Raw genomic sequence first — 42,904 nt, 5'->3', positions numbered from 1 at the left:
GGAGCCGTCGGGGCCCCACCCCTGCCGCGCGGGGCCCGTGACCTCGCGCGCTTCGCTTCGCGACGGCGCGCGAGGTCCCCGCGCGGGGGGGGGGGGGCCCCCCCCCCCCCCGCCGCCGGGGGCCCCCCACCCCCCGGGGGGCGGGGGGCCGCGGGGGGTGCGGCGGGGGGTTGGGGCGCGGGGGGGGGTACCCCCGCGCCGATGGGACGCCTGCTCCGCGCCGGGGCCCTCCCCCGCTACGCGGCCACCGAGCACGGGGGCTACAAGTTCCTCGTCTGGGACCGCCTCACCGACGCGCCCCGCATGCCGCAGGGCAGCCTGGGCTTCCGGTGGCAGGCGCGGAAGGGCCAGTGGAACCTCGAGCTGAAGGACGGCGAGGACGGCGCCCCGCTCGACCCGGCGCTGTCCTTCCTGGACCGGCACGACGCAGTCGTCCAGGTGGAGGTGCCGGACTACGCCGCCGACAGGACCTGGCGCCGGGGCGTCCCGGTGCGCTGGGTGGAGACCTCGGGCGGGCGCGTCGCCGTCGCGACGGTGCTCGATCTGCTCATGGCGCAGCACGGCGTCGGCCGGGGGCTCCCGGGTGAGTACCCGGCGAGCTACGACGACGCCGACGCGCCGTTCACCCCCGCCTGGCAGGAGCGCTACACCGGCGTCCACCGCGAGGTCGCGATCCGGCTCGCCCGGGAGTGGGCCGGGACCGCGGAGCGGACCGGCGGGCGCTGCTCGATGATCGTCGGCGCCGGCCTCAACCACTGGTACCACGCCGACCTCGCCTACCGCGCCGCCCTCACGAACCTCGCCCTGGTGGGCGCCATCGGCCGGAACGGCGCCGGCCTGAACCACTACGTCGGCCAGGAGAAGCTCGCCCCGGTGGCGCCGTGGGCGACCCTCGCCGGCGCGCTCGACTGGGCGCGGCCGCCGCGGTTCCAGAACGCGCCCTCGTTCCACTACGTGCACTCCGACCAGTGGCGGTACGAGCGGGCCGAGGACGAGGGGCGGATCGACCCCGCCTCGCGGGCGGGCACGGCGCACGCGATGGACCACCAGATCCGGGCGGTCCGGCGCGGGTGGCTGCCGTTCTTCCCGCAGTTCGACCGGAGCCCGCTCGAGGTGGCCCGGGCGGCGCGCGCGGCGGGCGCGACGAGCGCGCCGGAGGTGGTCGAGCACGTGGTCCGCGCGCTGCGGGAGCGGACGCTGCGGCTCGCGGTGGAGGACCCGGACGCGCCCGAGGCCTGGCCGCGGGTGTTCCTGGTCTGGCGCGGCAACGCCCTCTCCTCGAGCGCGAAGGGGCACGAGTACTTCCTGCGGCACTACCTGGGCGTGCCCTCTCTCTCGATCGCCGAGGACGTCGCGGCCGCGCGCGGCGCGCAGGACGTGGCCGTCCGCGCCGCGCCGGAGGGGAAGCTCGACCTGGTGGTGGACCTCGACCTCCGGATGAGCACCACCGGCCTGCTCTCGGACGTGCTCCTCCCCGCGGCCACCTCGTACGAAAAGGACGATCTCTCCACCACCGACCTGCACTCGTTCATCCACCCGATGCAGGCCGCGGTGCCGCCCTGCTGGGAGTCGCGGAGCGACTTCGACGCGTTCGCCGCGCTCGCGGAGAAGGTGAGCGCACTGGCCGCCGTCCACCTCCCGGAGCCGGTCGAGGACGTGGTCGCGACCGCGATCCAGCACGACACCCCCGGCGAGATGGGCGACCCGGAGGCCGGCGACTGGACCCGGGGCGAGTGCGCGCCGGTGCCGGGGCGGACCATGCCCGGGCTCGCGGTGGTCACCCGCGACTACGCGAACCTCGCCCGGCGCTTCCGCGCCCTCGGCCCGCTCGCGCGCGAGGGCATGGGCGCCCACGGCCTCACCTGGCCCGTCGCGGACGTCTACGACGCCCTGGCGCGCGAGCGCCCCGCCGAGCCCGTGGACGGCCGCGTCCGCCCGTCTGTCGGGACCGCGCGCGACATGGCCGAGGCGATCCTCCGGCTCGCGCCGGAGACCAACGGCGAGCTGGCGTTCCGGGCGTTCCGGGTCGCGGAGGAGCGGGTCGGGCTCCCGCTCGCCGACCTCGCCGCGTCCACCCGCGACGTGCGGATGACCTTCGACGACCTCGCCGCGCAGCCGCGCCGGGTGCTCGGGAGCCCGTGCTGGAGCGGCCTCGTCCAGGGCGGCCGCCCGTACGCCGCCTACGCCCTCAACGTGGAGCGGAAGGTGCCGTGGCGCACGCTCACCGGCCGCGCCCACCTCTACCTCGACCACCCCGGGTTCCTCGCCGCCGGCGAGGCGCTCCCCACCTGGAAGCCGAAGCTCGACCCGGCGCTGCTCCAGGACCTGCGCGCCACCGCGGAGGGCGGCCCCGCGCTGCACCTCGAGTACGTCACCCCGCACGCGAAGTGGAGCATCCACTCCACGTACGGGGACACCGTCCGGATGCTCACCCTGTCGCGCGGCCTGTTCCCGCTCTGGCTCGCCCCCGCGGACGCCGCGCGGGCCGGGATCGCGGACGGCGACTGGGTCGAGGTGGTGAACGACCACGGCGCGGTGGTCACGAAGGCGGCGGTGAGCGCGCGCGTGCCGCCCGGCCTCGCGATCCAGTACCACGCGCCGGAGCGGACCGTGGCGACGCCGCGGACGGCGGCGCGGGGCGGCCGCCGGGCCGGGATCCACAACTCGCTCACGCGCATCCGGCTCAAGCCGACCCTGATGCTCGGCGCGTACGGGCAGATCTCCTGGGGCTTCAACTATTGGGGCCCGACCGGCACGAACCGCGACGTCACCGTGCGGGTGCGCCGGCTCGACCGCGCGCCGGAGTACTAGGAGACCAGGAGGGGACGCCATGGAGGTCCGCGCGCAGCTCGCCTCGGTGTTCCACCTCGACAAGTGCGTCGGGTGCCACACGTGCAGCGTCGTCTGCAAGAACCTGTGGACCGACCGGCGCGGCTCGGAGCACATGTGGTGGAACAACGTCGAGACGCGACCCGGCACCGGATACCCGCCGCTCTGGGAGGACCAGGAGCGGCACCGGGGCGGATGGGTCGCGCACGGCGGCGAGCTGCGGCTCCGGCTCGGCAGCCGCGCCCACGTCCTGGACCAGCTCTTCCAGCCCCCGACGCTCCCCACCCTGGACGATCAGTACGAGCCCTGGACCTACCGGTACGGCGATCTGCTCTCCGGCGCGCCCGCCGACGACCTCCCCACCGCGAGGCCGGTCTCCGCGATCACCGGCCGGCCGGTGGATCCCGCCGCCGGGCCGAACTGGGACGACGATCTCGGCGGCTCCGCCGTGTACGCCGCGGCCGACCCGAACCTCGCCGCGCTGGAGCCCGCCGAGCGCGCCGCGCTCCTCGAGCTCGACCAGCTCGTGTTCTTCCACCTCCCCCGCCTCTGCAACCACTGCCTGAACCCCGCCTGCGCCGCGGCCTGCCCGGCGGGCGCGATCTACAAGCGCGGCGAGGACGGCATGGTGGTCGTCGCGCCGGAGCGGTGCCGCGGCTGGAGGATGTGCGTCTCCGCGTGCCCCTACAAGAAGACCTTCCACTCGTGGGTCGAGGGGAGGTCGGAGAAGTGCATCGGGTGCTACCCGCGCATCGAGAGCGGCGAGCCCCCGGCCTGCTTCCAGGCCTGCACCGGTCGGATCCGCTACCAGGGCGTGCTGCTGTACGACCCGGAGGCGGCAGGCCGCGCGGCGCGCGCCCCGGACGACCGGCTCGTGGACGCCTTCCGCGAGGCGCTCCTCGATCCCGCCGATCCGGAGGTGATCGCGGCGGCGCGGCGCGGCGGGCTCTCCGACGGGCTCCTGGACGCCGCCCGGCGATCGCCGATCGACCGCTTCGTGCGGCAGTGGGAGCTCGCCCTCCCGCTCCACCCGGAGTTCCGCACGCTGCCCATGGTCTTCTACGTCCCGCCGCTCTCGCCGGTGCGCGCGGTCCGCGCCGACGGCGCGCGCCCGGTGAGCGGCGCCGTCCTGCCCGCGGCGGCCGACCTCCGCATCCCCGTCGGCTACCTCGCGTCGATGTTCGCCGCCGGAAACGCGCGCGTCGTGGAGGAGGCCCTCGGGATCCTGACCGCGGTGCGGGCGCACCGCCGGGCGCGGACCGTCGGCGACGTGACCGCGGCGGACGCGGCGCGGCGCCTCTCCGACGCGGAGATCACGGAGGAGACGGCGGAGGCGATCCACCGGCTCACGGTGTTCCCCACGCTGCGCGAGCGGATCGTCCACCCGCCCCTCGGGCGCGAGGTGGAGAGCGAGGCCGCCCCGGGGCTGCAGGGGCTCGTCGGGATGCGTCGGAGGCTCCGCTCGTGACGGGGCCGGCTCCCATCTCGCCGGCGGCCGCCCGGGCGCTCGCGGACCTCCTCACCTACCCGTCGCCGGGCCTCGCCGATCGGGCCCGCGCGGCCACCGCCGGGCTGCCGCCGTCGGTGGCCTGCCCGGCGCTCCGCTGCGCGGACGCCCTCGCCGCCCTCGGGCAGGGCGCGGCGGAGGAGCTGTACACCGCCACCTTCGATCTTCGCCCCGCGGTGAGCCCGTACCTCGGCCTGCACCTCTGCGGCGAGGGCCCGCGGCGCAACGCGCTGCTCGCGTACCTCGCCGGCGCGTACGCGGAGGCCGGCCACGCCGCCGGCCCGGAGCTGCCGGATCACGTGGCCGAGGTGCTCGGGTTCCTCGCGAACGCGGGCGGGTCGGACCTCGCCCGGGAGCTGGCCGCCGAGGCGCTGCGGCCGGCCGCGCTCAGGATGCTCGCCGCGCTCCCGGCGGAGAACCCGTACCGCGGCGCGCTCGAGGCGCTCCTCGACGCCCTCGGGGCCGACCGGACCGGGGAGGTGCCCCCATGACCGACACCGTGCTGTACGGGGCGGTGCCGTACACCGCCGTGGTCCTCGCGCTCACCGGGCTCGGCTTCCGCCTGGCCGGGTTCGGGCCGCCGGTGACCGCCCGCTCCTCGATGCTCCTCGAGTCGCGCGTCCTCTACTGGGGTGCCCTGCCCTGGCACGTGGCCATCCTCTCCGTACTCGCGGCGCACCTCCTCGCCTCCCTCGCGCCCGGCGCGTGGGGACGGCTCCTGGGGGACCCGGTGCGCCTGCAGGCGCTCGAGGTGCTCGGGCTCGCGCTCGGCGCGTGGGCGTTCGCGAGCGCGGTCGTGCTCCTCGTCCGCCGCCTCGTCTTCCCGCGCGTCCGCGCCGCCACCGGCGCGATGGACGTCGTCGTCCTGCTGCTGCTCCTCGCGCAGGTCGGCCTCGGGGTGTACGTCGCGTTCACGCTGCGCTGGGGCTCGGTCTGGTACCTCCACACCGCCGTCCCGTGGCTCCGCTCGCTCGTCGGGCTCGCGCCGGACCCGTCCTTCGCGACGCTCCTCCCGACGCCGGTGAAGCTGCACGCCCTCCTCGCCTTCGCGCTCCTCGCGCTGGTGCCCTACTCGCGGCTCGTCCACGTCGTGACCTTCCCCTTCCGCTTCCCGTTCCGCCCGCGCGCGGCGCAGGTCTGGACGGCCGCCTCCGGCGTGGACCTGCCCCGCCCCGTGGCGGCGGTGCTGCGGGAGCGCGCCCTCGAGCCGCAGGTGCTCCACGAGTGGAACCCGGAGGTCGCGGCCGCGTGGCAGCGGCGCGGGAGGGCGATCGCCACGCGGAACCTCTGGATCTCCATCCCGGCGCTGTTCCTCTCGTTCGCGGTCTGGATGGTCTGGAGCGTGGTCGTCGTCCGCCTCCCGGACGCCGGCTTCCGGCTCTCCACGGGGCAGCTCTTCTGGCTCGCGGCGCTCCCCGGCCTCTCGGGCGCGACGCTGCGCGTCTTCTACTCGTTCGCGGTGCCGGTCCTGGGCGGCCGCCTCTGGACCACCCTCACCACCGCGTCGCTGCTCGTCCCCGCGGTGGGGATCGGCGTCGCGGTGCAGGATCCGCGGACGCCCTACCCGGTGCTGCTCGCGCTCGCGCTGCTCGCCGGGCTCGGCGGCGGGAACTTCGCCTCGAGCATGGCGAACATCAGCTTCTTCTTCCCGAAGGCGCTCAAGGGCACCGCCCTCGGGCTCAACGCGGGCCTCGGGAACCTCGGCGTCTCCGCCATGCAGGTCGTGGTCCCGCTCGCGATCTCCGCCGGCGTGCTCGGCGCCCTCGGCGGCGCCCCGCAGCTCTTCGTCCGGGACGGCGTCGAGCACCGGATGTGGCTCCAGAACGCGGGGTTCGTCTGGGTGCCGCTCGTCCTCGCGTCGACGGCGGCGGCCTGGCTCGGGATGGACGACGTCGCGAGCGCGAAGGCCTCCTTCCGCGACCAGGCGGTGATCTTCCGGCGCAAGCACACCTGGCTCGTCTCGTGGCTCTACCTCGGGACCTTCGGCTCGTTCATCGGCTTCTCGGCGGCGCTGCCGCTCCTGGTGAAGAGCGCCTTCCCCGGCGTGGACCCGATCCGCTACGCGTTCCTCGGCCCGCTCCTCGGCGCGCTCTTCCGGCCCGCCGGCGGCTGGCTCGCCGACCGGCTCGGCGGCGCGCGGGTCACCCTCGCGAGCTTCGCCCTGATGATCGCCCTCACCCTCGCCGCGATCGCGTTCCTCCCGTACGGCGGCGCGCCCGGGCGGTTCGGCCCGTTCCTCGCGAGCTTCGTCCTGCTGTTCCTGCTGACCGGCGTCGGCAACGGCTCGACCTACCGGATGATCCCGGTGATCTTCGCGACGCAGCACGCCCGCGCCGCGGACGGCAGCCCCGCCGGGCAGGACCGCGCGCAGCGCGCCGCCGCGAAGGAGTCCGCCGCGGCGATCGGGTTCGCCTCGGCGTTCGCGGCGTACGGCGCCTTCTTCGTCCCGAAGGCGTTCGGGACCTCGCTCGCCGTCGCCGGCGGGCCGGTGCCCGCCCTGCTCGGGTTCGTCGCGTACTACGCGACCTGCATCGCGGTGACGATCTGGTTCTACGCGCGGCCGAGGGCGGAGATGCCCTGCTGACGGCGCCTCCGGGGCGGGTCGCGCCGGCGCGACATCATTCGGAGCGGGCCGCCGCGTTCGCCTCGTGGGCGGCGCGCTCGCGGGACGCGTCGGAGCGCGCGTGCGCGGTGTCCGACTCGGCGTCGGCGGTCCGCGCCTCGGCGTCGAGCGCCTGCGCCTCCCGCTCCACGGCCCGGGCGTGGGTCTCGGCGAGCGACGCCTGGTGCCAGCGCGACACCGCGTAGTACTCGTCCGGGCTCACCTCCGCCTCGCGGCGGCACGCCTCGGCCACGGCCAGGAGGGCCTGACCCCGCTCGCGCGTCGCCTCGGCCTGCGCGCGGGCCGCGTCCGCCTCCCGGTGCAGCGCCTCGGCCGTGGCGCGCGCCGCCGCTTGCACATCTGCCCAGCTCTTCGCCATGCCGTGAGTGTGGGCACGCCGCGCGGGCTCGCCAACGCTTCGGGACTGGCCCCCGCGCCCCGGCCGCCTCGCGGCCGGGTAGGGCTCCGGCCCCCTCCCGGGAGCGCCCCGGCCGGCGCGGCGGGCGCTCGTGCATCCTCCGCGTCGATCGCCCGAGCGCTCCCGCGCCGCCGGGAGGAGGGCCGCGCTCACTCGCCGCGCATCGGGCAGCCGTGCTCCACGACGTCCACCCGCACCCCGGGGTGGTTGGCGCGCAACATCGCGGCGTAGTCGTCCGCGCGCTGACGGTTGCGGGTGCCGCAGATCGGCGGCTCGAGCCGCTCGTCCGTGGTGAGGACGGCGGAGGTGCAGGCGGGCTCCCCCTCGACGGTGACGTGCCAGACGACGCTCATGCCGTCGAGACTTACCACACCCCGCCGAGGGGTCGTCGCCGGCCCCGGCCCGCCGGACCCGACGTGAGCCCCCCGGCAGCGTGAGCCGCTCTGGCCTGCTCTCGCCTCCTCCCATCGACGTATGTTGCGGCCGCGCTCGAGGACCTGGGCTCGACTCGACCGGTGGGAGGCTCCATGCGGCGACTGCTCGGCACCGTGCTGCTGTGCGCCCTCTTCCTCCCGGCGCTCGCCGCGGACGTCGTCAAGCTCGCCATCACCGGGCCGTTCACCGGCGGGTCCGCGCCGCTGGGCACCTCGATGCGCGACGGGGCGAAGCTCGCGATCGCGGAGATCAACGCGGCCGGCGGGATCGCCGTCGGGGACCGGAAGCTCAGGATCGAGGTCATCGAGCGCGACGACGAGGCGAGGGACGATCGCGGCGCCGCGATCGCCCGGGAGCTCGCGGCGACGCCCGACCTCTCCGGCGTCATCGGCTCGGCGAACACCGGCGTGGCCCTCGCGGGCGACCGGTTCCTGCAGGAGAAGGGCATCACGAAGATCGTCACGCCCGCCGCGGGCTCCGCCGTGATGGCCCAGTGGGCGAGACCGGACGGCCCGAGGCAGCTCTCGATCTTCCGCTTCGCGGCGAGCGACGGCATCCAGGCGGCGATGGTGGTCGAGGAGGCGATCGCCCGGAGGCTCACGAAGGTCGCGCTGCTCCACGACTCGACCCGCTACGGCGTCTCCGGGCGGGACGACCTCCTCATGCAGGTCAAGCTGCAGGGCGAGAAGCTCCAGGTGGTCGCCGTCGCGGAGTTCGACGTGGGCGACCGGGACCTGACCTCCCAGCTCCTCCGCGCGAGGTCCGGCGGCGCCCAGGCGATCCTGCTCTGGGGCATCGGGCCGGAGGCGGCCGCCGTCGCCAAGGGGATGGCCCGGCTCGGCATGCGCGTGCCGCTCATCGGCGGGTGGACGCTGTCGATGTCGAGCTACCTCGACGACGCGGGGCGGACCGCGGACGGGACCCTGATGCCGCAGACGTTCATCGAGGAGCCCGTCACGCCCAGGGCGCGACGGTTCATCGAGGACTACCACCGGACCTACGGCGTCACGCGCATCCCCTCGCCCGTCTCCGCCGCGCAGGGCTACGACGCCGTCCAGCTGTTCGCCGCCGCCGTGCGCCAGGCCGGCTCCACCGAGAGCGGGAGGATCCGCGACGCGCTCGAGGACCTGCGCGCCCCGGTGAGCGGCGTCATCGCGACCTGGAGGCACCCGTACTCGAAGTGGGATCCGGCGGTCGTGGACACGCACGAGGCGTTCCGGCGCAAGCAGGTGGTGATGGGGATGGTGCAGGACGGCCGCGTGGTGTTCGCGAACCAGGCCGACAAGCTCCGGCTCGTGACGGGCGGGTTGTAGTCCGCATGCCCTCGCCGTGACCACCCCGCCCGCCCCCGCCGTCGCCGCCCCGCCGGTCCTCTCCGTGGACGCGCTCCGCAAGGCCTACGGCGCCGTCGCCGCCGTGGACGGCGTGTCGTTCCGGGTCCACCGGGGCGAGATCGTCGGCCTCCTCGGGCCGAACGGCGCCGGGAAGACGACCATCATCGACATGGTCCTCGGGGTCGTCACGCCGTCGGCCGGCGCGATCCGGATCGACGGCGCGGACCTCGGCGCGCGGCGATCGGCGGCCCTCGAGCGCACCAGCTTCGCGGCCGTCTACGCCCCCCTGCCCGGGAACCTCACCGTCCGCCAGAACCTGCGCGTCTTCGGCCTCCTGTACGGCGTCGCGGCGCTCGGGCGCCGGATCGACGCGCTGCTCGAGGAGCTCGACCTCACGGCGCTGCGCGACGTGCGCTGCGGCGTGCTCTCCTCGGGCGAGCAGACCCGCGTCTCGCTCGCGAAGGCGCTGCTGAACGACCCGCGGCTCATGCTCCTCGACGAGCCCACCGCCTCCCTCGATCCCGCCACCGCACGCGAGGTCCGGGCCCGGATCCGGGCGTTCGTGGCCCGCAGCGGCGCGGGCGTCCTCTGGACGTCGCACAACATGTTCGAGGTCCAGGAGGTCTGCCATCGCGTGCTGTTCCTCTCCCGCGGCCGGATCCTGCTCGAGGGCGATCCGCGGTCCCTCCCGCGCGAGCACGGGCTCGCCACGCTCGAGGACCTGTTCGTCGCGGTGGCGCGGGAGCCGCTCACGCTCGAGCGGGGGTGAGCGCGTGCGTCCGGTCCGCGTCGCGGCGCTCCTGCTCCGGCAGCTGTACCTGCTCCGCGGGAGCCCGGCGCGCGTGCTGCCGATCTTCGCCTGGGTGGCGATCGACGTGGTCCTGTGGGGGTTCATCACCCGCTACCTGAACGCGGTGACGTCGCCGGGGTTCGATCTCGTGCCGGTCCTCCTCGGCGCGGTCCTGCTCTGGGACTTCTTCGGGCGGGTGATGCAGGGCGTGACGATGGCCTTCTTCGAGGACGTCTGGTCGCGGAGCTTCCTGAACGTCTTCTCGACGCCCATCTCCATCCCGGAGTACGTGACGGCGCTCGTCGTCTCGAGCGTCGCCACGAGCGCGGTCGCGCTCGGCGTGATGGTCGCCCTCGCGGCCGCCGCGTTCGGGCTCTCGTTCCTCGGGTTCGGGCTCGCGCTCGTCCCGCTCCTGCTCGTGCTGTTCCTGTTCGGGATCGCGCTCGGCGTGATCGGGTGCGCCATCGTGCTCCGGCTCGGGCCGGCCGCCGAGTGGCTGATCTGGCCCATCCCGGCGGTGCTCTCTCCGTTCGCCGGCGTGTTCTACCCGGTGGCGACGCTGCCGGCCTGGATGCAGGCCTGCTCTCGCCTGCTGCCGCCGTCGTACGTCTTCGAGGCGCTCCGGGCGCTGGTCGCGGGCCGCTCCGTCCCGGCGTCGGCGTTCGCGATCGGCGGCGCGCTCGCGATCGCGCACGTGCTCCTCGCGTGCTGGATCTTCGTCCGCGTGTTCCGGTACGCCGTCCGGACCGGGCTCCTCGCGCGGTACAGCGCCGAGTCTGTTTCATGACGGGGCGTGCCGCCCCGCCCCGCCGGCGGAGCCGTCGGGGCCCCACCCCTGCCGCGCGGGGCCCGTGACCTCGCGCGCTTCGCTTCGCGACGGCGCGCGAGGTCCCCGCGCGGAGGGGCTGCGCCCCTCCCCCCGCCTTCGGCGGGGTCCCTCCACCCCACGTGACGGGGCGTGCCGCCCCGGCCCGCTCCCCGGCATCGCGATCCACGGCGCTGCGCACTCTCCCCGTGCTCCGTGCCCGTCACCGTCACCGGCCCTGCGTGACCCGTGAACCGGGTCCCGTCGCCCGTGGCCCGCTCGCCGTGATCCGATGCCGTCCTCGGCGGTACGGGCCAAGGACCACGGGAGGCGGGATGCGGGGACGGGGAACGGTCACGGTCACGGTGACGGTGCGAACCCGGGGCTGCGCCCCTCCCCCCGCGCGGCGGGGTCCCTGCACCCTGCGTGACGGGGCGTGCCGCCCCGCGACGCTGCGTGTCCGGTTTCGCGATCGCACGATACCGAGCACTCCCCCGTGATCCGTGCCCGTCACCGTCACCGGCTTCTCCGTGACCCGTGAACCGGGTCCCGTCGCCCGTGGCCCGCTCGCCGTGATCCGATGCGTCCTCGGCGGAACGGGCCAAGGGCCACGGGATGCGGGGTGCGGGGACGGGGAACGGTCACGGTCACGGTCACGGTGACGGTGACGGTGCGAACCCCGGCACGATCTCCCCCAGCAGCGCGCGCCACGCCTCGCGCTCGCGGGCCGGCGCGACGAGGGGGCGGAGCGCGGCGACCCGCGCGCGGAGCGCGGCGAGGAAGCCGGGCTCGTCCTCCGCCCGGGCGAGGAGCGCGGCGAGCGCCGCGGCGTCCCCGACGGGGAAGAGCCCCGGGTACGCGGGGCCGAGCACGCCGATTGATCCGTCGACGCGCGTGGAGAGGACCGGGACCCCGGCGGCGATGGCCTCCGACACGGCGTTCGACCCGCCCTCGAGCCGCGAGGTGACCAGGAGCGCGGCGCTCCCGGCGAGGACGCCGAGCGCCTCGCGCCGGGGACGGTCGCCGCGCCACGCGTAGCGGTCGCATCGGGTCATCTCGGTCCGCGCCCGCTCCGCGGCCCCCGGATCGAGCGCCGCGCCGAGGTGGGCCACGCGCCAGCGCGATCCGGGGCGCAGCCGCCGCACCGCCTCGGCCGCGAGGAACGGGTCCTTCACCGCCCGCAGGTGCGCGAGCAGGCAGGCCTGGAGCACGCCGCGGGGCGCCGGCACCGGGGGCGCCGGGTGCGCCGACTGGATCAGCACCCGGGCCTTCGGCCGCACCGCCGGCGGGAGTCGCTCGAGGCCGAGGGGTTGCAGGACCGTGACCCGGGTGGCGAGGTCGAGGGAGCGGCGCGCCTCCTCCGACGCCGGCAGGTCCTGGTAGAGATCGGTGCCGGCGAGGCCGACGACGAGCGGCGCCGCGGGGTACCGGGCCCGGTACCGCGCCGCGGCCGGGTAGCTCTTCGTCGCGTGCAGCGCGACCAGCACGTCGCACGCCCGGCCGTCCCAGCCCTCCGAGAGCACCACGTGGTGACCGAGCGCGCGCAGGTGGCCTGCCCAGCGGACCGCGGTCACCCGGTTGCCCTTGTGCGAGCCCCGGACGGCGGGGGTGGCGACGACCACGGTCAGGCGGCGCACGTCCGGAACCCCGCCCACAGGTCGCGCCGCTCGGGCGTGTAGAAGTTGCGCCACGTGTTCCGCAGGAGGCGCCCCGGCGTCGCGAAGCTGCCGCCGCGCAGCACCCGGTGCGTCCCGAACCACGGCTGCGAGTACTCCCGGTAGGGATCGGCCACGAACCCGGGATACGGCAGGAAGGGGCTCGAGGTCCACTCCCAGACGTTCCCGACGAGCTGCCGGCAGCCGCAGGCGGCGTCGCCCGCCGGCAGCGCGCCGACGTCCACCGCGTGCAGCGCCCGCGCGTCGAGGTGGGCGCGCGCCGGCGTCGGCGCGTCATCGCCCCAGGGGTACCGCCGCTTCCCGGGCGCGCGCCGCCCGTCCGCCGTCCGCTCCCCCGCCGCGGCCGCCTCCCACTCCGCCTCCGTCGGGAGTCGCCGCCCCGCCCACCGGCACCAGGCGTCCGCCTCGTGGCCGCTCACGTGCACCATCGGCCGGTGCGGCTCGAGGGGCACCCACCGGTCGAAGTCGCGACGGAGCCACCCCGCCCCGTCGCGCGCCCAGTAGACGGGCCGCTCCGCCCCGACCGCCTCGCGCCAGCGCCAGCCCGCGTCGGACCAGAGCGTGCGCCGCCGGTAGCCTCCGTCCTCCACGAACGCCGCGAACTCGGCCTGCGTGACCGGAGCGCGCGCGATCCGGAACGGCGCGAGCGTCACCTCGTGCGCCCACTTCTCGTTGTCGAACACGAACCGCTCGCCCGGCGCGGCGCCGAGCAGGAACGGCCCGCCCGGCACCTCGACGTCCCCCGGGCACGGGCCGCCGCCCTCGGGCGGCTCCGCCGCGCCCGGGAGCGCCGGCGCGCGCCCCCCGAGGGTCTGGCGCGAGAACGCCATCGCCTCGAGGTGCATGTCCTCGTGGAAGACCGCGAGCCGCGCGAAGTAGGCGTCGTCCGGATCCGTGGAGCGCGCGAGCCGGTCGCGGACCGCCTCCTCCACCTCTCCGAGGTACTCGAGGGTGGCGGCGAGCGAAGGCAGCGGCAGCTCCCAGCGGCGATCGTGCGGGATCGCGATCGAGTCGTAGAGCGCGTCCGCCCCAGGGCGCAGCGACGGCCGCCCGTCGCGCCGGAGCAGCCATTTCTCCTGAAACCACCCGACGTGCCCCACCTCCCACAGCGGCGGGTTCACGATCGCGAGCCGCGGGCCGAGCAGCTCGGGCTGCTCGAGCCCCAGCGCGAGCGCGACGGTCCGCGCGCGCGCCTCCCGGCTCCAGGCCTCGGTCGCCTCGATGGACGGGTCCACCCCGTTGCGAATAGAGCCGGCGCGCGCGCCAGGCAACCCGCGCGCCGGGACGCGCGGCGCGGCCTCGCCCGCGCGGGTGGCACCGGATCGGCTTCACCGGCGGCAGGCGCCACTTCGTGATCTCGAGGGGCGTGCCGCGGAGGGGGTCCGCCTCGGCCGAACGCTTCTTCCGGCACACCAGCCCTTTCGCACCTCGACACTCCTGGTGGGCGCGCCCGGCGCTCGCGCGCGGCCGGGCACCCGGCCGCCCGGCCGCCGTCGATCACCGCGCTTCGCCGCGCCAGGCCGCGGCGCGCGGCGGCGAACGCCCCCCGGAGCTTGCGCTGAAGGGGGAGAGTGCGATATCCGCCGTGCCGGGCGAGCCGGCCGCCGCCCGCCGGAAGAGGAGACCATGGGACGCATCTTCGAGACCCGCAAGGCGACGATGTTCGCCCGCTGGGACAAGATGGCGAAGGCGTTCACGCGCGTCGCCAAGGACATCGCCATCGCCGTCAAGGCGGGCGGGCCGCAGATGGAGAACAACCCCGCGCTCCGGCGCGTGCTCCAGAACGCGCGCGCCGTGAACATGCCGAAGGACAAGATCGAGGCCGCGATCAAGCGCGCGAGCGGCCACGACCAGACGTCCTACGATGTCGTCCTGTACGAGGGGTACGCGCCGCACGGCGTCGCGGTGGTGGTCGAGAGCGCGACCGACAACGTGGTCCGCACCGTCGCCAACGTGCGGATGCACTTCAAGAGCCACGGCGGCAACCTCGGCACGACCGGGAGCGTCGCCTTCCAGTTCCAGAGGATGGGCGTGTTCCGCCTCGCGCCGACGGGGCTCGACCTCGAGGCGCTCGAGCTCGACCTCATCGACCACGGCCTCGAGGAGATGGGCGAGGGCAAGGGGGAGAAGGGCGAGCCCCAGGTGATCATCCGCTGCCCCTTCGCGAGCTTCGGCCAGCTCCAGGCCGCCATCGAGGAGCGGAAGCTCCCGCTGATCTCCGCCGACTCCGAGTACGTCGCGCAGACGCCGGTGGAGCTCCCTGAGGACCAGGCGAAGGAGGTCCTCGAGCTGGTGGACGCCCTCGAGCAGGACGAGGACGTCCAGCGGGTGTTCCACAACCTCGCGTGACCGGAGGCGCCGGCCAGGCTCGAGGCCCGGCCGGCGCCCTCGCGCACCCGCTCGCGCCGACGGGAGGAGGCTGCCCCGCGCGGCAGGCAGCGTGCGCCGCGGCAGCTCGACGCGAGTGCGTGCCGCCGTCAGAACGCGACGCGGCTCAGGGCGTACGCGACGCAGGTCGAGACGCCCACCCCGATGAGGCCGGGGACCATGAAGCTGTGGTTCAGCAGGTACTTCCCGATCCGGGTGGTCCCGGTCCGGTCCATGCTGATCGCGGCCAGGTCGCTCGGGTAGAACGCGAAGAAGAAGTACGCGTAGCTCGACGGGATCAGGCCGAGGAGCAGCGACGTCGGGAGCTGCAGGGCCTGGCCGAACGGGATCATGATCGTGAGGGTCGCCGCCTGGCTCTTCACGAACGCGGACACCGCGAACATCGCGAGGGCGAAGGTCCAGGGCGCCAGCTCGACCATCGTCTTGATCTTGCCGACGAGCAGCGCGCTGTTGGCGCTGACGAAGGTGTCGCTCATCCACGCGATGCCGAAGATCGACACCACGGCGATCATCCCCGCGGTGAAGACGCTCGAGCGCGCGATGTCCGCCGCCTTCACCTTGGTCGCGAACAGCATGAGGGCGCCGAAGGCGAGCATCACGAACTGCACCACCACCGTCATCGGGACGGGCTTGCCCTTGGCCGCGGGGAGCAGCGACGGGACGAGCGCGAAGAGGACGATGGTGCCGACCCCGGCGAAGAACAGCGCCACGGACAGCTTCGCGGTCCGGGGCAGCTTCTTGTCGAGCGTCGTCACCGAGACGTCGAGCGCCTGGCGGAAGGAGGGGTCCTCGAGGCGCCGCTGGAACTCGGGATCCTGGTCGAGCTCCTTGCCGCGGCTCATGCTCCAGAGCGCGGCGGCGAGCACGCCGACGATCCCCGCCGGCAGCGTGATCTTCACGATGTCGAAGAGGCCGACCGGGTGCGCGCTCTTCGCGGCGAACGCGAGGAAGGTGGTGACCGCCGCGGCCACCGGGCTCGCGGTGATCCCCATCTGCGAGGCGACGCTCGAGATGGCCATGGGGCGCTCCGGGCGGATGCGCGTGCGGAGCGCGACGTCGGAGATCACCGGCAGGAGCGCGTAGACCGCGTGGCCGGTGCCGACGCAGACCGTGAGCAGGAAGGTGGCGAGCGGGGCGAGCAGGGTGACGCGCTTCGGGTGGCGCCGGAGCACGCGCTCCGCGATCTGGACGAGCCAGTCGAGGCCGCCGGCCACCTGCAGCGTCGCCGAGGCGGTGACCACCGCCAGGATGATGAGCATCACGCTGACCGGCGGCTCGGACGGCTGCGCCCGGAACCCCAGCGTCAGGACGGCGACCCCGAGGCCGCCGATGAGCCCCAGCGCCACGCCTCCGCGGCGGATGCCGAGAAGGATGGCGGTGAGGACGAGGAGGAACTCGATCCAGAAGACGAACATGCGATCCCTCGCGTGGCGCGGGCGACGTGCCCGCAGCGCCACGGAGGCGCGAGAGCACGGCCCGTGCCGGCGGGCCCGATCGCGCGTTTCGCCTCTCCCGAGGGCGCAACGGCGCTCGCGACCCCGCGCTCGTCGCGAAGATGGGTATTCCGCCAGTCATGCCCGCCGGCGCCTCCTCGCGCCGAGCCGAGCGATTCCGGAGGCCTGCGCCGGCATGAGCGGCGGAATGGACATTCCACTGCTCATGCCCATCTCCCGGGGCAGCCGCCGAGGGGCGGCCCTCCGCTCGGCTCGCGCCGGGACGCTCCTCTCGTCGGGACGCACCTCTCCCGGTCGGGCGCGGTCGCGCCGTCAGCGCGCCTTGTTCAGCCGCTTGCTGAGCGCGGACTGGGTCACGCCGAGGAGCCGCGCCGCCAGCGTCTGGTTCCCCTGGCTCCGCGCGAGCGCCTCCTCGAGCAGGAGGTCGTAGGCCTCGCGGAAGGTGGGGAGGTCGTCGAGGCCGGAGAAAGGGTTCCGCCGTCCGGACGCCGCCGGCGACGCCGCGACGTCCCTCCCCTTCTCGATCGCCTCGCGGAACGTCTCCATGGAGAGGATGCTCCCCTGGTGGCGCGAGACGGCGTCGAGCACCATCGCGCGCAGCTCGCGGACGTTCCCGGGGAAGGCGTACGTGGCGAGGAGCTGCGGGAGCTGGCGCGGGGCGGTCGGCTTGCGCTTCCCGAGCTCGCGCGCCGCCTCCTCGAGGAAGTGCTCGATCAGCAGCGGCAGGTCCTCCTTGCGCTCGCGGAGCGGCGGGATCCGGACGTGGTGCGTGTGGAGCCGATGGTAGAGGTCGCGGCGGAAGCTCCCGTCCGCCTGCCTCGCGTCGAGGTCCTGGTGGGTCGCGACGAGGAGGCGCGCCTGGAGCCGCTTCGGCCGATCGCTGCCGAGCGGGAAGTACTCGCCCTCCTGCGTCAGGCGGAGGAGCTTCACCTGCGACGGGATCGACAGATCGCCGATCTCGTCGAGGAAGAGCGTCCCCCCGGCCGCCTCCTCGATCATCCCGCGCCGGGGCTGCTCGGCGCCGGTGTAGGCGCCGCGGACGTGACCGAAGAGCGTGTCCGCGAACACCGCGTCGTCGAGGCCCGCCACGTTCACCGTGACGAGCGGCCCCGGCCGGCCGGAGAGCGCGTGCGCCGCCCGGGCGAGGAGCTCCTTCCCGGTCCCGCTCTCGCCCGTGACGAGGAGCGGCTGCGGGCTGCGGGCGACCGCCTCGACGTACGCGAAGACGGTCTGCATCGCCCGGCTCCGCGTCACGAGCCCCGCGAACGCCTCCGGGTGCTGCAGCGTCCCGGAGAGGAGGTGCGCCGCGACGTCACGGTTCTCGCGCTGCAGCTCGAGCATGCGGATGGCGCGGACCACCCCCGCCACGATCCGGTCCTCCTCGGCGGTCTTCACGAAATAGTCGAAGGCGCCGGCCTTCACGCAGCGGACCGCGGTCTCGACCTGGTTGAGCCCGCTGATGACGATCACGGCGACGGCGGGGTGCTCGGCGGAGAGCCGCGCCAGGATCTCCTCCCCCGACAGCGACGGCATGGTGAGGTCGAGCAGCACGAGCCCGACGTCGTACCGCGCGACGAGCCCGAGCACCTCGCGGCCGTCCTCGCACAGGAGGACGTTCGTCACCCCCGCCGCGCGCTGGAGCGTGTAGCGGAGCGATCGCAGCCAGGCGACCTCGTCGTCCACGAGCAGCACCGGGAACGCCGGATACGCGGTCGCGCTCACGCCTCGCCTCCGCGCGGCGCGGCCGGGAGCGTCAACGTCACCGTCGTGCCGCCGCGCACGCGCGAGTCGAACGAGAGCGTCCCGCCGTGCTCCTTCACGATGCCCGCGGAGACCGACAGGCCGAGCCCGGTGCCCCCCGACTCCCGCTTGGTGGTGAAGAAGGGATCGGTGAGGCGCGGGAGGTGCTCGGGCGCGATGCCGACGCCCTCGTCCGTGACCCGCACCCACACCGTGTCCCGCGCCCGGTCCGCGCCGGTGGAGACCGTGACGCGGCGCTCCGGCCCCGGGAGCGCCTCGCACGCGTTCAGCACGAGGTTCACGATCACCTGCTCGATCCGCTGCCCGTTCCCGAGGACGCGCGGGAGGTCCGGCGCGTACGCCGCCTCGAACCGGCGCGTCGCCTTGCGGATGGACGGCTCGACCAGCCGCACCGCCGCCTGGACCACCGCGCTCACGTCGAGCGGGGCGAACGCGGGGACGTCCTCGCGCCGGGCGAAGTCCTTCAGGTCCTCGACGATGCGCTTGATCCGCCGGGCGCCGCCCTGCATCTCGTCGAGCATGCGCGGGACCTCCTCCCGGACCGCGGAGTACTCGATCCCGCCCAGCGTGAGCTCGCCGTGCGCGCGGTGGTGCTCGTCGAGGACCTCGAGCGCGTCGAGGTAGATGCCCTTCAGCGTGGGCATGTTCAGGAGGATGAAGCCGTTCGGGTTGTTGATCTCGTGGGCGACGCCCGAGACGAGGACGCCCAGCGCCGCCATCTTGTCGGCCTGCACGAGCTGCTGCTGGTTGAGGCGCAGCTCCTCCACCGCCTTCTGCCGCTCCGCCACCTCGCGCGCCAGCGACGCGGTCCGCTGCCCGACCTCGCGGTGCAGCGAGCGCGTCCACGCGAGGGCGGCGAGCAGGCCGAGCACGAGCGGCACGAACACGACCGCCCCGTACTTCGCGAACGTCGTCCACGTCAGCCGCGCCGGCTCGAGGACCCCGAGCCAGCGGTCGTAGATCTGCTGGTGACGCCCCGTCTGCTCGAGGATGGCGAGCCCCTCGGCGAGGCGCGTCCGGAGCTCGGCGTCGCCCGCGCGGACCGCGTAGGCGTAGGCGTGGCTGGCGACGCCCGTGGCGACCGGCTCGAGGTTCGTGAGCCCGAGCTGCCGCCTGATGTAGGAGCCGGGCAGCGCCGCGACCACGGCGTACTCCCCCTGGCCCGAGGCGAGGAGCCGGAGGGCGTCGGCGGGGGTGGCGGTGCGGATCAGCAGGTCGCCCATCCCGGCGCGCGTGAGGGTGTCGTCCACGATCCCGCCCCGGTGGAGGACCACGCGGTGTCCGCGCAGCGCCTCGAGCGACGACACCGCGGGCGTGCCCTTCCGGGCGAAGATCGCGTGGTGGACGATCGTGTGCGGCGGGGTGAAGCCGAACTCCCTCGCCCGCTCGTCCGAGACGGACATCCCCTGGAGCGCGTCGATCCGTCCGTCCCTCAGGGCGGCCCGCATGTCGGCCCAGCTCCCGAGCCGGATCTCCACGCGCAGGCCCATCACCTCGGCGATCGCGCGGGTGAGGTCCACGTTGTAGCCGGCGGGCCGGCCGTCGGCGTCCAGGAACTCGTAGGGCGGGTAGTCGCGGTCTCCGCCGACCACGATGGTGCGGGGGGTCGGTCCGCCGGGCGACCCCGGTGCGGGCGGGCCGGCGAGCGGCGCGCGCGGGACCGCGAGGAGCGCGAAGACGGCGAGGAAGGCGATCGGGAGGGACGAGAGACGCACGCTCCGTCATCTAACACCGGAATCGCGCCAGCGCGGGCCCCCTCGTACGTCTGTCACACGCCCGCCGACTTGCGGCTGGTCACGGCGGTGAACGACGACAGCCGCTTCTCGACCTCGTCCTTCCGGTGGCACTCCGGGCACTCGGCCACCCCGGCGTCGTGCTCCGACACGTGCATGACGGCCGTGAACGGCTTCTGGCACCGCCGGCAATAGAACTCGTAGACGGGCATCCCTCCACCTCCGGGCCGATGATCGAGAGCCCTCCCCGCACGTCGCCATCCCCTCCTCGGGGCGCGGGGCGCCGCGCCGCGCCCGTGGCGCCGCAGGCGTGCGGAGCGTACAAACGGAAGCAGGCCTCGGGTCGCGAGCTTCGATGTCGTAACCGAGGCATCCGAGCGATCGCGCTTTGGCCGCCTCCGAGGAGGTAGATCCCGGCGTATGCTCGCGATGACCGTCGAACGCCCCGGCGCGCCGCTCGCCGCGCGCGACCTCCCCGTCCCGGAGCCGGGGCCGGACGACGTCCTCGTCCGTGTCCTCGCCTGCGGCGTGTGCCGGACGGACCTCCACGTCGCCGACGGCGACCTGCCGTCGCTCGGCCGTCCGGTGGTCCCCGGGCACGAGATCGTGGGCGAGATCGTCCGGTGCGGAGCCCGGATCACCGGCCGTGCGCCGGGCGACCGGGTCGGCATCCCCTGGCTCGGGTGGACCTGCGGCCGGTGCGCGTACTGCCGCTCGGGGCGGGAGAACCTCTGCCCCTCCGCGCGGTTCACCGGCTACCACCGCGACGGCGGCTTCGCGGAGTACGCCGCCGCCGACGCGCGGTACGCCTTCCCCCTGCCCCGCGCGCTCGACCCCGTGGCCTCCGCTCCCCTCCTCTGCGCCGGGCTGATCGGCTACCGCGCGTGGCGGATGGCCGGCGACGCCCGCCGGCTCGGCGTATACGGGTTCGGCGCGGCCGGCCACCTCGTCGCTCAGATGGCGCGCGACGCCGGGCAGCAGGTGTTCGCGTTCGTCCGGCCGGGTGACCGGGAGGCCGAAGCCTTCGCCCGCGGTCTGGGCGCGACCTGGGCCGGTCCGTCGGACGCGCTCCCGCCCGCCCCCCTCGACGCCGCGATCCTGTTCGCGCCGGTCGGCGCCCTCGTCCCGGCCGCGCTCCGCGCCGTCGGCCCCGGCGGGACGGTGGTCTGCGGCGGGATCCACATGAGCGACCTCCCCTCCATGCCGTACGCCCTGCTCTGGGGCGAGCGGGTGCTCCGCTCGGTCGCGAACCTCACCCGCGCCGACGGCGAGGCGCTGCTGGCCCTCGCGCCGCGCGTGCCCCTCCGCTCCACGGTCAGGCCCTACCCGCTCCGGGAGGCGAACGCCGCGCTCGACGACCTGCGCGCCGGCCGGCTCGAGGGGGCGGCGGTGCTCGTGCCCTGATCGCACCGCGGGGGGATGGCGCCATGGCCGGGCGGAAGAGAGAGGTCCTCGAGATCGCCGGGCGCGCGGTCCCGATCTCGAACCCGGACAAGCTCTACTTCCCCGCTGCGGGGATCACGAAGCTCGACCTGGTGCGGTACTACCTCGCGGTCGCCGAGGGCGCCCTGCGCGGCGTCCGCGATCGGCCGATGGCGCTCAAGCGGTACGTCGAAGGAGCGGAGGGGGAGTTCTTCTTCCAGAAGCGCGCGCCGGCGTCGCGGCCGCCCTGGGTGGACGTGGTCGAGCTGCGCTTCCCCTCCGGCCGCACCGCGCAGGAGGTCGTGGTGCGCGACGCCGCCCAGCTCGCCTGGGTGGTGAACCTCGGGTGCATCGACCTGAACCCGCACCCGGTCCGCGCCGGCGATCTCGAGCACCCGGACGAGCTGCGCGTGGATCTGGATCCGGTGCCCGGGGTCGGCTGGGACGACCTCCGCCGCGTGGCGCTCCTCGCGGGCGCGGTGCTGCGCGAGCACGGCCTCGTCGGCTGGCCGAAGACGAGCGGATCGCGGGGGCTCCACGTCTACGCCCGGATCGCCCCGCGATGGACGTTCCGCGAGGTCCGCGCGGCGGCGCTGGCGCTCGCGCGCGAGGTCGAGCGGCGCGCGCCGGCGCTCGCGACGAGCCGCTGGTGGAAGGAGGAGCGGCACGGCGTGTTCGTCGACTACAACCAGAACGCCCGGGACCGGACCGTGGCGTCCGCCTACTCCGTGCGCCCCACGCCGGACGCCCGCGTGTCCGCGCCGCTCACATGGGCGGAGGTGCCGGACTGCGATCCGGCGGACTTCACCGTCCGCACCGTCCCGGCGCGGTTCGAGCGCCTCGGCGACCCGGCCTCCGGCATCGACGAGGCCGTCGGCTCGCTCGACGCGCTGCTCGAGCTCTCCGCGCGGCAGCGCGCGGCCGGGCTCGGCGAGGCCCCCTGGCCGCCGCACCACCCCCGGACCCCCGACGAGCCCCCACGCGCCCCGCCCTCGCGACGCCGCGGCGCCCGCCGGCAGCCCCAAGGGTAGGCCGCCGGCCCTCCGGCGCGCGGCGGCGTGGGTTGCGCGAGGGTCCTCCCCCGCGAAGATCACTCGTGATGGCCGGAGCGCCGGAGCGACTGCTCGTCCGCGCGAGGACGTTCTTCGCGGTGCAGGTCTGGGAGGTGCCGCCCGCGGGCGCGTCGCGCCTCCGGGCGCCGCTCTACCGCGCGAGCCGGATCGCCTACTCCACCGTCCGAGGGTTCTTCGACCACCGGCTGACGGTGCGAGCCGCGGCGCTCACGTACTACAGCGTCCTCTCGGTGGTGCCCTTCCTCGCCTTCGCGTTCTCCGTCCTGAAGGGGTTCGGCGCCTACCGGGCCTTCGTGCAGGACACGGTCCGGCCGTACCTCGACGAGACGTTCGCGCCGAGCCCGGCCCTCCGCCAGGCGATCGACCGCATCCTCGCCTTCGTGGACACCACCGACTTCTCGCGCGTCGGGGCGATCGGGCTCGTCGCCCTCGTCTACACCAGCATCTCGCTCGTCTCGAGCGTGGAGGCCGCGCTCAACGAGGCGTTCGGGGTGAGGACCACCCGCCCCTTCCTGCGACAGGTGACCGACTACGTGACGCTGCTCGTCACCGCGCCGCTCCTCGTGTTCGCGGCGACGGCGACGTCCGCCGCGGCGCAGAGCTCGAGGCTGGTGGCGTTCCTGCGGGAGCGGCTCGCGCTCGGCCAGGTGATCGACGTGGCGCTCGGGATCACGCCGATCGCGGTGGTGGCCCTGGCCCTCTTCGCGATGTACGTCATCCTCCCGAACGTGCGGATGCGCCCCGGCTCGGCGCTCGCCGGCGCGGTCCTGGCCGCGCTCGCGTGGGAGGGCGCCCTCGTCGTGCAGGTGCAGCTCCAGATCGGCGTCGCCAGCTACAACGCGATCTACTCCGTGCTGGGCGCGATCCCGATCTTCCTGGTCTGGACCTACGCCTCCTGGCTCATCGTGCTCCTCGGCGCGGAGGTCGCCGCGAGCCACCAGAACGACGCCGCCGCGCGGGTCCGGCTCGCCGCGAGCCACGCGGACGCGGCGCTCCGGGAGGCCCTCGCCCTCGCGGCGACCGCGCGGATCGCCCGCGACTTCCTCGACGGCGGACCACGCCGGGGGTCGTCGGAGCTCGCGGCGCTGCTCGACGTGCCGCAGCCGATCGCGGACGAGGTGCTCGACGCCCTCGTGCGCGCCGGCGTGCTGGCGCGGACGCTGTCGGAGCGCGGGATCGCCTTCGTGCCCGGGCGCGACCTCGACGACCTCCGCGCCAGCGACGTCCGGGAGGCGGTCCGCCGGGATCCGCGCGCGGACGAGGTGCGGCGCGGGCTCGAGCGAGGCATGGGGCCGGATCTGCAGCGCCTGCTGCGCGCGGAGGAGGAGGAGCGCCGGAGCTCGCCGCACGACCTCACGCTCCGCGAGCTCGCGGCGCTCTCCCGCGACGAGCGCGCGGCGCCGGGCCCGCGCGCCCCGGCGCCGCCCCGTCCCGCGGGCGTGCACCGGGAGCCGGTGGTCGACGGCAAACAACCCGATCTCCATTGAGGCGACACTCACTCGCTTTGAGCTGCTGCGGCGCAGGCTGCCTGCCTGCGCGTGACAGGCTCCTTCCTGCGCTGCTCGACGTGCCTTCCAGGCCTCAGTATTCGTCACATCCTCGTGCGACGAGGGACCTTGCAGGCGAGCGGTCCGGGACGATGAGCGGTCTGGGCTCGGGAAGATGGAAAGGGCCGGGGCGCCGCAGTGCGTGGGAACCGCCTGCGCAAGATCGGCCCCGAAGAGACCCGCGTTTCACCTGTAGCGCTACGAGCCGTCGAAGGCACCGTGGCGCCGAATCGCCCGTCGCGCTGCCGCTTGTTCGCGACGCGGCCGATGGGTTCACGGTGAGCGTTGGGCCGCAGGCCCTTTCGCGGGAACCCCAGTTTCACCATTCGGCGGTTGACGCGTTTTTCGGTCGGTGACGCTTCGCGAGCCCGGCCCCGTCCGAGAAGGCCTCTCTCGCAGCGTCGAGCCGCTCCGGGACGGCAGGCTCTGCTTCACCAGCGTGGTCGAGCTCGCGAAGGTCCTCACCCCGGAGAACCGCGACGAGGTGCTTCCCCGGTTCTTCCACCGCTCGAAGCGCGAGGCGCAGGAGGTCGTGGCGGAGCTCAAGCCGGTCGAGGCACCGGCGCGCCGCGAGGTCGTCACGGCGGTGCGCAGTCCGGCTCCTTCGGCGGCGGCCGTGCTGGAGCTTCCGGTCGCGGCAACCGACGCGATCGTGCCGGCGAAGCCGCCCGAGGGCGCCGCGCCGTGCGGTTGGCCAGCAGAACACCTCGATGCCAACTCTCCGCGCGTCGCGGCGCACGCCCCATCTTCCCGCAAGGCCCGCGCCGAATCGGTCGAGCCGCTCAGCGCCGACCTCCGGCGGCTTCACTTCAACGTCTCCCGCCGCTTCCTCGAGAAACTCGAGGCGGCGCGGGATGCGCTCTCCCACTCCCATCCCGGCGCCAGCATCGAGGAGATCCTCGAGGCCGGCCTCGACCTTCTCCTCGCCCGGCACGCGAAGCGGAAGGGGCTCGTGCAGAAGCCACTCGCGGAGCGCAGGCCCTCGAAGCCGGATCACATACCTGCCGAGGTGAAGCGCGCCGTCTGGCTCCGCGACGGCGGCCGCTGCCAGTCCCCCCCCGCTCCGGCGGCATCTGCGGCTCGACCTACCAGCTCGAGTTCGAGCACCGCAAAGCCCAGGCCCTGGGTGGCCCGCCGACGGTCAAGAACATTCAACTCCTCTGCCGGGCCCATAACCAGCTCGCCGCTCGAAAGGTCTTCGGGGACGCCTTGATGGACCGCTATACGCGCCGGTCGAACGGTGAGCTCTTCGACTCCGCACCTGATGGGCGAGCGGGAACGCAGCCGCGGTGCGCAGTGAAGAAGAAGCGCTCGGGGTGAGCGGACAGCCTCCGGCCCTCGGGCGACGGTGACAGGGACCAGCGTGCGGGCATCGTGCCTGCTCAGCCCCACCGCCCCCGCGGCGGCGACCGAGAGCCGTGGCGAGCGGCTCATCACGCCGTTGCAGCACGGGCTTCTTCGGGGCCGATCTTTTCACTCCGGTTCCCGCCCGCGGGCGGCGCCCCGGCCTCCACCTCCTTCCCGAGCCAACCCCACGCTGCCGTGCAGGCGCGTTCGCACCTGCGGCCCCCAGCACGAAACACCTCGCAGAGCGAAGGCGGAGGCGGGCCGGGAGTGCTCTGGCCTTCCAGGCACGCCCTCGCTGCTCGGTCATCGTGTGCCCCCCGCTCGGCGACGGCATCGTGTGCCTCGCGACGCTCCATGCGAACAGGTGTGCCATCAGCCCATCGGTGAACGTGCCGACCCGGCCCGGATCGGCTATTGGGAGACCCATGAGCGAACCGACCGCCACCGCTGCCGCCGTAGCGCCCCGCGTACTCGTCCGCGCGAGCGAGCGCGGCCCGGACCTCCCGAGCGGCCACCCGTACAACCCGCGCTCCGAGGTGCACGGCTGGCTCCTCTCGCGCATGGCCGGGCTCGGGCGCATCGCGGTGAACCTCGTGTGGCTTCCGCCCGGGAAGGAGTCCGCCGTCTACCACGTGCACCACCGCGAGGAGGAGTGGCTCCTCGTGCTCGACGGGCGGGGCGTCGCGGAGGTCGGGGACGGCGAGCACGCGATCGGGCCCGGGGACTTCCTCGGCTTCCCGCCCGGCGTGGCGCACCATCTCCGCAACGACTCCGGCGCGAACCTGACGTGCCTCGTCGGCGGCGAGATCATCCCCGACGTGGACGTCGCCGACTTCCCGCGGCTGGGGCGGCGGCTGGTGCGGATCGGGCGCCGCGTCGCGGTGTACCCGCTCGACGCGGAGGTGCCGCTCCTCCCGGAGGGGGCCGAGCTCCCCGAGGCGCTCGGCGGCGCGACGCCACCCGGCCCGCCGCCGCGCGTGCTGGTGCGCTCCGCGGATCGAGGCGAGCCCCGCGTGTACCACCACCCGGAGAACCCGCGCTCGGAGGTGCACCTCACGCCGCTCTCGCGGCCTGCCGGGTTGAAGCGGGTCGCCGTCGGGATCACCCGCGTCCCGGCGGGCAAGGAGTCGTACGTGCAGCACGTGCACCTGCACGACGAGGAGTGGATGTACGTCCTCTCCGGGCGCGCGATCGCCGAGATCGGCGACGCCGAGACGGAGATCGGCCCGGGCGACTTCCTGGGGTTCCCGGCGAGCGGCCCGCCGCACCACGTCCGCGCCGCGCCGGGCGAGGACCTCGTCTACGCGCAGGGCGGCGACGCGTGGTCGCGCCACACCATCGAGATCGTGGACTACCCGCGCCTGCGGCGGCGGAAGACCTTCGTCGGCACCCGGAGCGCGATGACCTTCCCGCTCGACGCGGCGCTGGACGCGCCCAGGTAGCCGGGTACCGAGGTCGAGCACGCGCCCCCGGGCGGCGCCTACGCGACGGTGCGCTCGGGGTCGCTCTCGTTGGGCGGCCAGCCGTCGAGATCCGGCGGCGCCTGCCCGACGGCGGCGAGGAACCGCTCCTCGACCGGCGTCTTGAGGATGAGCCGCGTGCCTCGCCTGAAGGTGAGGTAGTGCCAGAGCCACTGGAACATCACCGCGGCGCGGTTCCGGAAGTCCACGAGGAACCAGATGTGGATGAACAGCCACGCGGCCCAGGCGAGGACGCCGGACATCCGGATCCGCCAGAACCCGGCCACGGCGCGCCCGCGGCCGACCGTCGCCATCACCCCTTTGTCGAAGTAGACGAACGGCGTGCGCGGGCGGCCCCGGAGCGTCGCCACGAGGTTCCTCGCCGCGTGCCTCCCCTGCTGGATCGCCGCCGGCGCGACGCCCGGGATCGGGGCGCCGTCCTTCTTCCGCGCCGCGGCGAGATCGCCGACGACGTAGATCTCCTCGTGGCCGGGGACGGTCAGGTCCGCGTTCACCACCACGCGCCCCGCGCCGTCCAGCGGCACGCCGAGCGTCCGCGCGAGGGGCGCGCCGGCGACGCCCGCCGCCCAGAGCACGGTGCGCGCGGCGACCCGCTCCTCGCCGATCTGGACGCCGCGCGGGTCCACCCCGGTCACGCGCTTCCCGGTCCACACGTGCACGCCGAGCCGCTCGAGATCGCGCTGCGCCGCGGCGGACAGCGCCGGCGGCAGCGCCTGCAGCACGCGGTCCGCGCCCTCGACCAGGATCACGCGGGCCCGCTCCGTCGAGACGGTCCGGAAGTCGCGGGGGATCGTGAAGCGCGCGATCTCGGCGAGCGCCCCCGCGAGCTCGACGCCGGTCGGGCCGCCGCCCACCACCACGAACGTGAGCAGCGCCTCGCGCCGCTGGCGGTCCGGGTCGGCCTCGGCCCGCTCGAAGGCGGTGAGCACGCGGCGCCGGATCTCCTCGGCGTCCTCGAGCGTCTTGAGCCCGGGCGCGAACCGGCTCCACTCGTCGTGCCCGAAGTAGGAGTGCGTCGCGCCGGCCGCGAGCACGAGGTAGTCGTAGTCGAGGGCGAGCCCGTCGCCGAGGCGCAGCCGCCTCGCGTCCACGTCCACCGCGACCGCCTCGGAGAGGAGCACCCGCGCGTTCCGCTGCCGGGACAGGACGTGACGGATGGGCTCCGCGATGTCCGCCGGGTTGAGCGCCGCGGTGGCGACCTGGTACAGCAGCGGCTGGAAGAGGTGGTGATTCCGCCGGTCCACCAGCGTGACGCGCACCGGCGCCCTCGCCAGCCCCCGGGCGGCGTACAGCCCGGCGAACCCGCCACCGACCACCACCACGTGTGGCGGCGCACCCCCGTCCTGTCGCGCTTCCAAGGCCGCTTCCTTTCCTCCGCAGCGGCGGCGCGCTCGCGCCGGCAGCGCTGCGAGGGACTCGTCTACACCGGGAACCGGCCCGAAGTCCACCGGCGAAGTCCACATTGGCGGCGCCGGCCGCGACAGCGCGCATCCCCCGCTCGGGCGCGCTGCGCGGTCCAGCGCGACGACGTCTCAGGCGCCGAGGGCCTCCCCGCTCACTCGCCGGCAAGCCGCGCCAGCTCGCGCTCGAGCAGGTCCGGGCGGAAGGGCTTGCTGAACACGCTCTCCACCTGCGGCGGCGGCTGCTCGTCGAGGTACGCGCTCGCGACGATCACCTTGCGGTCGCGGTGCTTCGGCGAGGCGCGCAGCCAGGTGAGGAAGGCCCGCCCGTCCATCCGGGGCATGGTGAGATCGAGGAGGATCACGTCGGGGGCGAGCCCCGCCTCGAGGAGGTCCACCGCGTCCCGCCCGTCGGCCGCCTGCGAGACCTGGTAGTTGCGGCTCTCGAGCCAGCGCGCGATGAGCTCGCGCAGGTCGTGCTCGTCCTCCACCACGAGCACGCGGACGCGCGGATCGAGGCGCCGCTCGCGATCCACGGACACGGGCTCCGGCTCCTCGGCTCCGGTCGCTGGCGACTGATCGTCGGGCACGGTACGCCAACATGTTGGCGGATCCCTCACGGCGCAAGGACGGCGGGCGATCGTCCAGGCGCCCAGCCGGGTGCCATCGGCACCCGGGCGGGGACAGGGCCGGGCGGCCGCGACTGGCGGCGCCCTCGCCCCCATCGCGCGCGATCACGCGGTCCAGGCGAGCGTGAACAGCGCGCCGTCGTCGTCGCTCGAGGCGAGCGCGGCCCGACCGGCCGGGCCGGCGAGCGCCAGCACGGCCTCGAACACGGCCACGAACTGGCGGAGCACGAGGCCGTGGAACAGATGCGCGGGGAAGGAGAGCTGCACGACGGCGTGGCCCGGGCTGCTTTCGAGCACGGAGATCGCCGAGCCACGGTGGAAGAGCCCCCACCGCTCCGCGGCGCTCCGCACGAGGGCGTCCGGCGAACCGGTGACGACGCCGCGGAAGACGGTGGTGAACATGCTCACGTTCAGCGCGCGCATCCACGACAGGTACGCCTCGTCGGTCATGAGGTGCACGTCGGCGATGGCGAGGAGCACGCACGCGAGCGAGACGTCCGGGATCCAGTCGCCGTCGAGCGGCGGACAGATGACGAGCTGGGCCGCCGTGGGCGGCAGCGCGGCCAAATGCCGCCGCGAGAGCGGCGCGGACTCGAGCGCGCGCCGGAGCATCGCCCCCTTCGCGAGGCACTCCGGGTACGAGGAGACGCCCGCCGGGAGCTTCGCGAGGTACGCGCCGACCCGCGGGAGCGGGACCGCCGGATCGGTCGGATGGTGGTTCACGGACGGACATGGTATCCCTCCGGACCACCGGCCGCGAGTCCGCGTCCCGCGCCCCTTCGGCCTTCAGCGTTGCGGGGGCCGCTCCTCGCGCGCCGTCGTCCGCTGCTGCATGCTCCGCGCGAACTCCTCACCGGCGCGCCTCATCTCCTCGCGCGTCAGCTCCTTCCGGCGCGTCGCGAACGACCAGAGGTAGCCGTACGGGTCGGCGACGGCGGCGCAGCGGTCGCCCCAGAACATGTCCGAAGGCTTCATCGTCTCCTTCGCCCCCGCCGCGATCGCCTGCTCGAAGGCGGCGTCGGCGTCGGGCACGTACAGCCACATGGACACCGGGACGGGGGCGTCCACGGTGGGCGCGCGCTGGCCCGCACCGGGCATCTCGTCGTTCATGAAGATCGTCGAGTCCCCGATGCGCAGCTCGGCGTGCCAGACGCTCTTCCCGTCCGGCGCCATCATGCGCGAGACCTCCTTCGCGCCGAGCGCGCGCTCGTAGAACGCGATCGCGCTGGCGCAGTCGCGGACGACGAGGTTCGGGGTGAGCGTGTGCATCCCCTTCGGGATCGGGCTGACGCGGGCCATGGCAGCTCCTCCGTGCGTGACAGGCCGACCTCGTAGCGGCGATCCCGGCTCCGGGTCGAGGCCCGGATGGATCGCAAGCGCTCGTTGACCTCGCGTTTCGCGCTCGCCGGCGATCCGCCGGGCCCGGCCCCGCACGGCCCGCCGGCGGCCGCGCCCGCTCGCGACGGCCGCCGGGGCGCCGGCCGTGCGGCCGAGGGGGCGAGCGGGTGTGCACCCCGAAACGTCGGTCCCCAAAAGATTCGTTCCAACGTGCGCGAAAACGCGCGGACTGGACGGCGGTCGCTTCACGGAGGCGCGTCCATGACCCTCTCGCGACGGCAGTTCCTCAAGCTCACGGCGTCCGGCGTCGGCGCGACGAGCCTCGGCGCGCTCGGGTTCGCGCCCGGCCGTGCCCTCGCCGACGTCCGCAACTTCAAGCTCGCGTCCGCCACGCAGACGCGGAACACCTGCCCGTACTGCTCGGTGGGCTGCGGCATCATCATGTACGGCCTCGGCGACCGCTCGAAGAACGCGCGCCTGCGCCTCGTGCACATCGAGGGCGATCCCGATCACCCGGTGAACCGCGGCACGCTCTGCCCCAAGGGCGCGAGCCTGCTCGACTTCGTGAACAGCCCGGACCGGCTCAAGTTCCCTGAGTACCGCGCGCCCGGCACGAGCCAGTGGCAGCGGGTCACCTGGGACTGGGCGCTCGATCGGATCGCGCGGCTCCTGAAGGAGGACCGCGACAAGAACTTCACCGTGAGGAATGCCGCCGGGCTGCCAGTGAACCGGTGGACCACGGTGGGCATGCTCGCCGCGAGCGCCGCGTCGAACGAGGTCGGCTACCTCACGCACAAGATCTTCCGCGCGATGGGGATGACCGCGATCGACAACCAGGCCCGGGTTTGACACGGCCCCACGGTGGCCGGTCTGGCCCCCACCTTCGGCCGTGGCGCGATGACGAACCACTGGACCGACATCAAGAACGCGAACGTCATCGTCGTGATGGGCGGGAACCCCGCCGAGGCGCACCCGTGCGGCTTCAAGTGGGTGACCGAGGCGAAGGCGCACAACAAGGCGCGGCTGATCGTCATCGACCCGCGCTTCACCCGCACCGCCGCGGTCGCGGATCAGTACGTGCCGATCCGCCCCGGGACGGACATCGCCTTCCTGGGCGGCGTCATCAACTACCTCGTCTCGAACGACGCCATCCAGCACGCGTACGTGAGGGCTTACACCAACGCTCCGTTCATCGTGCGCCAGGACTACGCGTTCGACGACGGCATCTTCTCGGGCTACGACGAGGCCTCCCGCAAGTACGACCGGAGCTCCTGGGTGTACGAGCTCGGCCCGGACGGCTACGCGAAGGTCGATCCCACGCTCCAGGATCCGCGCTGCGTCTACCAGCTCCTCAAGAAGCACTACTCCCGCTACACGCCCGAGATGGTGTCGTCGATCACGGGCGCGCCGAAGGAGGACTTCCTCGCGGCCTGCAAGACGATCGCGTCCACCGCGACGCCGGACCGGACCATGACGAGCCTCTACGCGCTCGGCTGGACCCAGCACACCGTGGGCTCGCAGAACATCCGCGCGATGGCCGTCGTCCAGCTCCTGCTCGGCAACATGGGGATGGCCGGCGGCGGCGTGAACGCGCTCCGCGGGCACTCGAACATCCAGGGGCTCACCGACGTGGGCGTCCTCTCCGACCTGCTGCCCGGCTACCTCACGATGCCGCAGGAGAAGGACAAGGACCTCGACACCTACCTCGCCCCGCGCACGCTCAAGCCGCTGCGCCCGGGCCAGCTGAGCTACTGGCAGAACTACCCCAAGTTCTTCGTGTCCCTGCAGAAGGCGTGGTGGGGCGACGCCGCGACGAAGGAGAACGGGTTCGCCTACGAGTACCTGCCGAAGCTCGACCGGCTCTACGACATCCTCACCGTGTTCGAGCTCATGCACCAGGGGAAGGTGAACGGGTACATCTGCCAGGGCTTCAACCCGCTCGCCGCCGCGCCGAACAAGGCGAAGAGCTCCGAGGCGCTCTCGAAGCTGAAGTTCCTCGTGGTGATCGACCCGCTCGTCACGGAGACCTCCAACTTCTGGCGCAACGCCGGCGAGCACAACCCGGTGGATCCCGCGCGGATCGAGACGGAGGTCTTCCGCCTGCCGTCGAGCTGCTTCGCGGAGGAGGACGGCTCGCTCACCAACTCGAGCCGCTGGCTCCAGTGGCACTTCAAGGGCGCCGAGCCGCCCGGCGAGGGGAAGACCGACCTCGAGATCCTCGGCGAGCTCTTCGACCGCGTCCGCGCGCTGTACGCGAAGGACGGCGGGGCGTTCCCCGACCCCATCGTCCGGCTCGCCTGGCCGTACGTCCTCCCGCGAGCGCCGTCGCCGGAGGAGATCGCGCGCGAGTACAACGGCAGGGCGCTGGCCGACCTGCCGGATCCGAAGGACCGGACGAAGATCGCGGTGAAGCGCGGCGAGCAGCTCACGACGTTCGCCCAGCTCGCCGACGACGGCTCCACCGCGGCGGGCTGCTGGATCTACACCGGCAGCTTCACCGACAAGAACAACATGGCGCGGCGGGAGACCGACGATCCGAGCGGGCTCGGGCTCGCCCCCGGCTGGGCGTGGGCGTGGCCGCTCAACCGGCGGATCCTCTACAACGCCGCGTCGTGCGATCCGACGGGGAAGCCCTGGGATCCGCGGCGCGCGGTGGTCCGCTGGAACGGCGAGAAGTGGGTCGGCCCGGACGTGCCCGACTTCAAGCTCGACCAGCCGCCGGAGTCCGGGATGGCGCCGTTCATCATGAACGCGGAGGGCGTGGGGCGCATCTTCGCGCTGGACAAGATGGCGGAGGGGCCGCTCCCCGAGCACTACGAGCCGTTCGAGAGCCCGATCGGCAAGAACCCCCTGCACCAGCGCCCCGTCGCGAGCACCAACCCCGCCGCCCGGATCTTCCCGGACGACCGGGCCGCGCTCGGCACCGCGGACAAGTTCCCGCACGCCGCGACCACGTACCGGCTCACCGAGCACTTCCACTTCTGGACCAAGCACGCGCGGATCCCGGCGGTGCTCCAGCCCGAGCAGTTCGTGGAGATCGGCGAGGCGCTCGCGCGGGAGAAGGGGATCCGCCAGGGCGAGCGGATCAAGGTCCGCTCGAACCGCGGCGAGATCATCGCGAAGGCGCTGGTGACGAAGCGGCTCCGGCCGCTCACGGTGGCGGGCCGGACCGTGCACACGGTGGGGATCCCGATCCACTGGGGCTTCGAGGGGCTCACCCACCCCGGGTACCTCGCGAACACGCTCACCCCGGTCGTGGGCGACGCCAACGTGCAGACCCCGGAGTTCAAGGCGTTCATCGTGACCGTCGAGAAGCTCGGGGTCGCGTGAGGAGGCGGCCATGGCGCTCGAATCGCTGGACATCCGCCGCCGCTCCGCGAGCCAGACCTCGCCACCTCGGGTCCGCAGGCGCGCCGAGGTCGCGAAGCTCATCGACATCTCGCGGTGCATCGGCTGCAAGGCCTGTCAGGCCGCCTGCATGGAGTGGAACGACGTCCGCGACGACATCGGCGCGCTCGGCGGCAGCTCCTACGACAACCCCATCGACCTCACCGACCGCTCCTGGACGGTGATGCGGTTCTACGAGGAGGAGGTCGGCGACCGCGGCCTGCAGTGGCTCATCGTGAAGGACGGCTGCCTCCACTGCGCCGATCCCGGGTGCCTCAAGGCCTGCCCCGCCCCCGGCGCGATCGTCCAGTACTCCAACGGCATCGTGGACTTCCAGCAGGACAACTGCATCGGCTGCGGCTACTGCCAGACCGGGTGTCCGTTCGACATCCCGCGCTACGGCGTCACCGACGGGAAGGCCTACAAGTGCACGCTCTGCTCCGACCGCGTCGCGGTGGGGCTCGAGCCCGCGTGCATCAAGACCTGCCCCACGCAGGCGCTCAGCTTCGGGACGAAGGAGGACATGATCGACATCGCGAACGGCCGCGTCGTCGAGCTCCGGGAGCGCGGCTTCGACCAGGCGGCCGTCTACGATCCGCAGGGCGTGAGCGGGACGCACGTGGTGTACGTGATGCCGCACGGGGACCCGGCGCTGTACCGGATGCCGCGGGAGGCGAGCATCTCGCCCCTCGTCAGGCTCTGGCGCAGCAGCTTCGCCCGGTCGCTCGGCGTGGTCACCATGGTGGCGGTGGTGATCGCCGGGTTCTTCCACTGGATGAAGGTCGGCCCCGTTGATCCGGACGCGCCAGACGCGCCGGACGCGCGGCCGCCGCGCGAGGGGGAGTAGGCCATGGCGAACGAGACCCTGCGGCCGGCGACGCCCGAGGAGCGTCGCCGTGGCTTCGCGACGACGCGCCCACCGGACGCGGTGCAGCGCTACTCGACGGGCGAGCGGCTCACGCACTGGGCGGTGGCGCTCGCGTACGTCGTGCTGTTCCTGTCCGGGCTCGCGCTGTTCCACCCGTTCTTCTACTGGCTCTCGCTCGGGTTCGGGACCCCCACGTTCATGCGGATCCTGCACCCGTTCGTCGGCGTCGCGCTCGCGGTGCTGTTCGCCGCCTACGCCGCGCGGCTCTGGCGCGAGAACCTGCTCCTCCCGAGCGATCGCGCCTGGATGCGGGGGGCGCTCGGGTACGTGAACGGGAGGGAAGAGACGCCGGTGGAGGGCAAGTACAACGCCGGGCAGAAGGCGATGTACTGGTCGATGATCGTGATGATCCTCGGCCTGCTCGTGACCGGGATCCTCGTCTGGCGGCCCTACTTCGCCCCCTCCGTCCCGCTCCTCGGCCGGCGCATCGCGATGGTGATCCACGCGATCTTCGCGTTCATCATGTTCGTCGGGATCGGCATCCACATCTACGCGGCGATCTGGACGCGGGGCTCGGTGCGGGCCATGACGCGGGGCTGGGTCACGCGGCGGTGGGCCCGCTACCACCACCCGGGCTGGTACGACCGGATGTCGCGCCGGGAGCCGGTGCGGTGAGCCCCGCGCCGCTCCCGATCGCCCCGGGCGACGCGCTGGCGCCGCTGCGCCTGCCGGTGCCCGAGCGCGTCTTTCGCGATCGCGCGACCCGCCTCGACGCGCTCGCGCCGGATCACCCCGCCGGCGATTGGCTGCGGTTCCTCGCGCGGCTGGCGCGCGGGCAGGATCGCGCCGTCCGGGAGCTCCGCGCCCCCACGCCCCCGCGGGCCGGCGGCGGACCGCCGCTCGCGGGCGCGCTCGCCGCCTCCGCCCGGTCCTGGCGCGCGGCGCTCGAGGTGGTGCTCGCCGCCGCGCGGGACGGCCCCCTCCCCGGGCCCGCGCGCGCCGCGGTGGAGCGCCTCGAGGCCGCCGCGCCCGACGCGCTCGAGGCGCTCGCGGCCCAGGTGCCGGGCGGCGCGCCGGAGGATCTCGCCGCCGCGCCCGTCGTGGGCGCGGCGCTGCAGGTCCACCGCGCGCGCCTCGCCGCGCGCGTGGACCCGGGGGCGGTCTCGCCGGGCGCGGGGAGCTGCCCGGTCTGCGGCGGCCTCCCCGCCGCGAGCGTGGTGCTCGGGGACGCGCGGGCGCGCTACCTCTCGTGCGGCCTGTGCGGCGCGGAGTGGAACCTGCCGCGCGTGCAGTGCCCCGTCTGCCGCGACGCGAGCCGGCTCTCGTACCTCGCGATCGAGGGCGGTCGCCCCGGCGTCGCCGCCGAGACCTGCGACCGGTGCCGCGCGTACCTCAAGATCTTCGATCTCGCCGAGGCGCCCGGCGCCGACGCGATCGCCGACGACGCGGCCACGCTCGTGCTCGATCTGCTGGTGGGCGAGCGCGGGTTCCTGCGCGCCGGCGTGAACCCGCTCGCGCCCGGCGGCGAGCGGGCCTGGACGGCCTGACGCGGGATCCGCCGTGCCGGAGCGCGGGCGCCGGCGAGCGCTCGAAGGAAGGGGCTCGGCGCGATGGCGGGGCCGGGCCGGATCCCCGGCGCGGCCCCGCCTCCGATTCACCGGCCGATCCGCACGTGCTTCGCGTGGATCTCGTCGGCCTCGATCCACCTTGCGTGGATCTCCCGCGCGTAGATCGTGTCGGCCTCGACCTCGCGATCCTCGATGTCATCCTCGTCGTGCATCTTCGGCGGCTTGCCATGGAGCTTCAGGACCGCCCCGACCCGCCCGTCACGGGCGTGGACCTCGGTCGCGTAGATCACGTGAGCCCGGACCGTCTCGGCGTGGATCTCGCCAGCCCGCACGACCTCCGGGACCGGCGGCGGCCTGCGCACCGGGACGGGGCGCGGAGGAGGCGGGGGCGGCGGGGGCGGCTGCGGCGCGACGGCCACCGTCTCCCAGTGTCCACGCTCGAGGTACCAGCCCCCCTGGCCCGGGACCCACCGCGCCGGGACCCACCGCGCCGCCGGCTGCGGCGCGACGACGTACGAGCCCGGGACCCAGACGTACCGGCCGCCCTGGAACGTCCAATAGCCGCTGGTCCAGACGTGCCGCGGCGAGGGAGCGGGCGGCGGCGCCTCCTCGATCGGCGCCGGGGGAGCGACCTCGACGCGGAGGGAGGGCGCTTGGATCCCGATCCGCACCTGGGCGAGGACCGAGGCGGGGAGGAGCAACGTGAGGAGGAGGAAGAGGCGCGAGGGTCGCGAAGGCATGAAGTCTCCAGATGAGGTGCGGGCGTGCGAGCCCGCGGTACCCTACGTCAGGGACGCAAGCTCGTCTCGCTTCATTCACCTCGGACACGCACGTCGAGCGCGAGTGCGCCACGCGCCGACATCGGGCCACACGCGCGCCGTCGCGCGACCGCGGTCCGACGGTCAGGCACGGAGGAACACGTCGCGCTCGACGGCCGCCCCGGGGTTCAGGCGCGCGTACACGTCGAGGAGGGTCTCCACGGCGTGGCGGCCGCGCTCGCCCAGGCTCACGGAGAAGTCGTTCACGTAGAGATCGACGTGCTGGCGCATCACCGCCTCGTCCATCTCCTGGGCGTGCCGCTTCACGTAGTCGGTGATGAGCGGGTACGCCCCGAGGGCGTGCTCGGCGCTCTTCCGGACGAGCGCCTCGACCTGGCGCGCGAGCTCCGGGGCGAGGGTGCGGCGCGCGACGATGCCGCCGAGCGGGATCGGCGCGCCGGTCCGGCGCTCCCAGTGTTCGCCGAGGTCGAGCAGCTTCGCGAGCCCCTTCCGCTGGTAGGTGAAGCGCCCCTCGTGGATGATCACGCCCGCGTCCACGTCACCGCGGGCCACCGCCGCCTCGATCTCGGAGAAGATCACGAACTGCTTCCGCGTCGCCCCCGGGTAGGCGAGCGAGAAGAGCAGGTGGGCCGTGGTCTGCCGCCCGGGGATCGCGACCGTCATCGTCTCCGGTCGGAACTCCTGGACCGCCGGCCGCGCGACGAGCAGCGGCCCCACGCCCTGCCCGAGCGCGCCGCCCGAGCTCAGCAGCGCGTACGTGCGCGCCACCGCCGGCAGCACTCCGTAGCTGATCTTGCTGACGTCGAGCCGGCCCTCGAGCGCCCACTCGTTCAGCGTCTGCACGTCCTCGAGCACCACGTCGAACCGGAGGTCCCCGGTGTCGAGCCTCCCGTTCACGAGGGCATCGAAGATGAAGGTGTCGTTCGGGCAGGGGGAGAAGCCGAGCGTCAGGGTCGTCGTCACGCTGAATCCCTACACCGCGGCACGATCCCGCGCCAGCAGCCGGCCGGCCGTGCGACGTCCCTCGGGCGGCGTTCCGCGCGCCCGCGCCCAGCTCGCTGCGTCAGGGCGGCGGCGGCGTCGGCGCCCCCTCACGCGTGGACTCACCGAGCCCCGTCGTCTCGACGATCTCCATCCGCTCCTTGAGGTTCTCGAGCACGATCTCCGCCTCGCGCTCGTTCGCGCGCCGGAGGAATGGCGCGGCGAGCCGCCCCAGGACCGGGATCGGGATCTCGTAGTCCACGAGGAGCATCACCTCGGTCCCGTGCTCGCGCGCCTCGTAGCGCCAGGTCAGCGTGCTCGGGATCCCGGCGTCGTTCCTCACCACCCGCCGCCAGTCCCGCTCCACGTCCAGGGTCCTGGCGTGCCCGTGGAAATGCAGCCCGGCCATCTTGTACGTCCAGTCGAACGCGTGCGACCCGTCCGCCTTGATCTCCGCGTGCTCCACCGCGACCAGGCTCGGCCAGATCTCGAGCAGGTTCGTCGGATCCGTCATGTACTCGAAGATCCGGGTGACCGGCGCCTCGATGAGCACCGACTTCTCGATCCGCTCCATGGCTCCCTCCCTCCGATGACACACCCCATGAGCACGGCGTGCTCCCGGCGCTCGTCCCCCCGGCGGCGACCCGGTGGGGCGTCGCGCTCGTCGCTCGCCGGAGCGGGTCCGCGCCCGAAGACGCGGCTCGGCCGATCGTTGCGCGGCGAGCAATGGACTGGTGCTCGCGCTCCGTCTTGTGCGGCCTTCGCGACGAACGTAGGTTCGCCTCCGCCTCGACCCGGCGCCCTGCGGGCAACCGGTCGCCCGATCGCGTGCCGCCGAGGTGGAGCGCCACTCCGTTCCTCGACCGGACGAAAGGCTGTCCGTTGTCCACGACCGCATCCGCAACGCCCCACGCCACGCCCCAGGCCGCCAGGACGCCGAGCCGGAAGATCGACTCGCTGTTCCACGAGCGCTGGTCGCCCCGCGCCTTCACGGGCGAGGAGATCCCGGTGGAGACGCTGCTCGGGCTCTTCGAGGCCGCGCGCTGGGCGCCGTCCGCCTTCAACGCGCAGCCGTGGCGGTTCGTGTACGCGCGCCGCGGGACGCCCGCCTTCGAGCGGTTCGTCGCGGCGCTCGTCCCAGGGAACCAGGCCTGGGCGCGCGGGGCCGCGGCGCTCGTCGCGGTCGTGTCGCAGGAGGTCCTCACGCTGCCCGGCCAGAGCGCCCCCGCGCCGTTCCCCAGCCACTCGTTCGACGCCGGCGCGGCCTGGGCCCAGCTCGCGCTGCAAGCGTACCTGTGGGGCTGGAGCACCCACGCGATCGGCGGGTTCGACGCGAAGCTGGCGCGCGAGGCGCTCGCCCTCCCCGACCACCACCACGTCGAGGTCTTCGTCGCGATCGGACGCCAGGGGGATCCCGCCGGGCTGCCGGACTGGGCACGCGCCCGCGAGAAGCCCAGCGATCGCAGGCCGCTCGCGGACCTCGTCCGCGAGGGGAGCTTCGCGGGCTGAGCCGGCTCACGGACTCGCCGGCGGGTTCCGGCGCGCCCACTGCAGGAAGCGGCCGGCGGCGCCGACGAGCTGCGGCGACGGCGTCGCCCACGAGAACGAGCGGGCGATGCGCAGATCCCGGAGCGGCAGGATCCGGAGCGTCCCCGCGCTCACCTCGAGCTGCACGCTCCAGCGCGAGACGAACGCGACGCCGAGCCCGGCCACCGCCGCCATCTTCATCGACTGGTTGGAGCCGAACAGGAGCTCCGACCGGCGCACCTCGCGAGATCCGAGGACGTGCCCCAGCGACTCCTCCACGACGGCGCGCGTGTTCGAGCCGGGCTCGCGGAGCAGGAGCGGGACCGTCGCGAGCTCGGCGGCGCGGGTGATGCCGCACAGGTCGCGGGCCGAGCGGGCGGCGACCGCGACCAGCTCGTCCTCCAGGTAGCGCTCGAGGTGGACGCGCGACGATCGCGTGCGCCCCTCGACCAGGCCGAGCGGCACGCGCCCCTCGGCGACCCACTCGAGGACGCGCGCGGTGTTGCTGACCTGCAGGCGGAACGGGACCCGCCCGTGGATCGCGCGGTAGCCCGCGACGAGCGGCGGGACGACGTAGGCGGCGGTCGTCATGCTCGCGCCGAGCACCACCTCGTCCCCGACCGCGGGCTCCCCCTGGAACGCGCTCTCCACCGCGCCCAGGACGTCGTGCACCTGCTTCGCGGCCTCGAGCAGGCGCAGGCCCCAGTCGGTCGGGGTCACGCCCTTCGACGAGCGCAGGAGCAGCGCGCGCCCGCACTCCTCCTCGAGCGCGCGGACCTGCGCCGTCACCGCGGGCTGCGAGAGGTGGAGGAGCTTGGCGGCGCTCGAGATCTTGCGCGTCTGCACCACCACGCGGAACGTCTCGAGCTTGCGGGGGTCGATCCGGCTCATCGTCCTCCAGGATATCAGAGCACCTTCGACCTCTCCCCATATCCATCAGCGTTGGTTATGAACCATCCATTCTTGCGACGACGTCCCCGGCGGGCGACGGCGCCATGATGCGCGCGTGGCCACTCCGGGACGCGAGCCCGGGCGCGCCACGGAGGTTCACCGACCCATGGCCAGCATCTGCAATCGCGTCGTCCGCAACGTCATCTCCCTCGAGGCCTCCGCCACCTGCGCGGACGCCGCCCGCCTCATGGCTCACCGCGGGATCGGGTCCGTGGGCGTCCGCCGGAACGGCAAGCTCCTCGGCCTCGTGACGGAGCGCGATCTCGTCTCCGCCATGGCGGCCGGGTTGGACCCCGCCGCCACCCCGGTCCTCCAGGCGCTGTCCCCGGAGGCCCCCGTCGTCTCGACGCAGGCCACCGACGTCGAGTGCGCCCACCTCATGCAGGCGCGCCGCACCCGCCACCTGGCCGTCCGCGAGGGCGCCGACATCGTGGGCGTCATCTCCATGCTGGACCTGGTGGACCTCGTGGTCGAGGAGAAGGAGTGGAGCATCGACCAGCTCGAGACGTACATCCGCGGGGGCCGCGCGCGCCAGCTCAGCCAGCCCATCACGACGGTCTTCCACCACGAGCCGGTGGCGAGCTGAGAGGTCGTCGAAGAATTCGACGAGCTCTCAGGCCGACCCGCGTGAGCGGGGCGGCGGGTGGGGTGAAGCGCCCGAATTCACTTCGGGCGCGAGGGGCGGGCGACGGCCCGCCCCTCCTAGCATGCGCCCTGCCGGGCGCGCGCCGGCCCCAGGAGGGACCGGGCGCCTGCCGGCAGCCGATCTCCCCTCCCCTCGCCTGTCTTCGATCGAGGCCCGCCAGCAGCACGGCGGGCCTCGTCGTCTCCTCGTCCGCGTCAGCGCTTGATGGCGGCGAGCCCCGCGCGGACGTCGTCCACGTTCATGGCCGGCGCGAACGAGATGTCCGCCCTGAGCTTGGTGTAGAGCGCCTCCGTGATCGCCGGGAGCCTTCGCGACTCGTCGAGGTCGAAGACCATGAACATCGTGCGCTTGCCGTTCTCCGGGTAGAAGTAGGCCGCCTCCGGCTTCAGATCCGCGAGGACCTTCCCCAGGATCTGGGACATCGTCCCGTCCTGGATCGCGGCGCTCCCCGCCTCCGTGTCGATCGTCGCCTTCATCACCGTGCGCATGCCGTGTCCCTCCCTGTCGCCGTCGCAGCCCTCGCGACCTCGGGGTCCGTAGCGGCCGCGCCCGGCGTCCTCAACGTCGCGCGAGGGGCCCGTCGCGAGCGCTCCGGCGACCGGCGCCGGCGGGCGAAGGCGCGAAGGGCTGGGCGCCCGCGGCGCAGGGTCCTGGGCCGCGGGCACCAGGCCGGTCTCCTGGCGCCACACCTGCCTCGTACCGCGTGACTGCGATCGAAGCTGGGGCGATCCTCCACGGACCGCGGTGGGAGCCCGACGTACACGGTCACGGTGCGTGATCGCGACAAATGGTGCGCTACACTGTCCAGGAGGGGAGGCCTCTTGAACCGACGCGCACTCGTGATGGTCGCCGCCGCCTTCGTCCTGAGCGGCTGCTTCCCGCTTCACCACACCCGCCCCGGTGCAGAGGGGTGGCGCCAGAAGACGCGCACGATCGGCATCCTGTCCGCGGTGCGTGTGGATGAGGTCTCCCGGGGCGGCGTCGAGGAGGAGAACGAGGAGTGGACCGCGAAGGCGGAGCACAACGTGGTGAAGGCGCTCTCAGACGGCCTCCGCACCCGGAAGCTCCGCGCGAAGGCGCTCTCCTGGAAGGACGACGCCGATCTGGACGAGGTGCGGCTCCTCTATGCGGAGGTGGCCAGCGCCATCTGGCGGTTCACCTACCCCCCTTACGCGTTCGACACGAAGCGCGAACGGTTCGACTACTCCGTCGGGCCGGTGGGCCCGATCCTGGACCGGGCCGGAGTCGACGTGCTGCTCGTCGCGGCCGGCGCCGGCCAGACCGGCGCGGACGGCCGGCGGCTGTCGTTCGTCGCCGGGAACTCCACCGCCCTGCTCACCCTCGGCCTGGTGGACCGGAGCGGGAACGTGATCTGGTTCGACGTGTCGTTCGGGTACCAGACGGATCTCCGCTCCGACGCGGACGTCACGGCGACGATCGCGAAGCTCCTCTCCGAGCTGCCCGGGGAGGCCCGATGAGCGCGGCGATCCCCGCCCCGCGGCCCGGGCGAGGCGCGGGCCGCCTCTGCGCCGCGGCGGCGGCGCTCCTGCTCGGGCCTGGCTGCATCATCCCGATCTTCCCCACCGCGCGCGCGGAGCGCGTGCCGCCCATCACCGCCCCGGGCTTCAAGCTCGCCGCCGACGAGCGGCGCCTCTGGCACGAGGCGTCCGAGCTCGACACCCGGGCCAGGAAGAGCGGCGCCGTCCTGGACGACCCCGCGCTGGAGCGGTACCTCGTCGGCATCGCGCGCCGGCTCGCACCGCCCGGCGCCCTCGAGCGCCTCGACGTGCGGGTGCGCGTCATCGAGAGCCCGGCCCTCACCGCCTTCATCACCCCCGACGGCGCGATCTTCATCTCCATGGGGCTGCTCTCGCGCCTCGACAACGAGGCGCAGCTCGCGATGGTGCTCGGCCACGAGCTGACGCACGCCGTGAACCGGCACAGCCTCGTCGAGTACCGGACCTACAAGGGCGGGGTGGACACGACCGCGGGGATGCCCTTCGGCCTCGGGCACCTCGGGACGCAGGCCGCGGTGACGGGCTACTCCCGCGACCTCGAGGCGGAGGCCGACGAGCAGGCGCTCGGGCTCCTCGCCGCGGGGGGCTGGGACGTGCGCGAGGCGCCGTGCCCGTTCGAGCACCTCGCCGCGTGGGTGAAGGACGAGAAGATCGAGGAGCCGTACACGTTCGCGACGCACCCGCGCCTCGAGGAGCGCATCGAGAGCACCC

Annotated in this window: 38 protein-coding genes (1 of these 38 running past the window's edge); 21 read left to right on the top strand and 17 right to left on the bottom strand. The window is 74.0% G+C overall.

Translation table 11 applies throughout. The features are described 5' to 3' along the window. The first annotated feature begins 201 nt into the window (after window positions 1-201). From MNZ27_RS06145 to MNZ27_RS06125, 4 genes are read left to right on the top strand one after another with little or no spacing between them, the layout of a single operon-like run. Window positions 202-2,811 carry a molybdopterin-dependent oxidoreductase gene (locus tag MNZ27_RS06145; protein ID WP_242393161.1) on the top strand — a complete coding sequence of 870 codons (2,610 nt, stop codon included), beginning with the start codon at window positions 202-204 and terminating at the stop codon, window positions 2,809-2,811. Window positions 2,812-2,830: 19 nt separating this feature from the next. Continuing rightward, window positions 2,831-4,297, top strand: coding sequence for a nitrate reductase subunit beta (narH, locus tag MNZ27_RS06140; RefSeq protein WP_242393160.1), 1,467 nt, complete (start codon window positions 2,831-2,833; stop codon window positions 4,295-4,297). Then, window positions 4,294-4,827 carry a nitrate reductase molybdenum cofactor assembly chaperone gene (locus MNZ27_RS06135; RefSeq protein ID WP_242393159.1) on the top strand — a complete coding sequence of 178 codons (534 nt, stop codon included), beginning with the start codon at window positions 4,294-4,296 and terminating at the stop codon, window positions 4,825-4,827. The genes narH and MNZ27_RS06135 overlap by 4 nt, the downstream gene beginning before the upstream one ends. Beyond that, window positions 4,824-6,920 carry a NarK family nitrate/nitrite MFS transporter gene (locus MNZ27_RS06125; RefSeq protein ID WP_277957638.1) on the top strand — a complete coding sequence of 699 codons (2,097 nt, stop codon included), beginning with the start codon at window positions 4,824-4,826 and terminating at the stop codon, window positions 6,918-6,920. The genes MNZ27_RS06135 and MNZ27_RS06125 overlap by 4 nt, the downstream gene beginning before the upstream one ends. Window positions 6,921-6,954: 34 nt before the next feature. Here MNZ27_RS06125 and MNZ27_RS06120 read toward each other — a convergent pair whose 3' ends face one another. Both MNZ27_RS06120 and MNZ27_RS06115 read right to left on the bottom strand, forming a co-directional pair. Then, window positions 6,955-7,317, bottom strand: a complete 363-nt coding sequence (locus tag MNZ27_RS06120; protein ID WP_242393158.1) for a hypothetical protein — start codon at window positions 7,315-7,317, stop codon at window positions 6,955-6,957. Window positions 7,318-7,505: 188 nt separating this feature from the next. Further along, window positions 7,506-7,709 carry a hypothetical protein gene (locus tag MNZ27_RS06115; protein WP_242393157.1) on the bottom strand — a complete coding sequence of 68 codons (204 nt, stop codon included), beginning with the start codon at window positions 7,707-7,709 and terminating at the stop codon, window positions 7,506-7,508. Between the two features lie 174 nt (window positions 7,710-7,883). Between MNZ27_RS06115 and MNZ27_RS06110 the strand changes: the two genes are divergently transcribed. Genes MNZ27_RS06110 through MNZ27_RS06100 form a run of 3 tightly spaced genes read left to right on the top strand, consistent with a single transcriptional unit; the run spans window position 7,884 to window position 10,702 of the window. Continuing rightward, window positions 7,884-9,104 (top strand): ABC transporter substrate-binding protein, encoded by a 1,221-nt coding sequence (locus MNZ27_RS06110; RefSeq protein WP_242393156.1) that lies wholly within the window; start codon window positions 7,884-7,886, stop codon window positions 9,102-9,104. A 16-nt stretch (window positions 9,105-9,120) separates the two neighbouring features. Next, window positions 9,121-9,894, top strand: coding sequence for an ABC transporter ATP-binding protein (locus MNZ27_RS06105; RefSeq protein WP_242393155.1), 774 nt, complete (start codon window positions 9,121-9,123; stop codon window positions 9,892-9,894). A 4-nt stretch (window positions 9,895-9,898) separates the two neighbouring features. After that, window positions 9,899-10,702, top strand: coding sequence for an ABC transporter permease (locus MNZ27_RS06100; protein ID WP_242393154.1), 804 nt, complete (start codon window positions 9,899-9,901; stop codon window positions 10,700-10,702). A gap of 671 nt (window positions 10,703-11,373) precedes the next feature. On the opposite strand, the gene senB is transcribed toward MNZ27_RS06100, so the two are convergent. Together senB and senA are read right to left on the bottom strand one after the other, a co-directional pair. After that, on the bottom strand, window positions 11,374-12,357 hold the full coding sequence (gene senB / locus MNZ27_RS06095) for a selenoneine biosynthesis selenosugar synthase SenB (protein WP_242393153.1): 984 nt from the start codon (window positions 12,355-12,357) through the stop codon (window positions 11,374-11,376). Further along, window positions 12,345-13,631, bottom strand: a complete 1,287-nt coding sequence (gene senA, locus MNZ27_RS06090; protein WP_242393152.1) for a selenoneine synthase SenA — start codon at window positions 13,629-13,631, stop codon at window positions 12,345-12,347. Before senA ends, senB begins: the two co-directional genes overlap by 13 nt. A 391-nt stretch (window positions 13,632-14,022) precedes the next feature. Here senA and MNZ27_RS06085 point away from each other — a divergent pair, with 391 nt between their 5' ends. Then, on the top strand, window positions 14,023-14,745 hold the full coding sequence (locus MNZ27_RS06085) for a YebC/PmpR family DNA-binding transcriptional regulator (RefSeq protein WP_242393151.1): 723 nt from the start codon (window positions 14,023-14,025) through the stop codon (window positions 14,743-14,745). Window positions 14,746-14,873: 128 nt separating this feature from the next. Here the strand turns inward: MNZ27_RS06085 and MNZ27_RS06080 are convergent, their stop codons facing one another. The 4 genes from MNZ27_RS06080 to MNZ27_RS06065 all read right to left on the bottom strand — a co-directional run bounded on the left by MNZ27_RS06080 (window position 14,874) and on the right by MNZ27_RS06065 (window position 19,944). After that, window positions 14,874-16,199, bottom strand: coding sequence for an anaerobic C4-dicarboxylate transporter (locus MNZ27_RS06080; protein ID WP_242393150.1), 1,326 nt, complete (start codon window positions 16,197-16,199; stop codon window positions 14,874-14,876). A gap of 351 nt (window positions 16,200-16,550) precedes the next feature. Then, window positions 16,551-17,960 carry a sigma-54-dependent transcriptional regulator gene (locus MNZ27_RS06075; RefSeq protein ID WP_242393149.1) on the bottom strand — a complete coding sequence of 470 codons (1,410 nt, stop codon included), beginning with the start codon at window positions 17,958-17,960 and terminating at the stop codon, window positions 16,551-16,553. After that, window positions 17,957-19,714 carry a transporter substrate-binding domain-containing protein gene (locus tag MNZ27_RS23935; protein ID WP_242393148.1) on the bottom strand — a complete coding sequence of 586 codons (1,758 nt, stop codon included), beginning with the start codon at window positions 19,712-19,714 and terminating at the stop codon, window positions 17,957-17,959. The genes MNZ27_RS06075 and MNZ27_RS23935 overlap by 4 nt, the downstream gene beginning before the upstream one ends. Before the next feature lie 53 nt (window positions 19,715-19,767). Beyond that, window positions 19,768-19,944 (bottom strand): FmdB family zinc ribbon protein, encoded by a 177-nt coding sequence (locus MNZ27_RS06065; RefSeq protein ID WP_242393147.1) that lies wholly within the window; start codon window positions 19,942-19,944, stop codon window positions 19,768-19,770. A 208-nt stretch (window positions 19,945-20,152) separates the two neighbouring features. Here MNZ27_RS06065 and MNZ27_RS06060 point away from each other — a divergent pair, with 208 nt between their 5' ends. The 5 genes from MNZ27_RS06060 (at window position 20,153) to MNZ27_RS06040 (ending at window position 26,563) form a co-directional block, all read left to right on the top strand. Beyond that, window positions 20,153-21,136, top strand: a complete 984-nt coding sequence (locus tag MNZ27_RS06060) for a zinc-dependent alcohol dehydrogenase family protein (protein ID WP_242393146.1) — start codon at window positions 20,153-20,155, stop codon at window positions 21,134-21,136. Between the two features lie 23 nt (window positions 21,137-21,159). Then, entirely contained in the window at window positions 21,160-22,185 is a 1,026-nt protein-coding gene (locus tag MNZ27_RS06055; RefSeq protein WP_242393145.1) for a DNA polymerase domain-containing protein, read from the top strand. 68 nt (window positions 22,186-22,253) lie between these two features. After that, window positions 22,254-23,714 carry a YihY/virulence factor BrkB family protein gene (locus tag MNZ27_RS06050; protein ID WP_242393144.1) on the top strand — a complete coding sequence of 487 codons (1,461 nt, stop codon included), beginning with the start codon at window positions 22,254-22,256 and terminating at the stop codon, window positions 23,712-23,714. A gap of 412 nt (window positions 23,715-24,126) precedes the next feature. Next, window positions 24,127-24,987, top strand: a complete 861-nt coding sequence (locus MNZ27_RS06045) for a hypothetical protein (RefSeq protein ID WP_242393143.1) — start codon at window positions 24,127-24,129, stop codon at window positions 24,985-24,987. A 559-nt stretch (window positions 24,988-25,546) separates the two neighbouring features. Beyond that, window positions 25,547-26,563 (top strand): cupin domain-containing protein, encoded by a 1,017-nt coding sequence (locus tag MNZ27_RS06040; protein WP_242393142.1) that lies wholly within the window; start codon window positions 25,547-25,549, stop codon window positions 26,561-26,563. A 38-nt stretch (window positions 26,564-26,601) separates the two neighbouring features. On the opposite strand, the gene MNZ27_RS06035 is transcribed toward MNZ27_RS06040, so the two are convergent. The 4 genes from MNZ27_RS06035 to MNZ27_RS06020 form a co-directional block, all read right to left on the bottom strand. Next, the gene (locus MNZ27_RS06035; RefSeq protein WP_242393141.1) at window positions 26,602-27,960 is read right to left on the bottom strand and encodes an NAD(P)/FAD-dependent oxidoreductase; all 1,359 of its coding nucleotides are present in this window, start codon (window positions 27,958-27,960) and stop codon (window positions 26,602-26,604) included. Between the two features lie 197 nt (window positions 27,961-28,157). Further along, window positions 28,158-28,544, bottom strand: coding sequence for a response regulator (locus MNZ27_RS06030; RefSeq protein ID WP_242393140.1), 387 nt, complete (start codon window positions 28,542-28,544; stop codon window positions 28,158-28,160). A 192-nt stretch (window positions 28,545-28,736) separates the two neighbouring features. Continuing rightward, window positions 28,737-29,354 (bottom strand): hypothetical protein, encoded by a 618-nt coding sequence (locus MNZ27_RS06025; protein ID WP_242393139.1) that lies wholly within the window; start codon window positions 29,352-29,354, stop codon window positions 28,737-28,739. 63 nt (window positions 29,355-29,417) lie between these two features. Then, window positions 29,418-29,930 carry a VOC family protein gene (locus tag MNZ27_RS06020; RefSeq protein ID WP_242393138.1) on the bottom strand — a complete coding sequence of 171 codons (513 nt, stop codon included), beginning with the start codon at window positions 29,928-29,930 and terminating at the stop codon, window positions 29,418-29,420. A 300-nt stretch (window positions 29,931-30,230) separates the two neighbouring features. On the opposite strand from MNZ27_RS06020, the gene fdnG reads away from it, so the two are divergent. Genes fdnG through fdhE form a run of 4 tightly spaced genes read left to right on the top strand, consistent with a single transcriptional unit; the run spans window position 30,231 to window position 35,771 of the window. Further along, complete coding sequence (gene fdnG, locus MNZ27_RS06015) at window positions 30,231-33,299, top strand: formate dehydrogenase-N subunit alpha (protein WP_242393137.1); 3,069 nt, start codon at window positions 30,231-30,233, stop codon at window positions 33,297-33,299. 10 nt (window positions 33,300-33,309) lie between these two features. Next, on the top strand, window positions 33,310-34,203 hold the full coding sequence (gene fdxH / locus MNZ27_RS06010) for a formate dehydrogenase subunit beta (protein ID WP_242393136.1): 894 nt from the start codon (window positions 33,310-33,312) through the stop codon (window positions 34,201-34,203). Between the two features lie 3 nt (window positions 34,204-34,206). After that, window positions 34,207-34,899: a formate dehydrogenase subunit gamma gene (locus tag MNZ27_RS06005; protein WP_242393135.1), complete on the top strand. Its 693-nt coding sequence runs from the start codon at window positions 34,207-34,209 to the stop codon at window positions 34,897-34,899. Next, window positions 34,896-35,771: a formate dehydrogenase accessory protein FdhE gene (gene fdhE, locus MNZ27_RS06000; protein WP_242393134.1), complete on the top strand. Its 876-nt coding sequence runs from the start codon at window positions 34,896-34,898 to the stop codon at window positions 35,769-35,771. Before MNZ27_RS06005 ends, fdhE begins: the two co-directional genes overlap by 4 nt. 107 nt (window positions 35,772-35,878) lie before the next feature. Here the strand turns inward: fdhE and MNZ27_RS05995 are convergent, their stop codons facing one another. The 3 genes from MNZ27_RS05995 to MNZ27_RS05985 form a co-directional block, all read right to left on the bottom strand. Next, complete coding sequence (locus MNZ27_RS05995; protein ID WP_242393133.1) at window positions 35,879-36,532, bottom strand: hypothetical protein; 654 nt, start codon at window positions 36,530-36,532, stop codon at window positions 35,879-35,881. A gap of 162 nt (window positions 36,533-36,694) precedes the next feature. Further along, on the bottom strand, window positions 36,695-37,534 hold the full coding sequence (locus MNZ27_RS05990) for a 1,4-dihydroxy-6-naphthoate synthase (RefSeq protein WP_242393132.1): 840 nt from the start codon (window positions 37,532-37,534) through the stop codon (window positions 36,695-36,697). Window positions 37,535-37,634: 100 nt separating this feature from the next. Further along, on the bottom strand, window positions 37,635-38,126 hold the full coding sequence (locus MNZ27_RS05985) for an SRPBCC family protein (protein ID WP_242393131.1): 492 nt from the start codon (window positions 38,124-38,126) through the stop codon (window positions 37,635-37,637). Between the two features lie 308 nt (window positions 38,127-38,434). On the opposite strand from MNZ27_RS05985, the gene MNZ27_RS05980 reads away from it, so the two are divergent. Then, entirely contained in the window at window positions 38,435-39,061 is a 627-nt protein-coding gene (locus MNZ27_RS05980) for a nitroreductase family protein (RefSeq protein ID WP_242393130.1), read from the top strand. 6 nt (window positions 39,062-39,067) lie between these two features. Here MNZ27_RS05980 and MNZ27_RS05975 read toward each other — a convergent pair whose 3' ends face one another. Beyond that, window positions 39,068-39,970, bottom strand: coding sequence for a LysR family transcriptional regulator (locus MNZ27_RS05975; RefSeq protein WP_242393129.1), 903 nt, complete (start codon window positions 39,968-39,970; stop codon window positions 39,068-39,070). 166 nt (window positions 39,971-40,136) lie between these two features. Between MNZ27_RS05975 and MNZ27_RS05970 the strand changes: the two genes are divergently transcribed. Beyond that, on the top strand, window positions 40,137-40,616 hold the full coding sequence (locus MNZ27_RS05970) for a CBS domain-containing protein (RefSeq protein WP_242393128.1): 480 nt from the start codon (window positions 40,137-40,139) through the stop codon (window positions 40,614-40,616). A gap of 254 nt (window positions 40,617-40,870) precedes the next feature. On the opposite strand, the gene MNZ27_RS05965 is transcribed toward MNZ27_RS05970, so the two are convergent. After that, entirely contained in the window at window positions 40,871-41,164 is a 294-nt protein-coding gene (locus tag MNZ27_RS05965; protein ID WP_242393127.1) for a hypothetical protein, read from the bottom strand. A gap of 333 nt (window positions 41,165-41,497) precedes the next feature. On the opposite strand from MNZ27_RS05965, the gene MNZ27_RS05960 reads away from it, so the two are divergent. Both MNZ27_RS05960 and MNZ27_RS05955 read left to right on the top strand, forming a co-directional pair. Beyond that, the gene (locus MNZ27_RS05960; RefSeq protein WP_242393126.1) at window positions 41,498-42,154 is read left to right on the top strand and encodes a hypothetical protein; all 657 of its coding nucleotides are present in this window, start codon (window positions 41,498-41,500) and stop codon (window positions 42,152-42,154) included. After that, window positions 42,151-42,904, top strand: the 5' portion of a protein-coding gene (locus MNZ27_RS05955) for a M48 family metallopeptidase (RefSeq protein ID WP_242393125.1). It continues 440 nt past the right edge of the window; the window shows 754 of its 1,194 coding nt (coding positions 1-754); its start codon is at window positions 42,151-42,153; the stop codon falls past the right edge of the window. The genes MNZ27_RS05960 and MNZ27_RS05955 overlap by 4 nt, the downstream gene beginning before the upstream one ends.

This window comes from Anaeromyxobacter oryzisoli (assembly GCF_022690765.1).
Lineage (GTDB): Bacteria > Myxococcota > Myxococcia > Myxococcales > Anaeromyxobacteraceae > Anaeromyxobacter > Anaeromyxobacter oryzisoli.
This window is presented reverse-complemented; position numbering and strand designations above follow the sequence as displayed.

Excerpts from the sequence above, each read along its gene's own strand:
- fdxH (WP_242393136.1), top strand. The coding sequence starts at position 33,310 with ATGGCGCTCGAATCGCTGGACATCCGCCGCCGCTCCGCGAGCCAGACC.
- MNZ27_RS05985 (WP_242393131.1), bottom strand. The coding sequence starts at position 38,126 with ATGGAGCGGATCGAGAAGTCGGTGCTCATCGAGGCGCCGGTCACCCGG.
- MNZ27_RS06110 (WP_242393156.1), top strand. The coding sequence starts at position 7,884 with ATGCGGCGACTGCTCGGCACCGTGCTGCTGTGCGCCCTCTTCCTCCCG.
- MNZ27_RS06120 (WP_242393158.1), bottom strand. The coding sequence starts at position 7,317 with ATGGCGAAGAGCTGGGCAGATGTGCAAGCGGCGGCGCGCGCCACGGCC.
- MNZ27_RS06145 (WP_242393161.1), top strand. The coding sequence starts at position 202 with ATGGGACGCCTGCTCCGCGCCGGGGCCCTCCCCCGCTACGCGGCCACC.
- MNZ27_RS05995 (WP_242393133.1), bottom strand. The coding sequence starts at position 36,532 with ATGCCTTCGCGACCCTCGCGCCTCTTCCTCCTCCTCACGTTGCTCCTC.
- MNZ27_RS06085 (WP_242393151.1), top strand. The coding sequence starts at position 14,023 with ATGGGACGCATCTTCGAGACCCGCAAGGCGACGATGTTCGCCCGCTGG.
- MNZ27_RS06020 (WP_242393138.1), bottom strand. The coding sequence starts at position 29,930 with ATGGCCCGCGTCAGCCCGATCCCGAAGGGGATGCACACGCTCACCCCG.
- MNZ27_RS06040 (WP_242393142.1), top strand. The coding sequence starts at position 25,547 with ATGAGCGAACCGACCGCCACCGCTGCCGCCGTAGCGCCCCGCGTACTC.
- MNZ27_RS06060 (WP_242393146.1), top strand. The coding sequence starts at position 20,153 with ATGCTCGCGATGACCGTCGAACGCCCCGGCGCGCCGCTCGCCGCGCGC.
- MNZ27_RS05970 (WP_242393128.1), top strand. The coding sequence starts at position 40,137 with ATGGCCAGCATCTGCAATCGCGTCGTCCGCAACGTCATCTCCCTCGAG.
- MNZ27_RS06065 (WP_242393147.1), bottom strand. The coding sequence starts at position 19,944 with ATGCCCGTCTACGAGTTCTATTGCCGGCGGTGCCAGAAGCCGTTCACG.
- MNZ27_RS06055 (WP_242393145.1), top strand. The coding sequence starts at position 21,160 with ATGGCCGGGCGGAAGAGAGAGGTCCTCGAGATCGCCGGGCGCGCGGTC.
- narH (WP_242393160.1), top strand. The coding sequence starts at position 2,831 with ATGGAGGTCCGCGCGCAGCTCGCCTCGGTGTTCCACCTCGACAAGTGC.
- MNZ27_RS05975 (WP_242393129.1), bottom strand. The coding sequence starts at position 39,970 with ATGAGCCGGATCGACCCCCGCAAGCTCGAGACGTTCCGCGTGGTGGTG.
- MNZ27_RS06115 (WP_242393157.1), bottom strand. The coding sequence starts at position 7,709 with ATGAGCGTCGTCTGGCACGTCACCGTCGAGGGGGAGCCCGCCTGCACC.
- MNZ27_RS06125 (WP_277957638.1), top strand. The coding sequence starts at position 4,824 with ATGACCGACACCGTGCTGTACGGGGCGGTGCCGTACACCGCCGTGGTC.
- MNZ27_RS06005 (WP_242393135.1), top strand. The coding sequence starts at position 34,207 with ATGGCGAACGAGACCCTGCGGCCGGCGACGCCCGAGGAGCGTCGCCGT.
- MNZ27_RS06080 (WP_242393150.1), bottom strand. The coding sequence starts at position 16,199 with ATGTTCGTCTTCTGGATCGAGTTCCTCCTCGTCCTCACCGCCATCCTT.
- MNZ27_RS06050 (WP_242393144.1), top strand. The coding sequence starts at position 22,254 with ATGGCCGGAGCGCCGGAGCGACTGCTCGTCCGCGCGAGGACGTTCTTC.
- MNZ27_RS05965 (WP_242393127.1), bottom strand. The coding sequence starts at position 41,164 with ATGCGCACGGTGATGAAGGCGACGATCGACACGGAGGCGGGGAGCGCC.